This is a genomic window from Lysinibacillus sp. GbtcB16 (genome assembly GCF_019091145.1).
In the GTDB taxonomy this organism is placed as follows: domain Bacteria; phylum Bacillota; class Bacilli; order Bacillales_A; family Planococcaceae; genus Lysinibacillus; species Lysinibacillus fusiformis.
In genome coordinates this window covers 1-54,748 of the sequence record NZ_JAGXJV010000012.1, presented here as the reverse complement: position 1 = coordinate 54,748, position 54,748 = coordinate 1, and the positions used below count along the sequence as shown (strand labels likewise).

At 37.9% G+C, this 54,748-nt stretch carries 56 protein-coding genes, 3 tRNA genes and 1 rRNA gene; 55 read left to right on the top strand and 5 right to left on the bottom strand.

What is annotated here, in order from left to right; all coding sequences use genetic code 11:
- From rrf to rsmI, 12 genes are all read left to right on the top strand, one after another.
- Positions 1-74 (top strand): 5S ribosomal RNA (gene rrf / locus KVT27_RS27575); the annotation flags it as partial.
- Positions 75-184: 110 nt separating this feature from the next.
- Positions 185-622: an SRPBCC family protein gene (locus KVT27_RS21595; protein WP_036149793.1), complete on the top strand. Its 438-nt coding sequence runs from the start codon at positions 185-187 to the stop codon at positions 620-622.
- Positions 623-817: 195 nt separating this feature from the next.
- A complete protein-coding gene (locus tag KVT27_RS21590) occupies positions 818-2,242 on the top strand; it encodes an aminotransferase class I/II-fold pyridoxal phosphate-dependent enzyme (protein ID WP_254636232.1) in 1,425 nt (474 codons plus the stop codon).
- 18 nt (positions 2,243-2,260) lie between these two features.
- Positions 2,261-2,890: a dTMP kinase gene (gene tmk / locus KVT27_RS21585; protein ID WP_036122013.1), complete on the top strand. Its 630-nt coding sequence runs from the start codon at positions 2,261-2,263 to the stop codon at positions 2,888-2,890.
- Positions 2,891-3,036: 146 nt separating this feature from the next.
- Positions 3,037-3,366 (top strand): cyclic-di-AMP receptor, encoded by a 330-nt coding sequence (locus KVT27_RS21580; protein WP_004229230.1) that lies wholly within the window; start codon positions 3,037-3,039, stop codon positions 3,364-3,366.
- A gap of 131 nt (positions 3,367-3,497) precedes the next feature.
- Positions 3,498-3,938, top strand: coding sequence for a YaaR family protein (locus KVT27_RS21575; protein WP_008179711.1), 441 nt, complete (start codon positions 3,498-3,500; stop codon positions 3,936-3,938).
- A 301-nt stretch (positions 3,939-4,239) separates the two neighbouring features.
- Positions 4,240-5,244: a DNA polymerase III subunit delta' gene (gene holB / locus KVT27_RS21570; RefSeq protein ID WP_036149788.1), complete on the top strand. Its 1,005-nt coding sequence runs from the start codon at positions 4,240-4,242 to the stop codon at positions 5,242-5,244.
- On the top strand, positions 5,237-6,052 hold the full coding sequence (locus KVT27_RS21565) for a PSP1 domain-containing protein (protein ID WP_036122018.1): 816 nt from the start codon (positions 5,237-5,239) through the stop codon (positions 6,050-6,052). The genes holB and KVT27_RS21565 overlap by 8 nt, the downstream gene beginning before the upstream one ends.
- A gap of 27 nt (positions 6,053-6,079) precedes the next feature.
- A complete protein-coding gene (gene yabA / locus KVT27_RS21560) occupies positions 6,080-6,436 on the top strand; it encodes a DNA replication initiation control protein YabA (protein WP_025116340.1) in 357 nt (118 codons plus the stop codon).
- A 63-nt stretch (positions 6,437-6,499) separates the two neighbouring features.
- Positions 6,500-7,249, top strand: a complete 750-nt coding sequence (locus KVT27_RS21555; RefSeq protein ID WP_036122021.1) for a tRNA1(Val) (adenine(37)-N6)-methyltransferase — start codon at positions 6,500-6,502, stop codon at positions 7,247-7,249.
- Entirely contained in the window at positions 7,233-7,496 is a 264-nt protein-coding gene (locus KVT27_RS21550; RefSeq protein WP_008179720.1) for a GIY-YIG nuclease family protein, read from the top strand. The genes KVT27_RS21555 and KVT27_RS21550 overlap by 17 nt, the downstream gene beginning before the upstream one ends.
- Positions 7,493-8,368, top strand: a complete 876-nt coding sequence (rsmI, locus tag KVT27_RS21545; RefSeq protein ID WP_036122024.1) for a 16S rRNA (cytidine(1402)-2'-O)-methyltransferase — start codon at positions 7,493-7,495, stop codon at positions 8,366-8,368. The genes KVT27_RS21550 and rsmI overlap by 4 nt, the downstream gene beginning before the upstream one ends.
- A gap of 183 nt (positions 8,369-8,551) precedes the next feature.
- Here rsmI and KVT27_RS21540 read toward each other — a convergent pair whose 3' ends face one another.
- Positions 8,552-8,830 carry a transition state genes transcriptional regulator AbrB gene (locus tag KVT27_RS21540; protein WP_004229214.1) on the bottom strand — a complete coding sequence of 93 codons (279 nt, stop codon included), beginning with the start codon at positions 8,828-8,830 and terminating at the stop codon, positions 8,552-8,554.
- Positions 8,831-9,164: 334 nt separating this feature from the next.
- On the opposite strand from KVT27_RS21540, the gene metG reads away from it, so the two are divergent.
- The 25 genes from metG (at position 9,165) to KVT27_RS21415 (ending at position 33,277) form a co-directional block, all read left to right on the top strand.
- Positions 9,165-11,156, top strand: a complete 1,992-nt coding sequence (gene metG / locus KVT27_RS21535) for a methionine--tRNA ligase (RefSeq protein ID WP_254636231.1) — start codon at positions 9,165-9,167, stop codon at positions 11,154-11,156.
- Between the two features lie 253 nt (positions 11,157-11,409).
- The gene (locus tag KVT27_RS21530; protein WP_008181618.1) at positions 11,410-12,180 is read left to right on the top strand and encodes a TatD family hydrolase; all 771 of its coding nucleotides are present in this window, start codon (positions 11,410-11,412) and stop codon (positions 12,178-12,180) included.
- Positions 12,181-12,315: 135 nt separating this feature from the next.
- Positions 12,316-13,527: a resuscitation-promoting factor gene (locus tag KVT27_RS21525; protein WP_036122029.1), complete on the top strand. Its 1,212-nt coding sequence runs from the start codon at positions 12,316-12,318 to the stop codon at positions 13,525-13,527.
- Positions 13,528-13,720: 193 nt separating this feature from the next.
- Complete coding sequence (gene rnmV, locus KVT27_RS21520; protein ID WP_036122031.1) at positions 13,721-14,287, top strand: ribonuclease M5; 567 nt, start codon at positions 13,721-13,723, stop codon at positions 14,285-14,287.
- Entirely contained in the window at positions 14,280-15,161 is an 882-nt protein-coding gene (rsmA, locus tag KVT27_RS21515; RefSeq protein ID WP_036122032.1) for a 16S rRNA (adenine(1518)-N(6)/adenine(1519)-N(6))-dimethyltransferase RsmA, read from the top strand. The genes rnmV and rsmA overlap by 8 nt, the downstream gene beginning before the upstream one ends.
- 156 nt (positions 15,162-15,317) lie before the next feature.
- The gene (gene veg / locus KVT27_RS21510) at positions 15,318-15,578 is read left to right on the top strand and encodes a biofilm formation stimulator Veg (RefSeq protein WP_004229199.1); all 261 of its coding nucleotides are present in this window, start codon (positions 15,318-15,320) and stop codon (positions 15,576-15,578) included.
- 115 nt (positions 15,579-15,693) lie between these two features.
- Positions 15,694-15,873: a small, acid-soluble spore protein, alpha/beta type gene (locus tag KVT27_RS21505; RefSeq protein ID WP_025116349.1), complete on the top strand. Its 180-nt coding sequence runs from the start codon at positions 15,694-15,696 to the stop codon at positions 15,871-15,873.
- Between the two features lie 220 nt (positions 15,874-16,093).
- On the top strand, positions 16,094-16,960 hold the full coding sequence (ispE, locus tag KVT27_RS21500) for a 4-(cytidine 5'-diphospho)-2-C-methyl-D-erythritol kinase (protein ID WP_036122035.1): 867 nt from the start codon (positions 16,094-16,096) through the stop codon (positions 16,958-16,960).
- Positions 16,961-17,016: 56 nt separating this feature from the next.
- The gene (gene purR / locus KVT27_RS21495) at positions 17,017-17,850 is read left to right on the top strand and encodes a pur operon repressor (protein WP_036122037.1); all 834 of its coding nucleotides are present in this window, start codon (positions 17,017-17,019) and stop codon (positions 17,848-17,850) included.
- Positions 17,847-18,221, top strand: a complete 375-nt coding sequence (locus KVT27_RS21490) for a RidA family protein (RefSeq protein WP_008181603.1) — start codon at positions 17,847-17,849, stop codon at positions 18,219-18,221. The genes purR and KVT27_RS21490 overlap by 4 nt, the downstream gene beginning before the upstream one ends.
- 224 nt (positions 18,222-18,445) lie before the next feature.
- Positions 18,446-18,748 (top strand): septation regulator SpoVG, encoded by a 303-nt coding sequence (spoVG, locus tag KVT27_RS21485; RefSeq protein WP_036122039.1) that lies wholly within the window; start codon positions 18,446-18,448, stop codon positions 18,746-18,748.
- Between the two features lie 271 nt (positions 18,749-19,019).
- Positions 19,020-20,390: a bifunctional UDP-N-acetylglucosamine diphosphorylase/glucosamine-1-phosphate N-acetyltransferase GlmU gene (glmU, locus tag KVT27_RS21480; protein ID WP_036122041.1), complete on the top strand. Its 1,371-nt coding sequence runs from the start codon at positions 19,020-19,022 to the stop codon at positions 20,388-20,390.
- Between the two features lie 24 nt (positions 20,391-20,414).
- Entirely contained in the window at positions 20,415-21,374 is a 960-nt protein-coding gene (locus KVT27_RS21475) for a ribose-phosphate diphosphokinase (protein ID WP_036122044.1), read from the top strand.
- A gap of 259 nt (positions 21,375-21,633) precedes the next feature.
- Entirely contained in the window at positions 21,634-22,230 is a 597-nt protein-coding gene (locus KVT27_RS21470) for a 50S ribosomal protein L25/general stress protein Ctc (RefSeq protein WP_217581910.1), read from the top strand.
- Between the two features lie 155 nt (positions 22,231-22,385).
- Positions 22,386-22,946, top strand: a complete 561-nt coding sequence (gene pth / locus KVT27_RS21465; RefSeq protein WP_036122048.1) for an aminoacyl-tRNA hydrolase — start codon at positions 22,386-22,388, stop codon at positions 22,944-22,946.
- A gap of 202 nt (positions 22,947-23,148) precedes the next feature.
- Positions 23,149-23,376, top strand: a complete 228-nt coding sequence (locus tag KVT27_RS21460) for an anti-sigma-F factor Fin (protein WP_008180264.1) — start codon at positions 23,149-23,151, stop codon at positions 23,374-23,376.
- Positions 23,377-23,514: 138 nt separating this feature from the next.
- A complete protein-coding gene (gene mfd, locus KVT27_RS21455; RefSeq protein ID WP_036122050.1) occupies positions 23,515-27,024 on the top strand; it encodes a transcription-repair coupling factor in 3,510 nt (1,169 codons plus the stop codon).
- Between the two features lie 248 nt (positions 27,025-27,272).
- Positions 27,273-27,809 (top strand): stage V sporulation protein T, encoded by a 537-nt coding sequence (gene spoVT, locus KVT27_RS21450; RefSeq protein ID WP_012291886.1) that lies wholly within the window; start codon positions 27,273-27,275, stop codon positions 27,807-27,809.
- Positions 27,810-27,968: 159 nt separating this feature from the next.
- Positions 27,969-29,591 (top strand): putative polysaccharide biosynthesis protein, encoded by a 1,623-nt coding sequence (locus KVT27_RS21445; RefSeq protein WP_217581909.1) that lies wholly within the window; start codon positions 27,969-27,971, stop codon positions 29,589-29,591.
- An 8-nt stretch (positions 29,592-29,599) separates the two neighbouring features.
- Entirely contained in the window at positions 29,600-31,069 is a 1,470-nt protein-coding gene (gene yabN / locus KVT27_RS21440) for a bifunctional methyltransferase/pyrophosphohydrolase YabN (protein ID WP_036127494.1), read from the top strand.
- Positions 31,066-31,356, top strand: coding sequence for an RNA-binding S4 domain-containing protein (locus KVT27_RS21435; protein ID WP_008180273.1), 291 nt, complete (start codon positions 31,066-31,068; stop codon positions 31,354-31,356). The genes yabN and KVT27_RS21435 overlap by 4 nt, the downstream gene beginning before the upstream one ends.
- Positions 31,357-31,495: 139 nt before the next feature.
- On the top strand, positions 31,496-31,795 hold the full coding sequence (gene yabP, locus KVT27_RS21430; RefSeq protein ID WP_004229167.1) for a sporulation protein YabP: 300 nt from the start codon (positions 31,496-31,498) through the stop codon (positions 31,793-31,795).
- A complete protein-coding gene (gene yabQ / locus KVT27_RS21425; protein ID WP_036149780.1) occupies positions 31,792-32,283 on the top strand; it encodes a spore cortex biosynthesis protein YabQ in 492 nt (163 codons plus the stop codon). The genes yabP and yabQ overlap by 4 nt, the downstream gene beginning before the upstream one ends.
- Positions 32,284-32,300: 17 nt before the next feature.
- On the top strand, positions 32,301-32,705 hold the full coding sequence (locus tag KVT27_RS21420) for an FtsB family cell division protein (protein WP_008180279.1): 405 nt from the start codon (positions 32,301-32,303) through the stop codon (positions 32,703-32,705).
- 134 nt (positions 32,706-32,839) lie between these two features.
- Positions 32,840-33,277: a S1 domain-containing RNA-binding protein gene (locus KVT27_RS21415; RefSeq protein WP_008180281.1), complete on the top strand. Its 438-nt coding sequence runs from the start codon at positions 32,840-32,842 to the stop codon at positions 33,275-33,277.
- A 91-nt stretch (positions 33,278-33,368) separates the two neighbouring features.
- On the opposite strand, the gene KVT27_RS21410 is transcribed toward KVT27_RS21415, so the two are convergent.
- From KVT27_RS21410 to KVT27_RS21395, 4 genes are all read right to left on the bottom strand, one after another.
- On the bottom strand, positions 33,369-33,620 hold the full coding sequence (locus KVT27_RS21410) for a hypothetical protein (protein ID WP_036122059.1): 252 nt from the start codon (positions 33,618-33,620) through the stop codon (positions 33,369-33,371).
- 143 nt (positions 33,621-33,763) lie between these two features.
- A tRNA-Glu gene (locus KVT27_RS21405) sits at positions 33,764-33,835 on the bottom strand.
- A 5-nt stretch (positions 33,836-33,840) separates the two neighbouring features.
- Positions 33,841-33,917, bottom strand: a tRNA-Met gene (locus KVT27_RS21400).
- 10 nt (positions 33,918-33,927) lie between these two features.
- A tRNA-Gly gene (locus tag KVT27_RS21395) sits at positions 33,928-34,002 on the bottom strand.
- A gap of 449 nt (positions 34,003-34,451) precedes the next feature.
- On the opposite strand from KVT27_RS21395, the gene KVT27_RS21390 reads away from it, so the two are divergent.
- The 18 genes from KVT27_RS21390 (at position 34,452) to KVT27_RS21305 (ending at position 54,192) form a co-directional block, all read left to right on the top strand.
- Positions 34,452-36,836, top strand: coding sequence for a SpoIIE family protein phosphatase (locus tag KVT27_RS21390; protein ID WP_036122061.1), 2,385 nt, complete (start codon positions 34,452-34,454; stop codon positions 36,834-36,836).
- 37 nt (positions 36,837-36,873) lie between these two features.
- Entirely contained in the window at positions 36,874-38,280 is a 1,407-nt protein-coding gene (gene tilS / locus KVT27_RS21385) for a tRNA lysidine(34) synthetase TilS (RefSeq protein WP_217581908.1), read from the top strand.
- Between the two features lie 67 nt (positions 38,281-38,347).
- The gene (gene hpt / locus KVT27_RS21380) at positions 38,348-38,890 is read left to right on the top strand and encodes a hypoxanthine phosphoribosyltransferase (RefSeq protein ID WP_008180288.1); all 543 of its coding nucleotides are present in this window, start codon (positions 38,348-38,350) and stop codon (positions 38,888-38,890) included.
- 281 nt (positions 38,891-39,171) lie between these two features.
- Positions 39,172-41,202 (top strand): ATP-dependent zinc metalloprotease FtsH, encoded by a 2,031-nt coding sequence (gene ftsH, locus KVT27_RS21375; protein WP_208704903.1) that lies wholly within the window; start codon positions 39,172-39,174, stop codon positions 41,200-41,202.
- 162 nt (positions 41,203-41,364) lie between these two features.
- Positions 41,365-42,198, top strand: coding sequence for an aldo/keto reductase (locus tag KVT27_RS21370; protein WP_217581907.1), 834 nt, complete (start codon positions 41,365-41,367; stop codon positions 42,196-42,198).
- 178 nt (positions 42,199-42,376) lie between these two features.
- Complete coding sequence (locus KVT27_RS21365) at positions 42,377-43,144, top strand: type III pantothenate kinase (RefSeq protein ID WP_036122067.1); 768 nt, start codon at positions 42,377-42,379, stop codon at positions 43,142-43,144.
- Positions 43,145-43,165: 21 nt separating this feature from the next.
- The gene (gene hslO / locus KVT27_RS21360; protein WP_217581906.1) at positions 43,166-44,047 is read left to right on the top strand and encodes an Hsp33 family molecular chaperone HslO; all 882 of its coding nucleotides are present in this window, start codon (positions 43,166-43,168) and stop codon (positions 44,045-44,047) included.
- Positions 44,031-45,002 (top strand): peptidyl-prolyl cis-trans isomerase, encoded by a 972-nt coding sequence (locus KVT27_RS21355; RefSeq protein ID WP_036122069.1) that lies wholly within the window; start codon positions 44,031-44,033, stop codon positions 45,000-45,002. The genes hslO and KVT27_RS21355 overlap by 17 nt, the downstream gene beginning before the upstream one ends.
- A gap of 274 nt (positions 45,003-45,276) precedes the next feature.
- A complete protein-coding gene (cysK, locus tag KVT27_RS21350) occupies positions 45,277-46,206 on the top strand; it encodes a cysteine synthase A (RefSeq protein ID WP_008180299.1) in 930 nt (309 codons plus the stop codon).
- 150 nt (positions 46,207-46,356) lie between these two features.
- Positions 46,357-47,766 (top strand): anthranilate synthase component I family protein, encoded by a 1,410-nt coding sequence (locus tag KVT27_RS21345; RefSeq protein WP_483307973.1) that lies wholly within the window; start codon positions 46,357-46,359, stop codon positions 47,764-47,766.
- Positions 47,763-48,344 (top strand): aminodeoxychorismate/anthranilate synthase component II, encoded by a 582-nt coding sequence (gene pabA / locus KVT27_RS21340; RefSeq protein WP_036149771.1) that lies wholly within the window; start codon positions 47,763-47,765, stop codon positions 48,342-48,344. The genes KVT27_RS21345 and pabA overlap by 4 nt, the downstream gene beginning before the upstream one ends.
- Positions 48,345-49,184: an aminodeoxychorismate lyase gene (gene pabC / locus KVT27_RS21335; RefSeq protein ID WP_036149769.1), complete on the top strand. Its 840-nt coding sequence runs from the start codon at positions 48,345-48,347 to the stop codon at positions 49,182-49,184.
- Positions 49,185-49,197: 13 nt separating this feature from the next.
- Positions 49,198-50,052, top strand: a complete 855-nt coding sequence (gene folP, locus KVT27_RS21330) for a dihydropteroate synthase (protein ID WP_036149767.1) — start codon at positions 49,198-49,200, stop codon at positions 50,050-50,052.
- Complete coding sequence (gene folB / locus KVT27_RS21325) at positions 50,052-50,417, top strand: dihydroneopterin aldolase (protein ID WP_036122082.1); 366 nt, start codon at positions 50,052-50,054, stop codon at positions 50,415-50,417. The genes folP and folB overlap by 1 nt, the downstream gene beginning before the upstream one ends.
- On the top strand, positions 50,417-50,929 hold the full coding sequence (gene folK, locus KVT27_RS21320) for a 2-amino-4-hydroxy-6-hydroxymethyldihydropteridine diphosphokinase (RefSeq protein ID WP_036122085.1): 513 nt from the start codon (positions 50,417-50,419) through the stop codon (positions 50,927-50,929). Before folB ends, folK begins: the two co-directional genes overlap by 1 nt.
- Before the next feature lie 67 nt (positions 50,930-50,996).
- Positions 50,997-52,037 carry a tRNA dihydrouridine synthase DusB gene (dusB, locus tag KVT27_RS21315; protein WP_217581905.1) on the top strand — a complete coding sequence of 347 codons (1,041 nt, stop codon included), beginning with the start codon at positions 50,997-50,999 and terminating at the stop codon, positions 52,035-52,037.
- 176 nt (positions 52,038-52,213) lie between these two features.
- Positions 52,214-53,716 carry a lysine--tRNA ligase gene (gene lysS, locus KVT27_RS21310; protein ID WP_191967810.1) on the top strand — a complete coding sequence of 501 codons (1,503 nt, stop codon included), beginning with the start codon at positions 52,214-52,216 and terminating at the stop codon, positions 53,714-53,716.
- A 194-nt stretch (positions 53,717-53,910) separates the two neighbouring features.
- Positions 53,911-54,192 (top strand): hypothetical protein, encoded by a 282-nt coding sequence (locus tag KVT27_RS21305; RefSeq protein WP_008180315.1) that lies wholly within the window; start codon positions 53,911-53,913, stop codon positions 54,190-54,192.
- Positions 54,193-54,748: the final 556 nt, after the last annotated feature.

Below are 54,748 nucleotides of genomic sequence, written 5' to 3'. Positions count from 1 at the left end.
AACACGGAAGTTAAGCTCTTTAGCGCCGATGGTAGTTGGGGGCTTCCCCCTGTGAGAGTAGGACGTCGCTAGGCAATTGTAACCGCCGAGATATATCTCAGCGGTTTTTATTTTTGTCTGTCTTTGTAAGCACCGAAAATGGTAAAATTTAATGGTAAAGATTGGATAAAGGGGATGAAATAGAGTGGCTACAGGACTATATACTAGTGATGCAATTTATATACAGAGAGAAAAGGTAGAGAGCTTTATTCAAAATAGAGAAAAGTGGGCTATTTTAATACCAGGTTATTTGCATCATGAGTTGCTAAATGAAAATAACATGATTTGGGTTTTTCAAGGTGACTTCGGCATCATTCAAAAGGCTGTGAAGGTGGAGCTTCAATTGAAACCTTCAGAACCACATCAAGTCTTATTTGATTTAATTGGCCTATCGGATCCGATAAATGGTGATGGGTCATTCGAAATTAAGCACCAAGATGAATCAATCCAACTTACTGGTAGCTTAACTATGAAGGCTAGTGGCTTTTTAGCAGGAATGATGAATCCTGTATTAGAAAAATTTGTTCCACAATTGGTGGAGCAACTCGTTAGTCAAATGGCTTTGACGGTAGCAAAAGAATAATAGTTTCATTTATAAAGGGTGGAGAACCGATTATTGCAGAAGGTGGCAATGGTCGGTTTTTATAATAGTAAGGCATTTTATTGAAAAATTATAACTTTACCTGTAAATATAGAACAGCTTGCTGAAGGATGACTTTTTTATCGCGTTATAATCTCGTATAATTAGATGAGAATATAACGAAAATAGGTGTTTGTTTTGCAAAAGAAAAAGCCGATTATCGAGGGGTTAGAACGTTTTCGACAACAACAAAATATTTCTTTTCATGTCCCTGGCCATAAGCATGGCGAACTGTCTCACCTTCCGCAAGCATTTAAGGATGTTATGCGTTATGATGTAACTGAATTATCAGGACTGGATGATTTGCATTATCCTGAGGAAATGATCTTAGAAGCAGAACATTTATTAGCTGATACATATGGAGCGATGAAAAGTTTCTTTTTGGTAGGAGGCTCTACCGTTGGAAATTTAGCAATGATTTACGCTACTTGTCAAAAAGGCGATATCATTATTGTTCAAAGGAATGCGCATAAGTCTATATTTCATGCCATTGAACTTGTTGGAGCCAAGCCTATTTTCGTGTCACCGATATGGGATGAACGAACATTAACGGCAACACATGTTACGTTTCAGGATTTAAAGGAAGCTGTAGAAAATTATTCAGAGGCGAAAGCAGTTGTTTTAACATATCCTACTTATTATGGGGTAACCTCTAGTGAAATACAGCAACAAATTGCTTATTGCCATGAAAAGGGGATCCCTGTATTGGTGGATGAAGCACATGGCGCTCACTTTCATGCATGTTCATTATTTCAACCATCAGCTTTGTCTCTTGGGGCAGATGTTGTCGTACATTCAGCGCATAAAACTCTACCTGCGATGACGATGGCATCCTTTATGCATGTGAGATCGGAGTTAATAGAAGCTGACAAAATTCATCACTATTTACGTATGCTACAATCTAGTAGCCCATCTTATGTGCTATTAGCTTCATTAGATGATGCTCGTTATTATGTACAGACATATATGGAGAGTGATGGGGCATATATAATAGAAAAAAGGAATCAATGGGTTGAAGCATTACGATCGATTGGCTCTTTGGAAGTTATTGAAGTAGATGACCCTCTTAAATTACTTTTACGTGTCAAAGGTTATAGTGGCTTTCAATTACAGAAGGCGCTAGAGGCAGAGCATGTCTATGGGGAGTTAGCTGATAGGAATCAAGTTTTATTCATATTACCATTACTCAAGCAAGGACATACCTATCCGTTTGCTGAAATAAGAGTCCGCATAAAGGAAGCTGTAACATTGCTATTAGAAACAGCAAAAACTGATAGCAGCCAGGCTTCTCAAGCAGCTTATAAATTTGTTCAGATAACTGAGCCTATTTATACTTTCAATGAGATTGCATCTTTAAATAAAGAATGGTTACCATATATGCGTACAATGGGACGAATATCAGCAAGTATGATTATTCCATATCCACCCGGCATTCCATTACTAGTGCCAGGAGAAAGAATAACAGTAGCAAAACTAAGTCAGTTAGAAGAATTACTAGCAGCAGGTGCAACATTTCAAGGAAATCATCGTTTAACAGAAAAAATGATTCAGGTCATTAAATAGTTGGAGGCAATTAACAGCATGAAAAGCAATTTATTTATAACATTTGAAGGTCCAGAGGGAGCAGGGAAAACAACCGTCATCCAAAAGATTGCAGAGCGGTTAGCAGAAAAAAATATTGATGTTCTAGCAACAAGAGAACCTGGTGGAATTGAAATTGCAGAAAAAATAAGAACGATTATTTTAAATCCTGCACATACAGCAATGGATGAACGAACTGAAGCATTGTTATATGCTGCAGCAAGAAGCCAGCATTATTTTGAAAAGGTTCAACCTGCTTTAGATGCTGGGAAGTTGGTAATATGTGATCGCTTTATCGATTCATCTTTAGCCTATCAAGGTTATGCAAGAGGTATAGGTATTGATGAGGTGCTTTCCATTAATGAATTCGCTATCGGAAAGAAATTACCTGATATGACGCTATTATTTGATATTGCACCAGAAGTAGGTTTAGCACGTATTTATGCAACGGGAAATCGTGAAGTAAATCGTTTAGATGTTGAAAGTTTACCGTTTCATCAAAAGGTGCATGAAGGATATTTACTACTCGTTGAGCGTTATCCAGAACGTATACGTATTGTGAATGCTGACCAAGATATTGATAGTGTTGTTGAAGATGTATGGTCATTATTATTGGACGCAATACAGTAAATACATGAAGTTGTCTATAACAATGTGATATAATGATACTATCCATTATTTTATCTTCAATTAGATTATTAATAGTGGAAGTATTAAAAGCTTATGAATAATATTGAAACCTATTTAGGTTAATTTTATAAAAGGGGTGAGTGCGAATGAAGTTAGTCGTAGCTGTAGTGCAGGATCAGGATAGCAGCCGCTTATCAAATGCTTTAACGAAAAATCAGTTTCGCGCAACTAAATTAGCGAGCACAGGAGGATTTTTACGTTCAGGAAATACGACGTTTCTTATAGGAACTGAAGACTCTCTCATACCCAAACTTTTAGATATTATTCGGGATAATTGTCGTGCTCGGGAGCAGATGGTTGCGCCAGTTTCTCCACTAGGGGGAAATGCTGATTCCTATATTCCTTATCCTGTAGAGGTTGAGGTAGGAGGAGCCACTGTCTTTGTTTTACCGATTGAACAATTCCATCATTTTTAAAAAAGAGCCTCCTCATAAACATTAGGGTTCACTGTTTGAAAGGCAGAATCATGATTAGGATTTGGCCTATTGTTATCCTAAAGCAATCATGCTGAGGAGAAATAGATAAAGATCGTGGGGGCGAAACAAGCTTGAAAATTAATCAAGATATACGCGTCGGGTTAAATACAAATCGTAAAGAGCCACTACAAAATAATAATCAAAATAACCGATTTGGGGATATGGTCGTCAAGCAAGGAACAAAGTTGCAAACTGAGCAATTGACAAGGTTGTTAGGGGATATATCTACTGCAGGTGACCGAGTTGCGAGATCGCGTAATTTACGAGAACTTGCTAGGTTTAAAATGCTAGTTAAACGATTTCTACAAGAGACAGTAGAACATGGTATGGAATTAAAGCAATCTCATACTTGGAATCGTTTTGGTGAAGGAAGACGTTTGAAAATCATTGACACGATTGATACACGTCTGGTTGAACTTGCGCAAGATCTTTTAGACGAAGAGAAAGAAGCGATTGACCTCCTTGATAAAATCGGTGAGATTAAAGGCTTACTAATTAACTTATATATGTAAAACCCGTGTCTCATTCTCCTATAGGCGCGGGCTTTTTTCGAATATGTACCTTCATTCAATAGTAGACCCATGATCATTGAAAACCAATAACGTTAAAATACTAATCATTTCACTTTTGAGTCAGTCAAGAGTATCTGTTAATTAAAAACGCAGTGATTATCTTCCTAAACGTGTGAGGTGACAATGGCAATTTTACACAAAACGCAATCGCCAATAAAGAACTACTGCAATGTTTCTATGGAAAGTTAAGAGTGGGAACAGTCCCATCTTTACAATAGAAACAGGAAGGAATTTTAAATATATGGCCAAGAATGTTGAAGAGCTATTCGCGCTACAACCAGTTGTAATGAAGCAACTTCAAACGATTTTTGACAAAAATAGATTAGCACATGCGTACATTTTTGACGGTGAAAAAGGGACAGGCAAAGCAGATATTATGCATTTTTTTGTCAAACTAATGCTATGTGAGCACCCAAACGAAAATGTTCCATGTGAAACATGTCGAAATTGCAGACGTGTGGATTCGGGAAATCATCCAAATATTCATCAAATTTATCCAGAGGGTCAATTTATTAAGATTGATCAAATGCGTGAATTAATTGGTGAAATGAAAATGATGGGCGTAGAAGAGGGACGCAAAATCTATGTTCTTCATCATGCAGATCGTCTCAACACGGCTTCTGCCAACATGATACTTAAATTTTTAGAGGAGCCAGATGGTGAGGTTACTGCTATTTTATTAACAGAGCAAATGCAATCGATACTACCAACAATCCGCTCGCGCTGCCAACACATAAAATTCCAAAAAATGCCCCGTCATGTTTTATTACAGCATTTACAGGAAAATAATATTTCGCATTCGATGGCTTCAACCGTAAGTATGATGACGAACGAGCTCGAAATGGCGATATTTTTAGCAAGTGATGAGCAGTTTGCACTTGCTCGAAAAACAGTGTTAAAATTAGTAGAAGCTATTCGGCAAAATGTACATGAGGCCATGCTTATTGTGCACGAGGAGTGGCTACCACACTTTAAAGAAAAAAGCGAAATAGAGCAAGCATTGGATTTACTACTATTTGCTTACCGTGATATAGTGTCAATAAAAGCTAATCCCGAGGCAGCTTGTACTTATCCAGACATGTTACCACTATTCAAAGAAGTCGCGTTATATTCCACTTATGAGCAATTGTCTAAGCAAATGGAATCTATTTTACAGGCGCGTGCATCTTTACAGCGTAACATGAATAGGACGTTATTGATGGAGCAGTTAATGCTAAATCTGCAGGAGGGATATACATTTGTATAATGTAGTAGGAGTCCGCTTTAAAAAAGCGGGTAAAATATATTATTTTGATCCAGCATCATTTCTATTAGAAGATAGTCAATATGTTATTGTTGAGACAGCGCGCGGGGTCGAATATGGTAAAGTGGTTGTCCCTCAAAAAGTAGTAGGTGAGAATGATGTTGTATTACCACTTAAACAAGTACTTCGACCGGCGGATGATCGTGATCGTATACAAGTAGAAGAAAACGCTGCTGAGTCAAAACGAGCATTTGAACTTGCAAGTACTAAAATTATAGAACATAATCTAGAAATGAAGCTTGTAGATGTTGAGTATACATTTGATCGTAATAAAATCATTTTTTATTTTACAGCTGAAGGACGAGTTGACTTCAGGGATCTTGTAAAAGATTTAGCTTCGGTATTTAGAACACGTATCGAACTCCGCCAAATCGGTGTTCGTGATGAAGCAAAATTATTAGGAGGCATTGGGCCTTGTGGTCGTATGCTATGTTGCTCTACATTTTTAGGAGATTTTGAGCCAGTTTCTATTAAAATGGCTAAAGATCAAAACTTATCTTTAAATCCTTCAAAAATATCAGGACTTTGCGGACGTTTAATGTGTTGCTTAAAGTATGAGAATGATGAGTATGAAGAGGCAAAAGAAGGTATGCCAGATTTAGGTGAAGTAGCTATGACACCAGATGGCCGCGGTAAAGTTGTAGGTTTGAATGTGCTGGAAAGACTTATTCAAGTATATTTACAAGAGCAGGAGCGCACAGTTGAGTATACACTAGAAGAACTGCTAGCATGCGAAAAAAATCTTATATAAGATAGAGAATTTAACGAGGTGGCTTGGGTGAAGGACCGTAATTTCTTAGATACCGTTATGGAGTTCGAACAACAGCTCGAAGCAATGCAGGAGCAATTTGGTGCATTGAAACAATTTGTAGCGTTAATGATGGAAGAGCATAAGGCACTCGAAACAGAAAATCATCATCTTCGCACACGTCTAGAAGAACTACTTTCAAATACACACTCCGTACAAGCTGCTGAAGTAAAGAAAGAGAGTCCGCTAGATATAGGTGAAGGCTATGATAACCTAGCTCGTCTATACCAGGAAGGTTTCCATGTTTGTCATGTTCATTTTGGAAGCTCTCGAAAAGGTGAAGATTGTCTGTTTTGTCTATCATTTTTAAATAAACAAAATGTATAATAGAAGGCTGATTCCCACCACGGTGGTATCAGTCTTTTCTTTTGTAGCATAGGAGGAATTAGCATGGAAAAATGGCTAAAAGGTGATGAACGTCTAGACTATTTATTGGCTGAGAATTTACGTATTATTCAAAGTCCATCTGTCTTTTCATTCTCATTGGATGCGGTATTGCTTTCAAAGTTTGTCAATATTCCCTCTCATAAAGGAAATATTGTGGATTTATGCTCGGGAAATGGTGTAATCCCTCTCTTTTTAAGTGCACGAACGAAGGGGCAAATAATAGGAGTTGAGCTTCAGCCACGCCTGCTTGATATGGCAGAGAGAAGTGTTCGCTATAACCAATTAGAAAATCAAATTCAAATGATTCTTGGAGATGTAAAAGTAATACCGAAACAACTGGGCATTGAAAAATATGATGTTGTTACGTGCAATCCCCCTTATTTTTTAGCGCATGAAGCAAGTGATAAAAATCTTAGTGAGCATCATGCTATTGCACGGCATGAACTCTATTTAACATTAGAAGAGGCCATTCAATCAGCAAGCAAATTATTAAAGCAAGGAGGGAAAGCAGCATTTGTGCATCGACCAGGGCGATTATTAGATATAGTCACGGCAATGCGTGCAAATCGTTTAGAGCCAAAACGAATGCAGCTTATTTATCCGAAAGAAGGAAAAGAAGCCAATACATTATTAATAGAAGGAATAAAGGATGGGAAGCCTGATTTGAAAATATTACCGCCATTGTATGTCTATAATGAGAATAATGAATACACTGCAGAAGTGAGAGAGATTCTTTATGGAAAAGAGCAATAGTCACTATTTTTACGTGCTAGAGTGTGCGGATCAATCACTTTACGCAGGCTATACAAATAATTTAGAAAAGCGTGTAGCTGTACATAATGCTGGCAAAGGGGCAAAATATACAAGAGCTAGAGGGCCAGTAAAGTGTATTTATAAGGAAGAATTTGAAACAAAGGAAGAGGCAATGCGCGCAGAATATGCTTTTAAGCAACTAACAAGAACTCAAAAAATAATGTATATAAGGAGGGGTGAATCGTGAAATCACAAAAAAGTACAATACACGATCAGACAGGCTGTTTATATCTTGTAGGAACACCTATCGGAAATCTAGAGGATATTAGTGTACGGGCGCTCCGTATTTTAAAAGAAGCGGATATTATTGCAGCAGAGGATACTAGAAATACAAAGAAATTATGTAACTACTTTGAAATTGACACACCTTTAATGAGTTACCATGAACATAATTTAGCTGTAGGTGGAGAAAAATTATTAACTTTTCTACAGGAAGGGAAGACCATCGCATTAGTGAGTGATGCAGGTTTACCTTGTATTTCTGATCCTGGAGCAGATATAGTTGAAAAAGCAATTGCTCAAAACTTTCCGGTTGTGCCTATACCAGGTCCAAATGCAGCAATAACTGCATTAATAGCTTCAGGATTAACACCCCAGCCATTTTTCTTTTATGGTTTTTTAAATCGTGGAAAAAAAGATCGTCGCCAGCAATTAGAACAATTAAAAAAACGACAAGAAACGATTTTATTATATGAAGCACCTCATCGCTTAAAGGAAACATTAAAAGACATGGAAGCTATTCTAGGAAATCGTCGTATTGTTTTAGCGCGAGAGCTGACTAAGAAATTTGAAGAATTTTTGCGTGGGACCCTAGCAGAAGCTATAGAATGGTCACAAACAGAAGAAATACGTGGTGAATTTTGTATAGTCCTTGAGGGGAATCAGGAAGTTGAAGTGGAAGATTCTGAAGAGGCTTATTGGCATACACTGTCTATTATCGAGCATGTGGATTATATCCTTCAACAAAACGATGTAAGTTCTAAAGAAGCCATTAAAGAAGTAGCCAAGGAACGACAATTAGCGAAGAGAGATGTCTATAACGAATATCATAATCAATGACATCAAGAGTTACCTTAGGGTAGCTCTTAATTTTTTGGATTGATTACAAATATAAATAATAGTAACCTTACATATAAAGGTCTGACATGGACATTATAAGGGATTCACAATTTGGGTATAGTAGATAGTATACGTTTATATTAAAAACACCTAAATCACTGTCTTGATTTAGGTGTGTAAGCATTATTTTTTTAAGTTTGATTGAATTTCTTTTACTAACATTTCAGCGCCTTCTGGACTTAAAATTAATTTGCCTCCAACTAGACGGAAGTTATCATCTGAAACTTCGCCAGTAACAGCACATGTCATATTAGGCATATATTTTTTTAAGATGATTTTATCATCATCCACATAGATTTCTAAAGCATCCTTTTCAGCGATACCTAGTGTACGGCGTAATTCGATAGGTATTACTACACGACCTAACTCATCGACTTTACGAACAATTCCTGTTGATTTCATAATAGTTTTCCTCCTAATTTATAAAAGTTATATTGGCATTTCGTCAAATTTCGACATCATTTCTTTGTCTGATAGTTATCATACCAAGTAATGCCATAAACGTCAATTAATTAATGCACTAATATTATGGTTTTCTAAAAAAATTTTTGAGAAGAATGCTGTTATTTCTGTTTTTTTAAAAGGTTTTTAATAAATATTTTTGATTATAGTATAAAAGGTTCTTATTTAAGTCAGTAAATGGATTAAATATATTATTCGACAATTTTCGCGAATAATAAACTTTCATTGAAACGAATTTCGGACTTCGTTAGAATAGAAAGTATATTGTAAAACAATGGAGGCAGTTCTTGTGAGTGAACAAAAGAAAACATTCTATATAACAACACCCATTTACTATCCAAGTGGGAAGTTTCATATTGGTACGGCATATACAACAGTTGCATCAGATGCGATAGCACGTTATAAACGTTTACGTGGTTATGATGTTCGTTTTTTGACAGGTATGGACGAGCATGGACAAAAAATTCAAGAGAAGGCAGCAGAAGCGGGCAAACATCCTCAGGATTATGTCAATGAAATTGCAGAGGCTGCGAAAAAGCTTTGGGCGTTAATGGATATTTCTTACGATGATTTTATTCAAACAACGCAAGAACGACATACAAAAGCTGTCGAAAAGATTTTCCAAAAGTTTTTAGATAATGGAGATATATATAAAGGTGAGTATGAAGGCTGGTATTGTACGCCTTGTGAATCATTCTTTACAGAGACTCAACTAGTTGATGGAAATTGTCCAGACTGTGGTCGCCCCGTCCATAAAGTAAAAGAAGAATCGTATTTCTTTAATATGAAGAAATACGCGGATCGTTTATTGTCTTATTATGAGGAAAACCTTGGATTTATTGAACCGGAGTCTCGAAAAAATGAAATGATCAATAACTTTATTAAACCGGGGTTAGAAGATTTATCAGTATCGAGAACATCCTTTGACTGGGGTATTAAAGTACCTGGGGATCCCAAACATGTTATCTATGTATGGGTAGATGCATTAACGAATTATATTACATCATTAGGATATCTTTCAGATGATGAAACATTATTCAACAAATATTGGCCAGCAGATGTGCATGTAGTAGGGAAAGATATCGTTCGCTTCCATACAATATATTGGCCAATTTTCTTAATGGCTTTAGATTTACCATTACCAAAAAAGGTTTTTGCTCATGGTTTTATTATGATGAAAGACGGGAAAATGTCTAAATCAAAAGGTAATGTCATTTATCCAGAAATGTTAATCGAACGTTATGGCCTTGATGCAACACGTTATTTCCTTTTACGCGAATTACCTTTTGGTTCAGATGGAGTATTCTCTCCAGAATCATTTATTGAACGCACAAACTTTGATCTTGCAAATGATTTAGGTAATTTATTAAACCGTACTATTTCGATGATTAACAAATATTACGATGGCATTATTCCTTCAGAGAATCTTCAATCGACAGAATTTGATACAGCATTAAAAGAGCAGGCTGAGTCGGTACGTATTAAATATGAAGAAAGTATGGAAAAAATGCAATTTAGTGTGGTATTGGCAGACTTATGGACATTAGTATCACGCACGAATAAGTATATAGATGAAACACAACCATGGGTATTAGCAAAAGAAGAAGCGGATAAACCAAAATTAGGTTCAGTAATGCGAAATTTGGCAGAAAGCTTACATCAAATTGCTGTCATGTTACAACCATTTATGACAACAACACCTAAACGTATGATGGAACAGCTTGGTTTGGATGACAAATTCTTAGCATGGGATACAATTGAAACATTCGGCAATACTATTCCAGCAAACATTAAAGTGGTAGAAAAAGGGATACCTATTTTCCCTCGTTTGGAAAATGAAGTTGAAATTGCTTATATCCGTGAAGAAATGCGTGGTTCAGTAAAAACTTCACAAGAAGAAGAAGTTAAAAGTGAGACAAAGAGTGATGGAAACCCAGAAATTCCTGAAATTACTATTGATGATTTCATGAAAATTGATTTGCGTGTTGCGACTGTAACTGCTTGTGAAACGGTGCCTAAAGCTGATAAATTATTAAAGCTTCAAGTCGACCTAGGATACGAGCAACGCCAAGTAGTTTCAGGTATTGCGAAATTCTATTCTCCAGATGAATTAGTTGGTCAAAAAGTGATTGTCGTAGCAAACTTAAAACCAGTTAAATTACGTGGTGAATTATCACAAGGTATGATCCTAGCCGGTGAAAAAGATGGGATTTTAAAATTAGCATCTGTAGATTCAAAACTAGAAAATGGTGCAAAAGTAAAGTAACAAACGAAGAATGGCCTGCTGAATAGATATTATTCAGCAGGCTTTTCAAATCTGCCGGTAGAATTAGCCTTATTATTATTTCGAAATAATTTATATGCTGTAAAATTAATGGGTTTTTAGGTATATAGGACCAAATCGAGCTTTGTCGATTAAGTGGATTGTCACAAACCCGAATCGTTTGTAACAAATTTGTAATGCTTACGAAAAATATGAAATAATAAATTTTAATAAAATCTATGTTAGGAGAATGAAGATGTTTATTGACACACATGTACATTTAAACGCAGATCAATACGAGGAAGACCTTCAAGATGTAATCAATAGAGCTTTAGAAGCTAAAGTAGAAAAAATGGTGGTTATAGGTTTTGATCGTAAAACCATTGAAAGAACTATGGAGCTGATAGAGCAATATGATTTTGTTTACGGTGTTATTGGATGGCATCCTGTCGACGCCATTGATTGCACGCAGGAAGATTTAGAGTGGATTGAGGAATTAGCAGCACATCCAAAAATAGTCGGTATTGGTGAAACTGGGTTGGACTACTATTGGGATAAATCACCAAAGGATGTTCAACAGGCACTTTTCCGCAAACAAATACAGTTAGCGCAAAAGATTGATTTACCAATTATCATTCATAATAGGGATGCAACAGGGGATGTTGTAAATATTTTACGTGAAGAAAATGCAGCATCTGTAGGGGGTGTTATGCACTGCTTTAGTGGGAGTGTAGAGACAGCACGTGAATGTATTGCTATGAATTTTATGATTAGTCTTGGGGGACCCGTGACATTCAAAAATGCACGTTTGCCAAAAGAAGTGGCTACGGATATCCCTCTTGAGCACTTGATGATTGAAACTGATGCCCCTTATTTAGCACCACATCCTTACCGTGGAAAGCGCAATGAACCCGCTTTTGTGCCATTAGTGGCGGAAGAAATTGCACGTTTGAAAGGGTTGACAATCGAGGAAATTGCACAAGCAACTACCGACAATGCGAAAAAATTTTTTGGGATTGACAGTTAACTAGCTAAGATGCCTCCAATACAGGGTTTACGGTTGGCAAAAACAAAGAAGTCAATTTTCAAAGAAATACTTTCGGGTTGACAGTGCCAAAACTAGTCCGTATAATCCAACCTTGTATTAAGGAGGCGTTTTTTCATGTCAAATAATTCCATGAAAAACTTGTTCTTAGGATCATTGAGGAGTAAGCAAGCAGTGATAAGAATTATTTCACTTGTCCTGTTTGTATCTGTAATCTCTTTCGTGCTTTATCAAGGTACGAAAAAAGCCGTAAAGCTTGAAGCAAATGGAGAAACAATCGAAGTATCCACACATGCCAAAACTGTAGAACAATTATTACAAGATCAAAATATAGATGTAGCAGCGCATGACAAAATATCACCCTCTCTGAACACCAAAATTGTTAATGGCTTAGCAATTCAATGGGAACAGGCAAAAGAAGTAACAATTTCAGTTGATGGAAATCAGTCAAAAGTATGGACAACTGAAACACTAGTGAAAGACATTTTGAAGGAAGCGAATATTGAAGTATCTGAACATGACTCTTTAGCACAAGGTCTAGATACTGAGCTAGGCGCAGAAAACAAAATCGATATTCAAAGAGCGTTTCAATTAACGCTTGTCGATGGCGTAAACAAAAGACAAGTATGGTCCACTTCGACTACGGTCGCTAACTTTTTAAAACAACAAGGAATTCAGTTAAATGAATTCGATCGTGTCGAAAATAACCTGGAGGACGTTCTTACTCCGGCGAGTAAAATCACAGTAGTTCGCGTAGAAAAGGTTATCGATGTAGTGGAAGACTCTTTAGATTTCGCAGTTGAAAAGAAGCAAGATGCTTCATTGCAAAAGGGGAAAGAAAAGGTAGTAGCAACAGGACAGAAAGGTTCTGTTTCTCGTACGTATGAAGTTGTCAAAGAAAATGGGAAGGTTGTAGCAAAGAATCTACAATCTGAGGCAGTTTTAAAAGAGCCGAAAAAGCAAGTAGTTGCAGTCGGAACTAAAACTGTAGTTGCAAGTGCAGCGACTGTATCGCGTGGTTCAGCAGAGCCATCAAGCGGTAAAGAGTTCTATGTAACAGCAACAGCCTATACACCATATTGCAACGGTTGCTCAGGTACATCGGCAACTGGTATAAACTTGCGTTCAAATTCCAACTTGAAGGTGGTAGCAGTAGACCCTTCTGTTATTAAGCTAGGCTCAAAAGTTTGGGTTGAAGGGTATGGTACAGCTATTGCTGGAGATACTGGTGGCGCAATTAAGGGTAATAAGATCGATATACTTGTACAAACAGATGCCCAAGCACGTAACTGGGGACGTAAGAAAGTGCGTATTAAAGTATTAAATTAAAAAAATTGTAAAATAAATCAAAATGTTTTTCACTAAGGCTTTCCTGTTTTGACTGGCGGGAAAGCTTCTTTTTTTATTTTTAGCGGCTAAGCAATAGTATATGTATAGGTATGTATAAGTCTTGTATTCCTGTACAAACAGTATCATGCAGTTGTAAAATGGTCAGAAGATAAGGTAGAAAAGAGGAGCCTTTTTGCAAATTAAAGAAATTATCGTGGTTGAAGGAAAAGATGATACGACAGCAATTAAGCGAGCCGTACAAGCAGATACTATAGAAACAAATGGATCTGCTATATCTGAAGAGACGTTGAAACGTATTCAGCATGCGCAGGAGAAGCGTGGAGTTATTGTATTTACCGATCCTGATTATCCAGGACGACGCATACGTGCCATTATTGAGGAGCGCGTTCAAGGGGTCAAGCACGCTTTTTTACCGAAAGCAAAGACAATTGCGAAGAATGGCAAGGGATTAGGGATTGAGCATGCAGCAGACGACGATATTCGTGAAGCGCTACGACTTGTCTATACCCCTAATCTTGATGTACCAAACGAAGATGATATAACACTAGAGGATTTAATGACAGCTCGTTTAATTGGTCATCCGCAGGCAAAGCATCGTCGTGATCGTCTTGGTGAATTATTAAATATAGGGGCTACAAATGGTAAGCAGCTCCATAAAAGATTGAAAATGTTTCAAATTACAGAAAAGCAATTTGGTGCCGCAGTTGCACAGCTAGATCAGGAGGAAAATGATGCATAAGGATATTGCAACCCCAATTCGAACGCAGGAAATTTTAAAAAAATACGGATTCTCATTTAAAAAAAGCTTAGGACAGAACTTTTTAATTGATCCAAATATATTAAGAAATATAGTTAGCCATGCCAACTTAACAGAAAATAGTGGGGCGATTGAAGTTGGCCCAGGTATTGGGGCATTAACCGAACATTTAGCCAGAAGTGCTAAAAAGGTCGTTTCCTTTGAAATTGATCAACGACTATTACCTGTGTTAGAGGATACACTTAGCCCCTACAATAACGTGTCTATTGTCCACTCTGACATTCTAAAGGCCGATGTTGCTAAAGTGATTGCAGAGGAAATGCCAGGAATTGAAGATATTATGGTTGTGGCCAATTTACCATATTACGTAACTACACCAATTTTAATGAAATTATTGAATGATCGATTGCCAATTCGTGGATTCGTTGTCATGATGCAAAAAGAAGTGGCAGATCGTATAACGGCTAAGCCAGGGACAAAGGAATATGGTTCATTGTCGATTGCCATCCAGTATTATGTAAAGGCAGAAATAGCTATGACAGTCCCTAAGACGGTTTTCATGCCACAGCCTAACGTCGACTCAGCAGTCATTCGCCTTATTAAGCACGATGAGCCGCCAGTAAAGGTTATTAATGAGGATTTCCTTTTTGTCGTGACGCGTGCCTCTTTCGTACAACGTAGAAAAACGATATATAATAACTTACAATCAGGTTTGCCGAATGGTAAAGCACAAAAGGACTTCATTCTAGAGGCTTTAACTGCTGCTAGTATCGAACCAACCCGTCGTGGTGAAACTTTAACGATTCAAGAGTTTGGAAAATTAGCCGATGCGCTATATCCTGTATTTGCAAAGTAAAAAATTTTGTTAACATTTTTTCTTAGATGTAAAAAAATATACGTTTTTTATAAAAAATAAGTTGACAAGATTTATGAGGTGCTGATAAAATATTATATTTTGTTGACATTTTTGGGCGATTCGCTTATACTAGTTATTAGTGAGGTGTAAGCGAAAATGCCAAAAACTTTAGCGGACATTAAAAAGTCGTTGGATTGTCATTTGGGTAAACGTTTGCAATTAAAAGCAAACGGTGGTCGCAAGAAAACGGTTGAGTGTGCAGGGATATTACGCGAGACATATCGCGCCATCTTTGTAGTTGAACTTGACCAAGAAGACAATACGTGTAAGCGCGTATCGTATAGTTACACAGATATTTTAACTGAAGCAGTAGAGATTACATTTTTAGACGAAGCAAAGGCTGCTGTCGCAAAATAGTTTCTAGTACTTATTTCTATATTTTTGAAACACTCATGTATGTTAAAAACTACATGAGTGTTTTGCGTTTTCCCGGGGCATACTAATGTGGTCAGTTGTTAAAGGAGGAGTTTATATGCCTAGAAAGGGTATCATGTCACCTCGATTAAAAGAAGAGATCGCAAAAGAACTTGGATTTTATGATGTTGTGCAAAAGGAAGGCTGGGGCGGCATAAAAGCTCGAGATGCTGGTAATATGGTCAAACGTGCCATTGAAATGGCTGAACGAGCAAGTAATGAGCAAGAGCGTAAGTAGACTATTTCTAATAAAATAGACGACTTATTAAGTTTCATTCAGTAAGGAGGAAAATCCTTACTGACACAACAAATACAGCTGACGAGAGAGAACCGTTACTCCAAACAGGGTATACGGTTCTTTTTTTCCATTTTCGTAATCTCAGTATGGTAAAATAAAATGAATAATCTTGTGCGAAAAAGGAATTGTTTATATGTGTTGCTATAAGGGAGGAAGAAAAATGCTTTATGTAAAGGCGCCTGCAAAAATTAATTTAACTTTAGATGTACTTTATAAAAGACCTGATAATTTTCACGAAGTAGAGATGGTTATGACAACCGTCGATTTAGCTGATCGTATCAGTCTTGAATCTCGAGAAGATGGAGTGATCCAAATAATTTCAACAGATAATTTTGTACCGAACGATCATCGTAATTTTGCTTATCAGGCAGCGCGTCTCATTAAAGATACATATGGCATTAAACAAGGTGTATCCATTACTATTGAAAAAGAAATCCCTATTGCTGCCGGCCTTGCTGGAGGTAGTAGTGATGCAGCTGCTACACTTAAGGGCCTTAATGAACTTTGGAATTTAGGGTTATCGATAGATGAATTGGCTGAACTAGGTGCTAAAATCGGTTCAGATGTATCATTTTGTGTCTATGGTGGCACAGCACTTGCCACAGGACGCGGTGAAATAATAAAGGAAATCCCTGCCCCGCCTAACTGCTGGGTAGTATTAGCAAAACCTAAAATCGGCGTATCCACTGCTGAAGTATACGGTGGTCTTAAAGTTGAAGGATTGGAGCATCCAAATACGAAGCAAATGATACAGGCTATTGAAACGAAGGATTATGAGCTATTATGTTCTTCATTAGGAAATGTTTTGGAAACTGTAACATTTAAGCTACATCCAGAGGTCGTCATGTTAAAGGAACAAATGAAACGCTTTGGAGCAGATGCTACGTTAATGAGCGGAAGCGGTCCGACTGTTTTTGGGCTAGTCGATAGTGAAGCTCGTGTCAGTCGTATTTATAATGGTTTACGTGGGTTTTGTGAAGAAGTTTATGCAGTAAGAATATTAGGTGAGCGAAATACGCTTGCTTAGAAACGCAAATTTGTGTTAATTTTACCTATAAATATTCGTGTTTAGGAGAGGGTCGCATGAAATGGAAACGTAGTGAACGACTAGTTGATATGACGTACTATTTACTAGAACATCCACATCAGCTGATCCCGCTAACTTATTTTTCAGAACTATATCAATCTGCGAAGTCATCCATTAGTGAGGATTTAACGATTGTAAAAGAAACTTTCGAAGAAAAAGGAATCGGGTTATTGATGACAGTGCCGGGTGCTGCAGGAGGAGTAAAATATATTCCTAAAATGTCCGAGCTAGAGGTGCGTTCAGTTATTCAGGATTTAAAGGCAGAGCTTGAGCATTCAGATCGCTTATTGCCTGGTGGTTACTTGTTTATGACAGATTTACTAGGGAACCCAGATTTAATTAACCGCGTAGGGAAGGTTTTTGCTTCTGCCTTTGCAGATCAACAGATCGATGTCATAATGACAGTAGCAACGAAGGGTATATCTATAGCACATGCTATTGCTAGACATTTAAATGTGCCAGTAGTTGTTGTGCGAAGAGATAGTAAGGTAACAGAAGGTTCTACAGTAAGTATTAATTATGTGTCTGGTTCTTCCAGAAGAATTCAGACAATGGTATTATCAAAAAGAAGCATGAAGAGTGGACAACGTGTCTTGATTACCGATGACTTCATGAAAGTTGGCGGTACTATGAATGGCATGAAAAATTTATTAGAAGAATTTGATTGTCAATTAGCTGGCATTGCAGTGCTTGTTGAGGCTGAACATGCGGACGAAACGTTAGTAGATGATTACTATTCGCTTGTAAAGCTTCATGAAGTGAATGAAAAAGATCGAACAATTGCATTAAGTGAAGGTAACTATTTTTCTAAAAGGGGACATGACAAATGAAAGTAGTAGCAACATCAAATGCACCAGCAGCAATTGGACCATATTCACAAGGGATTATTGTGAACGGTATATTTTATAGCTCAGGACAAATTCCATTAACAGCTACAGGTGAATTAGTGGAAGGCGATATTACTGTACAAACAAATCAGGTATTCGCCAATGTAAAAGCAGTATTAGAGGCAGCAGGATCATCTTTAGAAAATGTTGTAAAGACTACAGTGTTTATGAAGGATATGAACGACTTTGTCGCAATGAATGAAGTCTATGCAAGCCACTTTGGGGAGCATAAGCCTGCACGTTCGGCTGTAGAGGTAGCTCGACTTCCTAAAGACGTAAAAGTAGAAATCGAAGTTATTGCTATTGTTAAATAAAGAATAGATTATTGAAGCCCACTATGAAGAGCATTCGTTCTGTTTAGGGGGCTTTTTTTATCGTTGACAAACAATTGTCAAAAATTCCGTAAATAAGAAAAAATATTATTCTCTAAAGTATTCAAATTTTTTAGAAAATTTGATAGACTATAAAAAGGAAAATATTCGGTAATTAAGAATATGATAATTTTTATTTAGGCATCTAAGAGAGAGGTGGTGAGAAAATGGAAGTTACTGATGTGAGATTACGTCGGGTACAGACGGATGGTCGCATGCGTGCGATTGCTTCCATTACACTTGACAATGAGTTTGTTGTTCACGATATTCGTGTAATTGATGGAAATACTGGATTGTTCGTAGCCATGCCAAGTAAACGAACACCAGATGGTGAATTTAGGGATATCGCTCATCCAATTAATTCGGATACTCGTAATAAAATTCAAGAGATTATTTTAAACGCCTATCATAACTCTAGTGAATTAGAGGAAACGGGCGAAGAAGTAGAATTAGAGAGCATTGGTGTATAGTTAAAAGGTAATAACTAACTATTTAAGAAGTAGTTGCAATTTAAAGTTAATTTTATTAGTCAGAAATTTTAGGAACTCTTCAATTTTGAAGAGTTCTTTTTATTTTGATAAAAAGAGAAAACCAGCAGTTTTAGGATATACTTCATGACATTCGAGCAGAAGGTGCAGTGGTTTTTGGAATTCATCTTTTTGTCAACTCTACATGCCTTGAAAATAGATGAATTATGCTATATAGTCATAAGAGAAAATGAGCGTATTGGAGGACTTACAGATGAGCAATATTTTTGCTGTCATTTTGGCTGCAGGTCAAGGTACACGTATGAAGTCCAAATTATATAAAGTGCTCCATCCAGTTTGTGGGAAACCGATGGTACAACATGTGGTGGATCATATTCAAACGTTAGATGTGAATCGCATTGTAACGGTTGTTGGACATGGTGCAGAAAAAGTGCAACATCAGCTTGGAGATAAAAGTGAGTATGTTCTTCAAGCCGAACAGTTAGGGACAGCACATGCTGTTCAACAAGCTGAGGGAATTCTAGGGAATGAAGAAGGAACAACTTTAGTTGTTTGTGGTGACACACCGCTAATTCGTCCCGAAACTATGCAGGCTCTATTTGAGCATCATCAGGCAAAGAATGCTAAAGCAACAATTTTAACTGCAATTGCGGAAAATCCAACTGGCTATGGTCGTATTTTACGTAGCGAGAATGGGCAAGTAGAGCAAATTGTTGAACAAAAGGATGCTTCAGCAGCACAGCAATTAGTAAAAGAAATAAACACGGGCACATATTGCTTTGATAACAAGTTGCTATTTGAAACATTAAAATTAGTGAAAAATGACAACGCTCAAGGTGAATACTATTTACCAGATGTTATTGAAATTCTACAAAAGCAAGGTGATATTGTAGAAGCATATGTGACAGATGATTTTGAAGAAACGCTGGGTGTCAATGACCGTGTTGCTTTATCACAGGCAGAGACATTAATGCGTGCGAGAATTAATGAAAAGCATATGCGTAACGGTGTGACAATTATTCACCCTGAAACGACATATATTAGCGCGGAAGCTGTTATTGGAAGTGATACTGTCATTCAACCTGGTTGTATGATAGAAGGAGCCACTGTAATCGGAGAAGATTGCAATATTGGCCCAAATACTCAAATTGCAGATAGCCAAATTGGAGATCGTACAACGGTGCATTCTTCAGTTGTGCGTGAAAGCGCTATTGCGGAAGATGTAGCCGTTGGACCATTTGCTCATATTCGACCACTTTCAGACATCGGTAGCCATGTGAAAATTGGTAACTTTGTAGAAGTGAAGAAAAGCAAGCTAGGTAATGACACAAAAGTATCACATTTAAGCTATATTGGTGACGCTGAAATTGGCAGTAACGTCAATGTTGGCTGCGGTTCCATTACAGTTAACTATGATGGAAAAAATAAGTACAAAACAATTATTGAAGATGATGTATTTGTAGGATGTAATACTAACTTAGTAGCGCCAGTGAAAGTTGGAAAAGGTTCATTTATTGCAGCAGGTTCTACAATTACAAAAGAAGTACCTGAAGATGCACTTGCTATTGCTCGTGCAAGACAAGAAAACAAACCTAATTATGTAAGCAAATTAAATTTAAAATAATTATCAACTAAACAGGAGGCCATCATGCCGTATCATTATGCAAACTCACAATTAAAAATATTTTCTCTAAATTCAAATAACCCGTTAGCTCAAGAAATTGCGCAAGAAATGGGTGTAGAATTAGGGAAATCTTCTGTTAAGCACTTCAGCGATGGAGAAGTTCAAATTAGCATTGAAGAAAGTATTCGTGGTTGTGATGTGTTTATCGTGCAGTCAACTTCTGCACCAGTAAACGAACATTTAATGGAGCTTTTAATTATGGTAGATGCAGTTAAACGTGCATCTGCTCGTACAGTAAACGTCGTAATGCCTTATTATGGTTATGCACGCCAAGATCGTAAAGCAAAAGCGCGCGAACCAATTACAGCTAAATTAGTGGCAAACCTACTTGAAACAGCAGGTGCAACACGAGTAATCGTATTAGATTTACATGCACCTCAAATTCAAGGTTTCTTCGATATCTTAATCGACCACTTAATGGCAGTACCATTATTATCAGATTACTTTAAATCTAAAGGTATTCCAGAAGATCAAATCGTTGTTGTTTCACCAGACCATGGTGGGGTAACACGTGCTCGTAAAATGGCGGAACGTTTAAAAGCACCAATTGCAATTATTGACAAGCGACGTCCAAAACCAAATGTTGCGGAAGTTATGAACATTGTGGGTAATGTTGATGGTAAAGTGGCAATCTTGATTGATGATATTATTGACACTGCAGGTACAATTACGATCGGTGCAGATGCATTACGTGCAGCCGGTGCAAAAGAAGTTTATGCTTGCTGTTCTCACCCTGTACTATCTGGCCCAGCAATTGAGCGTATCGAAAACTCTTCTATTAAAGAATTAGTGGTGACAAATACAATTCAGCTTGCGGAAGATAAAAAATCTCCAAAAATTACAGAGCTTTCTGTAGCTAAATTAATGGCTGATGCAATTTCTCGCGTGTACGAAAACAAATCTGTAAGTACTCTATTCGATTAATTATAAAGAATAAAGGGCAAATCTATCTTTTTAGATGGATTTGTCCTTTTTCTCTTTATTTAATGAAGGGAAAGAGTATATTATGTGTGAATCTCCTAATAAAGGGGTATAATAGTAAATGTGTCTTCATAATATTTACACTACTTTAAAAAATAGAGGTAAATATTATTATAGCCTTAAACAAGATAGTCACTAAAATGCTGAGTGGCTGATTGTTGATAAGGCGTAAATAATTTTCTTGGAAGGGGAATAAAGAGATATGAGTACAGTATTAAGTGTTACAAAGCGCGAAACTGGGCATCGTTCGACATTAACCCAACTTAGAAAAGGGGGAGCCATTCCTGCAGTTATTTACGGCTATAAGTTAGATTCAACCCCAATTTCTATTTCTGCAAAAGAATTTAAGAAATCCATTCAAAAAAATGGGCAAAACAGTGTGTTTTCACTAGATTTAGAGGGGAAAAAAGTGAATGTAGTTGTATCAGAAGTACAGCAATGTTCATTAAAAGATGAAGTTAATCATGTAGACTTTTTAGCGATTAATATGGCGGAGGAATTAGAGGCCGATGTGCCAATTAAATTAGTTGGTCAGTCAGTTGGAGTGAGTGAGGGCGGCATTTTAATGCAGCCTAACTTAGAATTAAAAGTGAAGGTGAAACCAGCTGAACTACCTGATTCCATTGAAGTTGATATTTCATCACTGAAAGTAGGGGAATCCCTGACTGTAGCGGAGATTCGAAATCAAACGCCTGTCGAAGTTGTTAGTGAAGATGATTATTTATTAGTAACGATTGTTGCTCCTGTTTCGGCAGAGCAAGAAGAAGTTACTGCTAGTGTGGAAGAAGAGCAAGTGTAAAATAAATTATTTATCAGGCTAGTAAGAAAGCTAAAAACTTTCTTGCTAGCTTTTTTTGTAGCGTTAAAATGGCATTTAGCAATTGTTCAAAATGCTTTCTAGGCATGTGGTATGGTAAAATAATGACTATTAGATTTGAAAGAAGAGAGGTACTTATGAAAATTATCGTTGGTTTAGGAAACCCGGGTAAACCGTATGAGCACACTAGACATAATATTGGTTTTGATGTAATTGATGCGTTAGCAGAAAAATGGGGGGCACCTTTAACAAATTCAAAATTTAATGGTATGTACACAACTGTTCATCGACCTGAGGGGAAGGTTCTACTTGTTAAGCCTTTAACATATATGAATTTATCAGGGGAATGTGTAGGTCCCCTAATGGATTATTTTGATATTGATGTGGAAGATCTAATTGTCATATACGATGACCTAGATTTGGAAACTGGAAAATTACGCTTGCGCCAAAAAGGAAGTGCGGGTGGCCATAATGGCATTAAATCCTTAATTCAACATTTAGGTACGCAGGAATTTAATCGAATCCGAGTAGGCATTAGTCGACCACCAACTGGCATGAAGGTTGCAGACTATGTATTAGCAAAGTTTTCAAAGGAAGATCAGGTTTATATGAAAGAAGCCATTGAAAAGTCTGTAAATGCTGTAGAAGTATCTCTTTCAAAGCCATTTCTTGATGTGATGAATCATTTTAACAAGTAAAGTCGTGAATTTAGTTAAAATTTTTGGATACAGAAGTCTAAGTTAAACTCATGCTTATATGGATAAGTCTTGCCTATAAGCAAAAATTAATTCTCCCATTTTTAAGTTCATACAATTCTGAAGACACGAAGATAGTGCATAATCCAATTTATAAATGTCTATACTTTAAGTAGAAAGTTGCTTAAAGGAGGATGATTTGGAGATGTCAGTTCGCTATCGATGTCGGCATTGTGAAGTAGAAATAGGGACACTACCATTTGATGCAGATGATACAATTCGAAAACTACATATTTTCGAATTGGGAGAAGCCGATGATTATGTTGAGAAAGATCAGCATGGTCATACGACTGTGCACTGTATTTGTGAGCAATGTGAGGATTCGCTGAGACAATATCCAGATTATCATGCACTCAATAAATGGATTCAATAATTGGAAGGATGCTTTGACACACTTCATGTGTGTTCAAGGCTTTTTCCATTTTGTAAAATGGCTAATAAATATATACAAACTAGCACTAGAATGCTAGTAATGACAAATAGAATTTTTTGCTGAAAGGAGCTTTTGACTGTGGAAGTTTTACGACAGCTTGTGTCGAGAGATAAACATATTACATCATTTTTACAGGAGATTCAAAGCGGTCAAACTGCATCACAGCTTATTACAGGTTTAACTGGAAGCGCACGTCCCGTTATGGTCGATGCGTTATTTGAATATGTAAAGAAGCCGATATACATTGTGTCTCCTAATCTACTGCAGGCACAAAGAATGGTGGATGAGCTTGCTGGACTATTAGGTGAAGAAAATGTTCACTATTACCCAGCGGACGAATTTATTGCTGCAGACCTTTCTGTGGCCTCTCCAGAATTACGAGCAGAGCGAATCGCAACGCTTGATTGCTTAGCTAGGGGGGAGAAGGCTGTTTACGTGATCCCCGTTGCAGGTTTGAGGAAGATCATGCAGCCGAAGGAACATTGGCTACACTATTTTTTACAAACAACTGTGGGCGATGAAATTGAAGTGGATGCATGGCTACAAACATTAGTTGAAATGGGCTATGTCCGAAATTCCATGGTGACTACACCTGGCGAATTTGCCTTACGTGGAGGCATACTTGATATTTATCCACCGTATTTAGAATCACCTATTCGGATTGAATTATTTGATACAGAAGTAGATTCTATAAGAACATTTTCGGCAGATGACCAACGTTCTATTGATAAATTACAAAAAATTCGTATACTTCCTGCTTCTGAGGTTATTCTGACAAAATCAGAAAGACAGAACTTGGCAGGTCGTTTAGAAAAAGCGTTAGCCGCAAGTCTAAAGAAAGTTAAAAAGCAGGAAACAAAAGAACTCCTTTATCAGCATATTCAGTATGATATTGAATTGCTACAACAAGGAAATCTTCCTGACTATGTTAATAAATATGGGTCATTACTATATGATAAAACGGCTTTTTTAGGCGACTATTTTGCGCAAGATGGAATTGTTTTATTTGATGAGCTTGGACGTATCCAAGAAGTTATGGATGCTTGGGAACGTGAAGAAGAGGAATGGTTTTTATCTTTAATTGAAGAAGGGAAAATGGTTCATGATGTTAAACCAGCCTTCACATTAAAGGAAATAGTGGCAATGTTGTCGCAACAAAAGCTGTCCTTTTCATTATTTTCACGTACATTTTCGGGAATAACGTTTAATAAGACGACTAACTTTTCTTGCAAGCCAATGCAACAATTTCACGGACAAATGGCATTGCTACAAAGTGAGATTGAACGCTGGTTACTTGGCAAATTTACAGTACTCATCGTAGCTAGAGATAAAGAGCGTGTGAAACGTGTTCAGCAAATGCTAGAAGAGTATGATATCCATGCAGCTATAGGTGAGCCTACAGATGCTGGAATTTATATTGTCGATGGAGTATTGTCGAGTGGTTTCGAATTACCGCTCCAACGTTTGGCCATTGTCACTGAGGATGAACTATTTAAGCAGCAGGCTAAGAAAAAAGCACGTACGCAAAAAATGACGAATGCTGAACGCATTAAAAGCTATACGGAAATTAAACCTGGTGATTATGTTGTTCATGTTCACCACGGAATAGGGAAATATATTGGTGTAGAAACATTAGAGGTAAATGGAACACATAAGGATTACTTGCATATTCGATATCGTGCAGACGATAAATTATATGTACCTGTCGAGCAAATAGACTTAATTCAAAAGTATGTGGCATCCGAGGACCGAGAACCGAAGCTACATAAATTAGGTGGCGCAGAGTGGAAAAAGGCTAAAGCTAAGGTATCGTCAGCTGTACAGGATATTGCAGATGATTTAATTAAACTTTATGCAAAGCGAGAAGCTGAAAAGGGGCATGCATTTACACCTGATAATGATGATCAACGTAACTTCGAGGCAATGTTTGCCTATGAAGAAACAGAGGATCAGCTGCGTTCTATTGTTGAAGTAAAAAGAGATATGGAACGTGAACGTCCTATGGATCGCCTTGTCTGCGGTGACGTTGGCTACGGTAAAACAGAAGTGGCCATTCGTGCCGCATTTAAAGCTATTCAAGATGGCAAACAGGTTGCCTTCCTTGTTCCTACAACCATTTTAGCGCAGCAACATTATGAAACCATTCGTGAACGCTTTCAGGACTTTGCTATTAATGTAGGGTTGCTATCACGCTTCAGGTCAAAGAAAGAGCAAACAGCTACTTTAAAAGGGTTAAAAGAAGGGCAAGTCGATATTGTTATCGGTACACACAGAATCTTATCGAAGGATTTATTATTCCAAGACCTTGGTTTATTAATTGTTGATGAAGAACAACGTTTCGGTGTAACGCATAAAGAAAAAATTAAGCAGCTAAAAACAAATGTCGATGTGTTAACGTTAACAGCGACACCTATTCCGAGAACGCTCCATATGTCAATGGTAGGGGTCCGAGATTTATCTGTTATAGAAACACCACCAGCCAATCGATTCCCGGTTCAAACATATGTGATGGAACATAGTGGGGCACTAGTTCGAGAGGCAATCGAAAGAGAGATGGCACGTGGCGGACAAGTGTTTTACTTATATAACCGAGTAGAAGATATGGCTAGAAAAGTTGAGGAAATTCAAGTGCTCGTTCCAGAGGCACGAATAGGTCATGCACATGGGAAAATGTCAGAGTCTGAATTAGAATCAGTCATATTATCCTTTTTAGAAGGAGACTATGATGTACTTGTGACAACGACTATTATTGAGACCGGTGTAGATATTCCCAATGTTAATACTTTAATTGTCCACGATGCTGATCGAATGGGCTTAGCTCAGCTCTATCAATTGCGTGGACGCGTTGGGCGCTCTAATCGGGTAGCCTATGCTTATTTTATGTACCAGCGTGATAAAGTATTGACAGATGTTGCTGAGCAAAGATTGCAGGCTATTAAGGAATTTACGGAGCTGGGTTCAGGCTTTAAAATTGCTATGAGAGATTTATCTATTCGAGGCGCCGGGAATTTACTTGGAGCGCAACAACACGGCTTTATTGATTCGGTTGGTTTTGATTTGTATTCACAGATGCTCCAAGAGGCAATTGAAGAGCGTCAAACAGGTGTGAAAAAAGAAGAAAAACCTGAGATTGAAATTTTATTAAGTGTCGATGCGTATATTCCCGATGCCTATATCCCTGATGGATACCAAAAAATTCAAATGTATAAACGCATTAAAGCGATGGATCAGGTGGAAGAGTATGGTGAAATCATGGAGGAATTAGAAGATCGATTTGGTGATCTTCCAATTGAAACAGAGCGTCTACTTCGTGTAGCACGAATGAAAGTATGGGGATTAGGTGCGGGAGTAGTCTCTGTAAAGGATAAGCAGAAACTTATTACAATCTTGCTATCCGAACAGGGAACAGCAAATGTTGATGGTAGTAAAATTATTGAAGAGTCCATGAAATTTGAACGTGCTGTTGGTTTTGGTATGGATGGCATGCAATTAAAACTAACCATTGATGAGCGGAAGTGCGGAAAACATCAACCCTTTGACATTTTGGAAGAACTGATGCAAATTATTGATCAAGCAAAGAAGCTATAATAAAAAGGCAGTCCTATCTTTTGAAGTAAAGATAAGACTGCCTTTTTTCGCTACAATTTTAATCAATTAATTATAGAAACGTATTCCTTGGGTACTCTAATAATGAGTTGATTGATGTAATGCAAGTTTTTTGAAAAAAATTGATGGTTGTGAAATCCTTTTTCTTCAGTTTTTGCATAGATTGCTTAAATAAAAACCATACTATAGTTGAATAAAAAATTTTATTGTAGCGAAAGCGAGGCATTAGAATGAAGGCAACAGGAATTGTTCGTCGTATTGATGATTTAGGGCGTGTAGTTATTCCAAAAGAAATTCGTAGGACGCTACGTATTCGTGAAGGCGACCCGCTTGAAATTTATACGGACCGTGAAGGTGAAGTCATATTAAAAAAATATTCTCCAATTAACGATTTAGGAGAATTTGCAAGAGAATATGTTGAAACATTATATGAAACATTAGGAACACCAGCATTTGTTACAGACCGTGATGAAGTAATTGCCGTAGCAGGGATTGGTAAAAAAGAATATATCAATCGTCGTATTACGTCCTTTGCAGAAGGCTTCATGGAAGAACGCTCTACAAAGATTGAAAAAATGGAGACATCCATTGAAATTGTTCCTGGACAATATGAGCAAGTAAAATCGTACTGTGCAACACCTATTATGGTGAATGGTGACCCAATTGGCTGTATTATAGTATTGTCTAAAGTGCATTTTGTTGGTGAGGTAGAAGTGAAAGTAGTGGAAACGGCTGCAAACTTCTTAGCGAAACAAATGAATAGCTGATGCATGTAAAAGTTATTGCGATGACCTTTTAGGCCGTGTAATAACTTTTTTTGCGTACATAAATATGGGCCAAATTAGGAACAGTATTGTCGCCTGGCGCGTCAAACTTTTTAGATATGCTATACTATTGGCATTGTTAAGAAGGAAAGAGGGCAATTTATGTCGCAACGTTTTGGTATGAAAAGCTACATGAAGGGAGCGGCCTTATTAACAATCGCTGCCCTTATCGTAAAAGTACTTAGTGCCTTTTACCGTGTACCTTTTCAAAATCTAGTTGGTGATGAAGGTTTTTATATTTATCAACAGGTATATCCAGTCATTTCAATTTTCGTTGTTTGGACATCTAGTGGCTTTGCTGTAGCCATTTCAAAAATGCTTGCAGATAATGATTGCATAGTTGATACAATAGAACGTAATGAAAAAAGAAGCATGATCATGCGTGTCGTTTTCCGTTATTTGACGGTGCTCTCATTATTGTTTTTTGCTGTCCTATTTGGAGGGGCTGAAAAAATAGCCCAGTTGATGGGTGATATTCAACTGGCACCTTTGATACGCACGGGCTCCCTTGTAGTATTGGTAATGCCAGCACTTGCTATTTTGAAGGGCGGTTTTCAATCTAGAGGGATTATGGAGCCTATTGCCTATGCTCAAGTCGTTGAACAGGCGATAAGGGTAACCGTTATTTTAACAGGAACCTTTGTCATTATGACTACCACAAAATCCCTATATGCTGCGGGGAAAATGGCCGTTATAGGTACAGTCATAGGGGAAATAACTGCATTATTATTACTTGCCTATATTTTTTCTAAACGCTTTGGGCTATTCCGTGTGCATCTACGTCTACACAAGGCTAAAAGCTTACCGATTATTAAAGAGGTTACATGGCTTAGCTTAAGTGTAAGTATGAGTGGCCTTTTGTTACTAGGCTATCAATTAGTTGATTCCTTTACGATCTATTCGTTATTAATCGATCACGGTATGGACTCTACAGTTGCTAAAGAAACCAAGGGGATTTATGATCGTGGACAGCCGCTCGTACAACTAGGCGTTGTTATCGCATCCTCGCTATCCCTTGCAATTGTTCCACTTGTTGCTCATCTATCGAAAAAACAAGAAGGGCGAAGTGCCATTCCATTTATCCAATTAACATATAAAGCGTCTATTTTGTTTGGTTGGGCTGCTTCACTCGGATTAATGCTTGTTATGCCCTATTTAAATGAAATGCTTTTTAAAACCAATACATTATCCGAAGTATTAATTGTATATGTATTCCAAATCGTGCCTTTGTCGATTATTCTTACATTTACAGCCATTTTACAGGGCTATGGAAAATTAAAGAAGCCAGCATTATTCTTAATGATAGGGTTTGTATTAAAAATAATATTAAATGTTCGTTTGATAGGCTGGCTTGGTGTATTAGGAGCAGCTATTGCAAATGATATAGGATTACTATTAACAGCGTTCTTGCTTATTGTTTATTTAAAAACAATGACTGGTATTCAATTAGCACCCACCGAATTTTATAAAAAAGTGGGGCTCGCATCAATAAGTATGGCAGTGGTTGTATTGGTATGGCTACAGATGGTATCTGCTTTTTTAGGCCATTTATTGTCATCACGTTCAGTAGCGGTGATCGCAGGATTTACTGCAGTAGGCTTGGGAGCGTTTGTTATGCTTACAATGATTGCGAAGAAACGAGTGTTAGTAGAAAAAGAGTGGTATTTATTACCGTTCGGACGTAGAATGGCCGTTTACCAACTATGGCTAAATTCAAAGAAGTAGGTGGAAATGTGAATACTTTAACTATTATTGGTCTAGGTGCAGGGGATTTTAATCAGCTGCAAATGGGCGTTTATAAAAAATTGAAAGCTGCTAAAAAATTATTTGTTCGTACAGTCGATCATCCAGTACTAGAGGAATTAGCGGCAGAAGGTATAACGTTCGAAAGCTTTGACAAAGTTTATGAAAAACACGACGCATTTCAGCCAGTATATGCAGAAATTGCAGAATCACTTATAGCAGCTACAGCTATAGAGGATAGTATGTATGCGGTACCAGGTCATCCATTGGTTGCAGAACAAACAGTGCAATTGCTTATAAAAGCAGCGGCTGAGGGTACTTTCAATCTTGTCATAGAAGGTGGACAAAGTTTCTTGGATCCGATTTTTGGTGCATTGAAAATTGATCCGATTGAAGGTTTTCAATTGCTGGATGGCACTAGCTTTTCCATGCATGACATCAACATGCGTCAGCATATCTTAATTGCCCAAGTGTACGATACATTTAGTGCTTCAGAAGTGAAGCTAACATTGATGGAAAAATATGAGGACGAGTACCCAGTGACCGTAGTTACGGCTGCGGGATCTTCACAGGAAAAAATTGTTACTGTGCCACTCTATGAACTCGATCAAAGTGTGGAGGTTAATAATTTAACAACCGTCTATGTGCCACCTGTAAATTCACAGGAAGAGGCCTTAAGAGATTGGACAACATTCCGTACCATAATTGCAACATTAAGAGGTCCAAATGGCTGTCCATGGGATCAAAAGCAAACTCATGAGTCCTTGAAAAAGTATTTACTCGAAGAAGCTCATGAATATTTAGCTGCTGTAGATGCTGAAGATGATTTTGCAATGATTGAAGAACTTGGAGATGTGCTTTTACAAGTGTTCTTACATGCACAAATAGGAGAAGATCAAGGGTACTTTACGCTTGAAGATGTTTTAGCTTCTGTTAGTGAGAAAATGATTCGTCGCCATCCACATGTCTTTGGAGATGTTGCAGTGGAAGATGCTGATGGTGTTGTAGCCAATTGGGAGGCTATAAAGGCTGAAGAAAAGGGTATGACTGATAAACCACTATTAGAAGGGGAGTATAGGGCGTCCTCGGCGCTACAGACAGCCTTTAATTATCAAAATAGAGCTGCCAAAGTAGGCTTTGACTGGCCGGATGTAGAAGGTGCATGGGATAAGTTTGCGGAGGAGTGGCAGGAATTTCGCCATGAAGTGACGAATGGCTCTAGTATATCCAGACTTGATGAATTAGGAGACGTATTATTTACATTAGTGAACTTAGCACGTTTCTATAAATTATCTCCAGAAGAGGCAATCCTGCATGCGAACGAAAAGTTTGCTAGACGATTTGGCTATGTGGAAGCTCAAGTAAAGGCAAGTGGAAAATCATTTGCTGACTTTACTTTAGATCAATTAGATAGGTTCTGGAATGAAGCGAAGCAACTAGAAAGGGAGAAAGAACTATGAGATTAGATAAATTTTTAAAAGTTTCACGTTTAATCAAACGTCGTACTTTAGCTAAAGAGGTGGCAGATCAGGGGCGTATCACTATCAATGAGAAGGTAGCGAAAGCAAGCAGCTCAGTAAAAGCTGGAGATGAACTGGCCATCCGATTTGGTCAAAAAATAGTAACAGCACGTGTAGAAGAAATACGTGAGACAGTGAAAAAAGAAGATGCAGCCAAAATGTTTACCATTTTGAAAGAAGAGAGACTAGAAAAAATTGAGCCTGAATTTATAGATGATGAAGAATAAATTTCTTTTTTAACCTCCTAATGTTGTTCCTGCTTCCATTTATGGATGAAAGTAATAGACAACTTAAATAAAGTTGTCATGCTTTGATGGTTGTCCGCATAAAGTGAACAGAAGCTAGGACGACTAAAGGAGGAAAAAAATGACGCTACATCAAGAAAGTAATCGTTACACAATTCCATCTGGAGAGCATATTTTAACGATTCGTAATCGTAAAAGAATGGACATGACTTCTGTAAAATCAATTGAACGCTTTGATCAGGAAGAGTTTTTCATTAAGACGTCCCAAGGGCATTTGTTAATCCGTGGAGAGGAACTGCATATCGTTCATTTAGATGTTGACAAAGGATTATTGACACTTGAAGGAACTGTAAAAACATTACAGTACGACGAGGAGGAAAGTGGCTTCTCGAAGGGTTTCCTTCATAAGTTATTTGGATGATTGTTAGTGAACAATTCTTTCAATTAATTGTCATGGTTTTGAGCGGTATTGCAGTTGGTTTCATTATTGATAGTGTAAGGCTTATTGTTTTTTCAACTCCAAAAAGGTCAAGCCTTCGAAAGTGGATGATGATTTTTGAGCTACTAACATGGATTCTACTTGGAGGGCTGACATATTATTTATTATTTTGGCTAAAAGACGGCGCATGGCGGGCATACGACCCGCTTGCGCAAATAGCCGGAATTTTTTTGTATCAATCATTTTTTCAAACTATTTTACGTTTCATAGCTAGAGTTTTGGTGAATATTACATGGAGACCCTTTTGGTTCATTGTGCGCTTCATCGTCTCGGTTATTCGACATATTTTGCAGTTTTTATTAAATATAGTAATGTTTGTTATAAGACCTTTTGTCAAAATTTATTCGTATTTGTCCTACACTTTTTTAAAAAAGTTACGATATTTGAAGTATAATAAAAAGCAACAATAATTTTCGGAGGTGCGGGCATGACTAGACGTCATTCATCAAATGATGAACAACAGAACTTTACAAAGCTTGATAATGACTATGTCCGTAACACGGATAAAGCTATAAATCGCAAGCAACAGGCACGGAAACGTAAATTACGCCGTATTGTCTTTTTTGCGATTGTACCAGTCATTATTATCGCCCTTCTCTTAAATGTGCTATCCAACCAACAGGAAACATTAGCAATCAAAGAGAAATCAAAGGAAGAAGCGAAACAGCATCTCTCTGAATTGAAAGAGGAACAGGATTCTTTAAATCTTAAAATCAAACAATTACAGGATGATGAATATATCGCAAAACTATTAAGAAAAGAGTATTACTTGTCTGAAAAAGGTGAGGTTATTTTTATAATTCCAGATAAGGAAGATAAAAAAGACGACTGAAAAGCTATGTATTGTTGACACTCTTTTTTAGTTATATATAATGAAAAGAGAAGCTTATTGCAGTAAAAAGTTTAATTAAAATGATTACATGGCTCAAAAGAGTCGCTTAATTTTTAAGGAGGAGCATTTTTTTTATGTCAATTGAAGTAGGCAGCAAGGTACAAGGTAAAGTAACAGGAATCACAAATTTTGGAGCATTCGTTGAGCTGCCAGATGGCAAAACAGGCTTAGTTCACATTAGTGAAGTTGCTGACAATTATGTAAAAGATATCAATGAGCATCTAAAAGTTGGAGATGAAGTTGAAGTAAAAGTGATGAATGTTGAAGCGGACGGAAAGATCGGTCTTTCAATCCGTAAAGCAAAGCCTCAAGCTGAGAGACCAGAGCGTCCAGAGCGTCCAGCGCGTCCACGTCGCGATAATCGCTCTAACGATCGTAACGACCGCCACCAGCCAAAAGAAAATTTTGAGCAAAAAATGGCACGCTTCTTAAAAGATAGTGATGAACGTCTAGCAACACTTAAACGTGCTACAGAGTCAAAACGCGGAGGTCGCGGAGCTAGAAGAGGGTAGTTTGCTGACTGTTTTAATCGTAGAAAAAGTGTATGATATAGAGCTGGGATTAGCTTTAATAAAAAGCTAATCCCTTTTTTTGTGGACTGACCTATAAAGTTGAGGAAGGTCCCTTTTTCTTTTTGATAGGTGTGACTACTTTTTCATCAGTAGGAGCAATGGATGCTTTTTCTGCTGGTCGAATAACCATTTTAACAAGTAAAAAGACGCCATATACGCTTACAGCAAGCCCGGAAAGTAGCAACATTATTTGAACAACAAATGGTAAATTAATAAGTATTGAAACAAGAATAATCATTGAGCCACTTCCACAAATTAAAGCAGCTTTAGTTAATGCGCTCAAGGAAAATAAACCTCCTAAAAATACAATCTTATATGTAGTATGCCATATTTTATATGTAGTCACATAGTCGAACCTTATACATATCATATTGCAGAATAAAAAATAGGCGCCTCAGAATATCATTCTGAGACGCCTATTTGAGATGACCCCTACGGGATTCGAACCCGTGTTACCGCCGTGAAAGGGCGGTGTCTTAACCACTTGACCAAGGGGCCTACTATGGTGGCGGCCGAGGGGATCGAACCCCCGACCTTACGGGTATGAACCGTACGCTCTAGCCAGCTGAGCTAGGCCGCCAATTTTTTTATGGAGCGGAAGACGAGGTTCGAACTCGCGACCCCCACCTTGGCAAGGTGGTGTTCTACCACTGAACTACTTCCGCATGTCGTTTAAGCAACAAGTTAAATAATACAAGCCATTGGTCTTAGTGTCAAGAAGATTAATAAAAAAATATCAAAAAATATATTTTACAATAAAATTCTTTAAACAAGATGAGACAGAGTCAGCTATATAAAGATATTTTAGCGGATTTTTTGTTCTTAAGTAGAATTGTCTTGCCGTAATCATTGAAAAGAGTGGGGAATAGTTGATAGAACGCCTATTTATAAAGATTCCCTGTTAATGGTGAGATGATACCTGATATATTGTCTGGAACAGATAGCTTCATATAGGACCACAATGACCGACAATTACAAAAGAAATTATTGCCAATTCACGTATTTATGTATACGTATTCGTCGAAATGTTTATATTTTTTAATGCCAACGTCAGACAATCTTTCCATGCATAATTCTTTATAATAGCCAAAAGTGCGGGAAAGGGGATAAATAAATGACAAGTATCGAATGGTATAATACAGCGAATGTAGACGACCGAAAATTAGGGATAAAAAAGAAGCAAGTCTTCATAGGTACCCTATTTTTTTTAACATCCTTTTTTTTGGCTCAATCCGTTGTATTTGAAGCAGCAGTACCGTTCTCAGTTCCTTTTTGGGCAATTATTCGAACAAAGTATAGGGAGTACGCCAAATTCGTTTTATTTGGAAGTTTGGTCGGCTGTTTTTTCCTGGGCTTTGGACAAGTTGTTATTTTAGCATTACAAATCATCATGTATGAATGTATTATGCGTTTCCGTTACTGGAGACTTCCTCAAAGTATTGCCGTCTCTTTAGCTGTTTTATTGGTGCAAATTATGTGGCAAGGGGCGATGTATCAAGGCTTACCACCAGTGCTTGTACAATTTTATGTAGGCTGTGAAGCGGCACTAGCTCTAATTATGACCCTCTTTATGCAAGTGCTTTTCGTCAATTCATATGAATGGTTTACGAGTCATTGGACTTACGAGAAGCTTGGGTCAGGGTTAGTCGTGTTTGCTGCCATGCTTACGGGGATGCAAGCAGTTGTGTTTAGCTATTTTTCGCTCCCTATATTTTTATTGCAGCTTTTTATTTGTTTTGGTGCATTAGTTGGAAGTGTACCGTTAGCAACAGTAATCGGAGCGGTGTTAGGAACGCTCATTGGTGTTGCTAAGCTTTCCTTTACCGGTATGCTATCTGTTGCCACCTTAACAGGACTTTGTGCAGGTATGGGGGCTAAAGGTGGTAGATTCGGGGTTGCAATCGGAAGTATCTTACCTAGTGTATTTTTTTTATTTTATGATGCAACATTGCCATTAGATAGTGTGTATTTCACTTCCATTGCCATTGGAAGCGTTCTTTTCCTAACGATCCCTAGAAAATATTCAGATAAGGTGAGGGACAAGCTCTTCCCACAACGGGAGGAAATTTTACTCGCAAGACAAAATTGGTTAACTGAACACGTCACATACAAATTAGAACATTTTCAGCATTTCGTGCAATTTATGAAGGAGCTGGTATTTGATCGTTTTATGACCGCGCCAGTTGAAGAAGCGAAGGAAGTATCCCCGATGAATACATGTTTAAGCTGTTTCCGTCATGATCATTGCTGGGGAGCTCAAAATAATGGGATGGACAAGCTGATGACAGATTGGTTTCATATGAAGGGAGTAGGTAAAGAATCAGCTATTCATCGTGTAGAAGAACAAATCCGCTATAAATGCGTGAAATCGACAAAGATTTTTGAAGAGTTGGATACGGAATTATACAGGGAACGTATTAACGGGCAGTACTTTCATGGTAAAAAAATGATTGCACTACAGCTCCGTGATATGAGTAATCATTTAAACCAATTAATTGCTGAGATGAAGGAGGATACGATTTCTTTTGTAAGTGTTGAAAAGGATATCATTGAGCGTTTAAAGGATGCTCATATTGAATGCTTTCAGCTAGATGTCCTTAACAATAAGCCAGGGGCTAGAAAGATAGTTTGTGCTTTGGCGCCAGCCCGTGTTGATTGGGAGAAAGATACAACATTAGCTGAACGGATGATTTTGCCGATTCTTTATGAAATTTTTAATGAGCCATTTGAAATTGAAAAAGTAGTGGCTTGTGAAATGCCGTTTCGTCATATACAAATATGCTTTAGATCAGCTATTAGCTTTGAAGTAGAGTATGATATATATAGCATGTCTAAAGATGCAACTTTGTATTCTGGGGATTCACATGCACTTTTCCAATTGCATCCAGGTCTTTTTGCCATTTTATTATCGGATGGTATGGGGCAAAGTAAAGAAGCACAACATGAAAGTAGAAAATTAATACATTTAATGCGAGAGTGCCTCAATTACAATATGAATCCTGAAACGGCAATGCATACATTGCATTATGTCATGTCATTAAAACAACAGGATGATATGTATGCAACCCTGGATTTTGCACTAGTGGATTTACAGCATGGTGATTTATGGTCATGGAAGGCTGGGGGAATGTCGACCTATATTTTGCGTGGGAAGGAAGTCATAAAGGTTGAGAGTAATGCAGCACCTGTAGGTTTTCTATCGATTTCTGCGGTTGAGGCTGAAAAAAGAAAGCTGAAAGCAGGGGATGTCATTTTAATGCATTCAGATGGACTGTTTTCTAGTGTTGCCGATTGGGATGAGCAAGAGGAGACATTTTTAGCTTATGCACAGCAGGTAGCCAGTACAAATAATACTATTCAAGAAAAGCTAACAACGATTATGCAGTCATTCCAAGATTACTTTGAAATAGAAGATGATTGTACTGTACTCATGTTAGAGGTGACACATGTTGTTCCGACATGGGCTGTATTTAGACCAGCTCAATATTCTGTGAGCTAATCATTTTTTGTATGATCGAAAAGGGGAGGAGAAGCGTTTGTCATTTGAATTAAAGGTTAAGACATTTATTGAAAAAGAGCAATTATTACAGCAAGACGACCATCTTCTCATCGCCGTTTCGGGTGGAGTAGATTCTATGGCTTTACTCCATTATTTTGTTGAAACACAAAAGCACTGGAACATTCGGGTGGAAGCAGTACATGTCGACCATATGCTTAGGGGAGAGGCTTCTGCTGAGGATAGGGCATTTGTAGAAAAATATTGTGATGAAAATGACGTTTATTTACATGCCACAGCGATCTCCATACCAACAATACTGGCACAGGAGAATGGAAATACTCAGCTGATATGTCGTAGAGAAAGGTATCGATATTTTAAAGAGATTTTGTACAAAACGAATGCGAATAAGCTTGTAACTGCACATCATGCGGATGACCAACTGGAGTCAGTATTAATGGCCCTGACAAAAAATGCGACGATGAATAGCATGCAAGGCATACGCCCTCAGCGACTTTTTGAAGGAAAAACATTAATTCGTCCGTTTTTAACGGTTACAAAGACTGAAATAGGGGAATATTTACTTAGAAAAGGTTTAAATTATCGAGAGGATGTCAGTAACTTCAAAGATACTTATGTCCGAAATCGCTTCAGACATCATGTCGTGCCTTTACTGGAGGCTGAAAATCCGAGAGTGACCGAACAGGTGACCCATTTTACATCGCAATTGCAAGAAGACAATACCTTTTTAATGACATTAGCCGAAGGTGTATTTTCCAAAACCATTAAAAGAAGTAATGAAAATACATATAGCATGGAAATTGAGGCTTTTCAATTGGTACCACTTGCTTTACAAAGGAGGCTCATTTTAATACTATTAAACTATCTTTACAAAGATTCAAATACGATACAAAGTTATGCTTTATTGACTTCAATTTTAAAGCTTTGTGATACGACAGCAGGGTATGCTGAAATTCACTTGCCTGAAGATTTCCTTGCAGTTCGCTGTTACGGAAAATTAATGATTCAGAAGAATAGTTCAACAGAGGACTACCCTTCTTCTGAAAAAATAATTATTTCGGCTGCTAATGGGTGGACAACATTGACGAATGGTAAACGCTTATGCGTAGTCAAGTTGCACGATTTATCGTCCGAATTGATGACGGATACTGCACAACTTTTTTATTTTAACGCTAGCAAACTCCACCTTCCGCTCTCTATTCGAGCACGCAAGGATGGAGACAGAATGCTGTTAAAAGGAATGGATCAGCCAAAACGCTTATCTCGCCTTTTTATAGATGAAAAGATTCCTTTAAATGAGCGGAATAGCTGGCCGTTACTGATTTCTCAGTCTGATGAGGTGGTAGCGGTAATTGGTGTGCGTATGGGAATGTTTTTTTCAACCACTCCGCAACCAAACGATGATACAGTGCTCATCGTAGACTAAGGTCTTTGTAAAATATTTCACCGTAATTGGTTGAAGATTTGTTGATACATCACGAGGAGGAATCGATATGTTACAAAATGACATCGAAAAAGTAATGATTACAGAAGAACAATTGCAAGAAAGAATTGCAGATCTAGGTGCACAATTAACTGAGGAATACAAAGATGCATTCCCGTTAGCTGTTGGTGTACTTAAAGGAGCAATGCCATTTATGACAGATCTCATGAAACGCTTCGATTCTTTCATTGAGCTAGATTTTATGGATGTTTCTAGCTATGGCAATGCTACCGTGTCATCTGGAGAAGTAAAGATTTTAAAGGATTTAAATACGAGCGTTGAAGGACGTGACGTATTAATTATCGAGGACATCATCGATAGTGGTTTGACGTTAAGCTATTTAGTAGATTTATTTAAATATCGAAAAGCCAAATCCATTAAAATTGTTACATTACTTGATAAACCATCAGGTCGAAAAGTGAACCTATCGGCTGACTATGTTGGTTTTAAAGTTCCAGACGGCTTTGTAGTTGGATATGGTTTAGATTACGCTGAAAAATATCGTAACCTACCTTATATTGGTATCTTGAAACCTGAAGTTTATTCATTTTAAGATACAAAACGACCAGCTTTAAAAGTTATGGCCTCCAGCGCAGTCAAGTGTTTTTCATTATGGCTAACATAATTCGAAATCTTGACACAATGTTCAGCTATTTCGAGCCCGTGGAACAGGTACAATTACGCTGGGATGTATTAAGATGGCCTAAAAACTGTTTTGATAATAGCAAAAAATGAACGAAACATTTTTTAAGTAGGGCTTTTCGTTGTATGATGAAATCATGATATGTTAAGATTTTACTTATAATTTTTCTGTTTGTAATGAGGAGGCTGGAGATGAATCGAATATTTCGATATACCATATTCTATCTACTGATTTTCCTAGTGATTATCGGTATTTTTGGTACTTTCAACGGTGGCAATTCACCAACGAAAGAGTTAACTTATCATGAGTTCCAACAAGCTCTAGATAAGAAAGAAATAACAAGTGCTACAATTCAACCTGATAAATCAGTTTATGTCGTAGAAGGTACATTAAAAGGTTATGAAAAGGGTCAAAGCTTTACAGTGAACATCCCTCGCGATAACCAATCATTAATGGATCGCATCGATGAGGCTGCTAAGGAAAAAAATAGTAATATTAAATATTTAGCAGCGCCAGAAACGAGTGGATGGATTCAATTCTTTACAGGGATCATTCCTTTCATTATCATCATTTTCTTGTTCTTCTTCCTAATGAGCCAATCTCAAGGTGGCGGTAATAAAGTGATGAGCTTTGGTAAGAGTAAAGCTAAACTTTATGATGACCAAAAGAAAAAGGTTCGTTTTACAGATGTAGCAGGTGCTGATGAAGAGAAAGCGGAGCTTGTAGAAGTTGTAGACTTCTTAAAAGACCATCGTAAATTCACAGAGATTGGTGCACGTATTCCAAAAGGTATCTTACTTGTAGGTCCTCCAGGTACAGGTAAAACATTACTTGCACGTGCTGTGGCAGGCGAAGCAGGCGTTCCTTTCTTCTCAATTTCAGGTTCTGACTTCGTAGAAATGTTTGTCGGTGTCGGTGCATCACGTGTCCGGGATCTATTCGAAAATGCGAAGAAAAACGCACCATGTATTATCTTTATAGATGAGATTGATGCAGTTGGTCGTCAACGTGGCGCTGGTCTAGGCGGGGGTCATGACGAGCGTGAACAAACACTGAACCAGTTGCTAGTAGAAATGGATGGTTTCGGGGCAAACGAGGGTATTATTATCATCGCTGCAACAAACAGACCAGATATTTTAGATAAAGCGTTATTACGTCCAGGTCGTTTTGACCGTCAAATTACAGTAGGACATCCTGATGTAAAAGGACGTGAGGCGATTCTTAAGGTACATGCACGTAACAAGCCTTTAGCAGATACAGTTGATTTAGCAGCAGTTGCACAACGTACGCCAGGCTTCTCAGGTGCTGATTTAGAAAACTTACTAAACGAAGCTGCTCTTGTAGCCGCTCGTAAAAGTAAACGTACCATCAATATGGCAGATATCGATGAAGCTTCTGACCGTGTAATCGCTGGTCCAGCTAAAGCGAGCCGAGTATATTCAGCCAAAGAGAAAAAACTTGTATCCTTCCACGAAGCTGGTCACGTAGTTGTTGGTCTAGAGCTTGATGAAGCGGATACAGTCCACAAAGTAACAATTGTTCCACGCGGTCAAGCGGGTGGATATGCTATTATGTTACCGAAGGAAGAACGTTTCTTTACAACAAGACAAGAGCTTTTAGACCGTATTGCTGGACTGCTTGGTGGTCGCGTAGCTGAAGAAATCGTTCTTGGTGAAGTCTCTACGGGGGCACATAACGACTTCCAAAAGGTTACAAGTATCGCACGAGCTATGGTTACTGAATATGGAATGAGTGAAAATCTTGGTGCAATGCAATTCGGTTCAAGTCAGGGTGGAAATGTATTCCTTGGCCGCGACTTTAATTCGGACCAAAATTACTCTGATTCTATAGCTTATGAAATTGATAAAGAAATGCAAAAAATTATTGATACGCAATATGAGCGTACGAAACGTATCCTAACAGAGAATCGTGAGTTACTTGATTTAATTGCTAATACGTTAATGGAGAAAGAAACATTAAATGCGCAAGAAATCGAGCATTTACGTGATCATGGTGTTTTACCAGCACCAGAGGCTGTCGAAAAAATTGAGGGGAATGACACTCCGAAAGTGGAAACGAAGCCAACGTTAGATACGATTGGTGAGCCAGTTGTTGAAAAAGAGCTATTAAGTAAAGAGCCAAACCCAACAACTTTAGACCTTGCAAAAGAAGGCAAGGAATCAAATGAACCACCTAAGGGTATCGACGAAAAACGTGAATAAATGAGAAAGACTGTTTACTGCAAAATGAGTAAACAGTCTTTTTCTTTGCCTTTTATTATAAAAAAGCATTAGGATATTAGTGGAAGACAGCTACATATGACTTCGCACAAATGGTGGAGACAAGATGTATTTGTAAAGACAAATGGATAGGAGTGTTTTCGCATGGGAACTGTAACGTTAAATAATGGACTTAAAATGCCTTTGGTTGGTTACGGTGTATTTCGTGTTCCAGAAGGAGAAGACCTAGCTGAAGCTGTAAAAACGGCTATTGCGAAAGGTTATCGAAGCATCGATACGGCACAAGTATATCGTAATGAAGAAAGTGTTGGACGAGGGATACGAGCAGCCATAGAAGAAGGTTTGGTTACGCGTGAAGAACTATTTATAACATCTAAAGTTTGGAACGATGGACTTTCCTATGAAGAAACACTTGCCGCTTATGATAGCAGTTTAGAGAAAATAGGATTAGACTATTTGGATCTATATTTAGTACATTGGCCAGGCATTGACACAAATTATGTAGAGGTCTATAAGGCACTGGAAAAGATTTATCAAGATGGACGTGTGCGTTCAATTGGTGTTAGTAACTTCCATGTACATCATTTAGAAATACTTTTGAAAGAAACTACGGTTATTCCTGTTATTAATCAAATCGAATTCCATCCACATTTAACGCAAAAGGAAGTACGTGCTTATTGTACAGACAAGGACATCCAAGTAGAGGCTTGGTCTCCTTTAATGAATGGCGGCTTATTGGAGGAAGCATTGATTCAAGAGTTAGCATCTAAGTATGATAAAACACCTGCTCAAATCGTATTACGCTACGATGTACAGCACAACGTTGTAACTATCCCAAAAACGATGACAGCCACTCGTATGGTGGAGAATCTGGATGTTTTTGACTTTACATTAACAGATGGCGAAATGGCTCAACTGGATGCTTTAAATGACGGTCTACGCTGTGGTCCAGATCCGGAAAAATTTAATTTCAAATAATTTTTTTAGGAGCGTCCTAGCTTAGGATGCTCTTTTTTTAAGAAGGTTGGAATACTATTTCCTAGCATAAAAAGTATGGTATCATTTTCTAAAGTGTTTTAACTTCAAGTTAGATGGATAATGTAAGTTGTAACAGTAGGTTGGCGAAAGTTACAATGATGGTATGGGGGTGTCAACCATGATTTTAGTTTTAGATGCAGGGAATTCTAATATTGTGTTAGGTGTTTATGATGACAACGAACAATTAGCCTTCCATTGGCGTATGGTGACAGACCTTTATAAAACAGAAGATGAATATGCTATGCAAGTTCTTTCGTTTTTTAATCATGCAGGCATTTCATTTGAACAAATTACGGGCATTATAATATCCTCAGTTGTGCCACCAATTATGTATTCATTGGAGGCAATGTGTCAGAAGTATTTTCGAAAAAAACCTCTAGTAGTGGGTCCTGGTGTTAAAACGGGTTTGAATATTAAATACGAAAATCCTCGAGAGGTTGGTTCTGACCGTATTGTTAACGCTATAGCAGCTTTAGATTTATATAAAGCACCTTGTATTATAGTTGATTTTGGTACAGCAACAACTTATTGTTATTTAAATGAAAAAGGCGACTATATGGGTGGTGCGATTGCGCCGGGTATAACCATTTCGACAGAGGCACTTTATACTCAAGCTGCTAGACTGCCGCGTATTGAAATATTAAGACCTACACATATTGTAGGAAAAACAACCGTTTCCGCCATGCAGGCCGGAATTTTTTATGGCTTCGTAGGACAAGTTGAGGGCATTGTTAATCGGATGAAGGCACAAAGTAAAGAGGAGCCATTAGTAATTGCTACAGGTGGATTAGCAAATCTAATTGCAGGAGAAACGCAAATTATTGATGTTGTGGATCCGTTTTTAACGTTAAAGGGTTTATATAAACTGTATAAACGTAACCAATAAGAAATGAGGGACATTTCATTTATGAATGATTATTTAGTTAAAGGTTTAGGATTTAATGGACAGGTACGTGTATTTGCAGCCCGTACAACAGCCACAGTTGGAGAAGCGCAACGTCGTCACGATACATGGCCAGTTGTATCAGCTGCTCTAGGGCGCTCTATGACAGCGGCTGTAATGATGGGTGCTATGTTAAAAGGTGAAGAGAAGATTACAATCAAGATTGAGGGTAATGGTCCGATTGGTCCAATGGTAATCGATAGTAATGCACGTGGAGAAGTACGTGGATTTGTCACGAATCCTCATGTTCATTTCGATTTAAACGAGCAAGGAAAGCTAGATGTGCGAGCAGGCGTTGGGACTGAAGGAGCTTTAACAATCGTTAAGGATCTTGGTTTGCGAGATATGTTTTCAGGCCAAACACCAATTGTTTCAGGTGAAATTGCTGAAGATTTTACTTATTATTTCGCTACATCTGAGCAAGTACCTTCATCAGTTGGTTTAGGTGTATTAGTTAATCCGGACAACACAATTCTTGCTGCAGGAGGATTTATTCTGCAATTAATGCCAGGCTGTGAAGAGGAAACAATCAATGAAATCGAACAGCATCTTGCTACAATAGAGCCAGTTTCGAAAATGATTGAAAAAGGCTTTACACCTGAGCAAATTTTAGAAGCTGTATTAGGAAATGGCCATCTACAAATTTTAGATTCCATGCCAGTCGAATTTAAATGTCAATGTTCAAAAGAGCGGTTTGGTGCAGCAATTTTAGGTCTAGGAATAGCTGAAATTAAAGAAATGATTGAAGAGGATGACAGTGCAGATGCACAATGTCATTTCTGCTTAGAGACCTATCATTTTTCAAAAGAAGAGTTAGAAGGGTTTATTGATGAGCTCAAATCGTAATAGACGACCTTCTGCCACTACAACACCAAACCAAACCCCTTTATTACAGCGCCGTTTAAAAACAAAACCAGCGCTGGCTGTCATTGCGGTATTGTTATTAGGTAATATTTTATGGTTCATTGCATGGGCTATCCCAAATAAAAGTCAGGAAATTGGTAGCGACGAACAAGTCGCTGCCATTGACGGGGATGTTATCACGCGCCAAGAGTGGATGATTGCTATGGAAGAGCGATATGGCAAAGAAACACTACAAAATTTAGTCAATGAATCTGTAATGGAAAAGGCAGCAAAGACATATAAAATTAAAGTTACTGATCAAGAAATTGATCTCGAATTAGCCTTAATGCGTTCTGCTCAAGATAAATTTGATACAGCGATGCAAAATCTCTCAGCGGAGCAATTACGCCAAAAAATTCGTTCACAACTTATTTTAGATAAGGTACTCACAAAAGATGTAGTGATAAGTGAAGAGAGTATTGAAAAGTACTATGAGGAAAATCAAGGACTATACAATACAAAAACAAGCTATCGTACCAATTTTATTGAGGTTGACGCCAAGAAAGCTGCTGACGAGGCGCTGGGTGAACTAAAAAATGGCTCTGATTTTTCAGTGCTAGCCCGCGAGATTTCCTTAGACAGTGCTTCAGCGAGTTTAGGGGGAGATGTTGGTTTCCTGACGGAAAATCAGGAAAACGTGGATCCTGCCATTATTAATGCTGTGAAATCTACAAAGGCAAATGAGGTGAGTAAAGCCTTTAAGTTAGATAATGGTCATTATGGCATTGTTCAGGTACAAGAGGTTTTAGAGGGACAATCCTTTACATATGACGATGTGAAAGAACATATCGAGCGTGAATTAGCTTTAGAGCAGTTGCCACAATCTGTTACACCTGAAGCGTTTTGGTCTGAATTTAATGCTACATGGTATTATGGAGAATCTAAAAAAGAAAAATAATAAATGAAAGAATCTGCAAGTTCTTTGCGGGTAGCATAAGTCTAAAAAACTTGCAGACCGTGGATGTCATCAGAATGGACTTACCCGACAAATGGTGCAGATTCTTTTTGTCTTTATGAGATGTTTGATGGACTAGTAAATGCTCCATCCATCGACAGTAGATAAATATTCTGAAAATACAAGTTTTATTTATTGACAATCGAATGGAAAAATTGATAAAATACAAAATAAGTAAAACCTATAAAAATAGTAGGGATTGGGAGTGGATTATTAAATGAGTAGATTAGCGAACTCGATAGCTGAATTAGTTGGTAAAACACCAATCGTTAAATTAAATCATGCAACAAGTGAAAATGAAGGTACTGTTTATGTAAAATTAGAATATTTTAATCCAGGAAGCTCAGTGAAAGACCGTTTAGCATTAGCCATGATTGAAGCGGCAGAAAAAGATGGAACGTTACAACCAGGTGGTACGATTATCGAGCCGACATCTGGTAATACAGGTATTGGTCTTGCGATGATTGCTGCTGCTAAAGGCTATAAAGCAATCTTAGTGATGCCAGAAACAATGAGCTTAGAGCGACGAAACTTACTTCGTGCATATGGTGCAGAGCTTGTATTGACTCCTGGACCAGCGGGTATGAAAGGTGCTATTGCTAAAGCAGAAGAATTATCTGCAGAACATGGCTATTTCCTACCACAACAATTCACGAACCCAGCGAATGCTGTTATTCACCGCCTAACTACAGGCCCTGAAATTGTAGAAGCATTCGATGGCTTAACACTAGATGCATTTGTAGCTGGAGTTGGTACTGGTGGTACTATTACAGGTGCAGGTGCCGTATTAAAAGAAAAGTATCCCAATGTTGAAATTATCGCTGTAGAGCCAAAAGATTCACCTGTTCTTTCTGGTGGTCAACCTGGCCCTCATAAAATTCAAGGGATTGGAGCAGGGTTTGTGCCGACGGTTTTAGATACAGAAATTTATTCGTCTGTATTCCCTGTTGAAAACGAGGTAGCTTTTGAAGTAGCTCGTAAAGTTGCGCGTGAAGAAGGTATTTTATGTGGTATTTCATCAGGCGCTGCGATCTATGCTGCAATTGAAGCTGCAAAACGTTTAGGTAAGGGTTCAAATGTCCTTGCTATTGTGCCTTCGAATGGTGAACGTTATCTATCAACACCTCTCTATCAATTTGAAGACTAATTTAAGTTAATAGAAAAAAGACTCCTTCCTGATAAGGAGTCTTTTTTAGTGCGCTTAGAATTTTATAGAGCCTTATAAAAATATTCGCATCTATGTAATATTCACGTTAAGATGGAATCACATCAAATGATTTAAAAGGGGAAAGCTAACTTGAAGACAATTTTGACGAAAACAGTAGAGATGGATGCAGATTCATTTTTTTATAGTTATAAAAAGCAAACTGAGACACAAGATTCGCATGTCTTTTTAGAAAGTGGACGAGGTGGTCATTTTACAATAGCTGCTTGGGATCCATTAGCAACCGCACAATCAGTAGAGGACGGACTTTTAGTAAATTGGAGAAATGGCAGAAGCGAAGTTTTACCAGGAGAATCTCTTGCATTATTGGAAGAACTCGTGGCGGAATACCAGGTTCCATTTAATAAGGAACTTCCAGTTTTTCAGGGGGGCGCTATTGGATTTGTAACATATGATTATGCGCGCAATATTGAAGTGCTTCCTAATACAGCTAATGACGATCTACAAATACCAGATATTTATTTTTATTTGTTTGATAGCTGGGCAGTACATGATGTGAAACACAATACGGTCACTTTAATGAAGCTAGAAGATTGTGTTGTTGACTTAGAAGAGTGGGCTACTAATTGGCAAACTTCAGCCCTTGATGGACTAGCTACGCGTAAATTTGAAAAGACCAATGCTATAGAAGTAGTCAATGACGAGAGTGAATTGCTTGTGTCATTCGCAGGGACTGACTTTGAGGCGGCGGTGCAGAAAATTCAAAAATATATCGCACAAGGTGATGTGTTTCAAGTCAATTTATCAGTTCGTCAATCTAAAAACTTAAATGCGACAGCGATGGATGTATATGAGGCATTAAGAGCCTTTAATCCGTCACCGTACATGGCTTATATGGAAGCCCCGGATTTTGCGGTTGTTTCTGGATCACCTGAGCTTTTAGTTAAACGTCAGGGTCAAGAATTATCAACAAGACCCATTGCGGGAACGCGTCCAAGAGGGAAATCTGAAGAGGAAGATTTAGCATTGGCTCAGGAATTAATTGACAATGATAAAGAACGCGCAGAGCATGTGATGTTAGTGGATTTAGAGCGTAATGATTTAGGGCGAGTATCAACTTATGGGACAGTAGAAGTAGATGAGTTCATGGTCATTGAACGCTATTCGCATGTTATGCACATTGTATCCAATGTTCGGGGAGAAATAGCGGAAGGCAAAACAAACGCTGATGTTATCCGTGCAATGTTCCCAGGCGGCACTATTACTGGTGCACCAAAAATACGAACAATGGAGATTATCGAAGAATTAGAGCCTGTAAGACGTGGCTTATACACAGGTTCTATTGGCTGGCTGGGCTACACTGGGGACATGGAGTTTAATATTGTGATTCGTACAGCATTTATAAAAGATGGGGTCGCGCATATTCAGGCAGGAGCAGGTATTGTCATTGATTCTGTTCCAGAAAGAGAATATCAGGAATCTTTAAATAAGGCGAAGGCCATGTGGCAGGCAAAGGCAATGGCGGAGGAGCGAGCAAAATGATTTTAATGATCGATAACTATGATTCATTTATTTATAATATCGTACAATATTTGGGCGAATTTGGTCATGAAGTAATAGTAAAACGAAATGATGTATTAACAATACAGGACATAGAACAACTTGCACCTGATATGATAGTTATTTCACCGGGGCCGTGTAGTCCCAATGAGGCGGGTGAAAGTCTGAATATTATTCGATATTTCGCGGGAAATATTCCAATCTTAGGTGTTTGTCTTGGACATCAGGCTATTGCGCAAGTGTTCGGTGGTCAGGTAATACAGGCTGAGCGCCTTATGCATGGGAAGACATCTCCTGTATTACATGCTGAAGTTGGCTTACATAAAGCTATGCCAAGCCCGTTTCAAGCTACTCGCTATCATTCTCTTATTGTAGAAAAAGAGACGCTACCGACTTGTCTAGAAGTAACCGCTTGGACAGAAGAGGGAGAAATTATGGGGCTTCGTCACAAGGATTATCCAATAGAGGGTGTACAATATCACCCAGAATCTATTATGACTGAACAAGGTAAACAACTCCTTCGTCAATTTATAGATATGTACGTAGAAGGAGTTAAATAGATGCAGTGCTGGATGAATGGAAGCTATATGGCAGCCGAAGATTTGCGGATTTCCCCTTTTGACCATGGTTTTTTATATGGTTTGGGCTTCTTTGAAACGTTCCGAACATATGAGGGGCAGATATTTGAATGGGATGCACATATGAAAAGATTACAGCAGGCTTTATCACAATATCGCATTCATTTAACCTATCCTGAAAGTGTATTATTTGAAGTTGTGCAACAATTAAATCAGCAAGCTGGTGGTCAGGATGGCTATTTCCGTCTTAATGTTTCAGCAGGTGAACATAGTATTGGTTTGCAGCCAACAGAATACATGCAACCCAATATCATTATCTTTCGTAAAGAATTACTGGATACACCTCGTGGAACTGAAAAGACAGCTCAGTGGCTTACTACCCCACGTAATTCACCTGAACAAGGGGTACGCGTCAAATCACATCATTATGGCAACAATGTGCTTGGTCGTTTCGAGCTGCCGTCATTGGCACAGCAAGAAGGTTTCTTTTTAACGGAAGCGGGCTATGTTGCAGAAGGTGTGACCTCAAATGTTTTTTGGGTAAAAAATGATATACTATATACGCCTTCCTTGGAAACAGGCATACTACCTGGTATTGTTCGAGCTTGGGTTATAAAGAAAGCTGATGCTCTTGGTCTTGAAGTAAGAGAAGGCTTTTATACGAAGGAAGATTTACGACAAAGTACGGAATGCTTTATTACCAATTCTGTGCAGGAGCTTGTACCGATAATTCATATAGAGAATCAGCAATTATTGGGTAATAAAGGACCTGTATATACGCGTTTACATGATGCATTTGCTCAAGAAGTGGAGCAACGATAGAGGGAGCGTTTGTATGCTAGATAAATATATGAAGCCATTAACGATTAATGGTATTACATTAGACTTTACAAAAGAAACGTTTGTAATGGGTATTTTAAATGTTACACCAGACTCCTTTTCCGATGGAGGGAAGTTCAACAGTGTTGAAACTGCGGTAGCTCAAGCGAAAAAAATGGTGGCCGATGGTGCTAAAATTATCGATGTAGGCGGAGAGTCTACACGTCCTGGTTATGAGCGTATTTCAGATGAAGATGAAATTACACGTATTGTACCTGTTATACAAGCATTATTGAAAGAAGTAGATGCGATTATTTCGGTTGATACGTATAAAGCAAACGTAGCGCGAGCTGCCATTGAGGCGGGGGCGCATATGATAAATGATATTTGGGGAGCAAAAGCTGAACCGGAAATTGCACAGGTTGCAGCTGATTTAGATGTTCCAATAATTTTAATGCACAATCGTGAAAATATGGATTATGGTGTTGATTTTTGGTCAACGGCGAAAGCGGATTTAGATGAAAGTATCGCTATCGCACATCAAGCGGGGGTTCCTGATCGTCATATTATCCTAGATCCTGGTATCGGCTTTGCTAAAAACACTGAGCAGAATATAGCCATGATGCAACATCTAAAGGATTTAGTGGGAATGGGCTATCCTGTGCTTTTAGCAACATCTCGTAAATCCATGATCGGCAATGTTTTGAAGCTGCCAGTTGATGAACGTCTTGAAGGTACGGGAGCAACGGTAGTTTATGGAATTGAAAAGGGCTGTCATATGATACGCGTTCATGATGTAAAGGAAATGGCACGTGCAGCGCATATGGCTGATGTGCTAGTAGGCAAACGACTGTATAAGGAGGAGGCATAATGGATTATATTCATTTAAAAGATATGCAGTTTTATGGTTACCATGGTGTATTAGCGGCAGAAACAACTCTTGGTCAACGTTTTCGAGCAAATGTTTCACTGGCTGTAGATATGACAAAGGCTGGAGAAACGGATGACCTCGCTTATACGGTAAATTATGCAGAGGTCTATGCTTTATGTCGTGATATTGTAGAAGGAGAACCTTTTAAGCTTATTGAGTCACTTGTTGTGAAAATAGCAAACATGATTTTAACAACATACCCTGAAAAAATAAAGGGCGTTCGTGTAGAGTTGATTAAGCCAGACCCACCAATACATGGCTATTACAAAGAAGTGTCTGTTGAAGTAACGAGAGGTGATTTTTAATGAAGGATGTCTATTTATCAATAGGTACAAATATAGGTGAGAGATATGAAAATCTTCAACAAGCTGTTGCTCTTTTAAGAGAAAAGGAGAACATTGAGGTTGTACGTGTTTCATCTGTTTATGAAACGGCAGCAGTAGGCTATACAGATCAGGCAGACTTTTTGAATATTGCTGTTCATCTCAAAACTGATGCATCATCTACTGAAATGCTGAAGATTTGCCAATCGATTGAACAAGAGTTAGGGCGTGTGCGAGAATTTCGTTGGGGTCCACGAATCATCGACCTTGACATATTACTTTACAATCAAGAAAATATTGAAACAGAGAATCTACTTGTTCCTCATCCAAGAATGTATGAGCGAGCTTTCGTCTTAGTGCCACTCGTAGAGATTACCCCAGCACCTTTCGGAGATCAGCTACAACAAGCACATCATTTATTGCAACAGATGGACCGTGAGAGTGAAGGTATAAACTTGTGGCAGCCGACTAACGAACCGCTTATAGTGAGTTAGGTAGGCGCTTTATATAATTTTAAATTAAGGATAAATAGGTACATGCCTATATAGGAGGAAGACAACGTTGAGTCAAACAACAGAGAAGCCCTTTCAAATTGGCGATATTGTCATGGACAACCGTGTTGTATTAGCTCCAATGGCAGGGATTTGTAATTCTGCTTTCCGATTAACCGTTAAGGAGTTCGGAGCAGGGCTTGTATATGCTGAAATGATTAGTGATAAGGGTATTGTTCAAAAAAACGAAAAAACATTAGGTATGCTTTATATCGATGAACGTGAAAATCCTCTGTCACTACAAATTTTTGGTGGAGATAAAGAAACATTAGTAGAGGCAGCTAAGTATGTAGATCAAAATACAAACGCTGATATTATAGATATTAATATGGGGTGCCCTGTTAATAAAATCATTAAATGTGAAGCGGGAGCTCGTTTGCTTTTAGATCCTAATAAAGTGTATGAAATGGTAGCAGCTGTGGTGGATGCAGTGAAAAAGCCTATTAGCGTAAAAATGCGAATTGGTTGGGATGATGAGCATATCTTCGCTATTGAAAATGCCCAGGCTGTTGAACGTGCCGGTGCATCAGCGGTAGCGGTTCATGGTCGTACACGTGTACAAATGTACGAAGGGAAGGCGAATTGGGATATCATTCGTCAGGTAAAGGAAAACGTGAAAATCCCTGTTCTTGGTAATGGTGATGTAGAAACGCCACAGGACGCTAAACGTATGCTAGAAACTACAGGTGTAGATGCAGTGATGATTGGTCGTGCCGCTTTGGGTAACCCATGGATGATTTATCGTACAGTTCAATATCTAGAAACTGGTGAATTAAAGGAAGAACCGAGTGTACGTGAAAAAATGGACGTCTGTCTACTTCATTTTGAACGTCTGCTCCAATTAAAAGGAGAAGGTATAGCAGTTCGTGAAATGCGTAAGCATGCTTCTTGGTATTTGAAGGGAATTAGAGGTAATGGTAAAGCACGTAACGCTATTAACCAAACTGAAACGGCAGCAGAGCTTCGCGCGTTATTAAATGGCCTTGTTCAAGAGTATGAAGAATCCGAGTCCAATCTCATGATCCCTGAAGCAAAAGAATTAATTATTTAAGATAAAGATACCGTGAGCGTCTCAAGTTTTGCCAGAGACGCTTTTTTTGCGCGCTTTAATTTTTAGAATTATTAATTATCTTATCTTGTATTGAAAATAAACTGAAACAGATGATTACAGCATTAAAATTGTGTACAATAGAAATATTATGGACGTAAACGCTATTTATTTAAGGAGTGAAACAAGTGTCAAACATAGAAGAATTAAATGACCAGCTTTTGGTGAGACGCCAAAAAATGACAACTATATTAGAGAACGGACAAGATCCATTTGGTAGCCGTTTCGAACGTACGCATTTGTCAACAGAAGTAAAGGAACAATTTGCAGATCAAACAAAAGAGCAACTAGAAGAAAATCTGCAAGAGGTTATTATTGCGGGTCGTATAATGACGAAGCGTGGTAAAGGAAAAGCTGGCTTTGCACATATTCAAGATTTGGGTGGCCAAATTCAAATCTACGTTCGTCAAGACCATGTAGGTGAAGAAGCGTATGAATTATTTAAACAAGCTGATTTGGGAGATATCGTAGGTATCCGAGGAAATGTATTCCGTACACAGGTTGGCGAGCTTTCAGTAAAGGCAGAGGAATTCACATTCCTTACAAAGGCGCTACGTCCTATGCCAGAGAAGTTCCATGGTTTACAGGATGTTGAACAACGTTATCGTCAACGCTACTTAGATCTTATGACGAATGAAGAAAGCAAATTAACATTTATAGCACGTTCTAAAATTATCCGTGCTATCCGCAACTATCTTGATAACTCTGGATATTTAGAAGTAGAAACACCAATGCTTCATACAATTGCTGGTGGTGCGGCTGCTCGTCCATTTATTACTCATCATAATGCACTTGATATGGAATTATATATGCGAATCGCAATCGAACTGCATTTAAAACGCTTAATTGTGGGCGGTTTAGAAAAGGTTTATGAGATTGGGCGTGTATTCCGAAATGAAGGGATCTCTACACGACATAACCCTGAGTTTACAATGATTGAGCTCTATGAAGCATACGCTGACTATCAAGATATCATGTCTCTTACTGAAAACCTTATAGCTCACGTTGCTCAAGAAGTTCTTGGAACGACTACAGTTCAATATGGAGAAGATGAAATTAACCTAGCAGTGGGCTGGAAACGAGTTCACATGGTTGATGCCGTAAAAGAAGCAACTGGTGTAGACTTCTGGCAGCCGATGACAAAGGAGCAAGCTCAGGCTCTTGCTAAAGAACATGGAGTAGAAGTGAAAGATGTTCATGAAGTAGGCCATATTATCAATGAATTCTTTGAGCAAAAAATAGAAGAAACACTTGTACAACCTACATTTGTATATGGTCACCCAGTGGAAATCTCCCCTCTTGCAAAGAAAAATCCAGAGGACGAGCGTTTCACAGATCGCTTTGAGCTATTTATTGTTCGTCGTGAGCATGCAAATGCCTTCACAGAATTAAATGACCCAATCGATCAACGTCAGCGCTTTGAAGCACAGTTAGCAGAGAAAGCGGCTGGTAATGATGAGGCGCATGAAATGGACAATGATTTCATTGAAGCTTTAGAATATGGTATGCCTCCAACTGGTGGACTAGGTATCGGTATTGACCGATTAATCATGCTATTAACAAACTCACCTTCCATTCGTGATGTATTATTATTCCCGACAATGCGTCATATTACCAAATAGTCGTAGCATCTTTTCTAACAGTAAGATAAGAATAGAATGAAGAGGAGAATTTGCGGATAAGGCAATTCTCCTCTTTTTTGTATTAAAAAAATTAAGTTGTTTAAACGTGGATTATATTTAGGTTATACTTTTATAGTTCTATGTTTTATAAACGACAGTAGATAAAAAAGAAGTATTTTTATTGGGGGCATATAATGAATTACAAAATTATTAACAAACAAGTATTTGAACAGGCTCAATTACGTTCTGTATCAGATGTTCCATTTACAGAAGAAGAACTTGAGCATGGAATGAAATTAGTAGTTGCCAAAAAAGACGAGAATCTTACTTTATATTTAGTAGAGATCGACGGACATAAGAAGTTTGATGTTCGCTGGGATGATTCTTCTGAAATTTTTAGTGGCTGGTATTCCGCATGGGATAATTTCCTGTGGTGCTTAAATATAGTTGATCCACAAGATGATGGCTTAAAGTAGTAGCGCGAAGCTTGAATAGCAAACGATGAGGTTTTTAGTTGAGTAAGCAGGAGAAAATGAAGCAGATGCTTTTAACTCCTGCTTCTATGTTTTAATTTTTAATTAGTTGAGTTTTGAAAGAAAGCAATGTATAGTAAAACAAATCATTTAAGTTAGAACAGAGAATGATATAAAATCTACATTCTCATAAGTGTATGAAATAGCTTACTAAAGCGCGTTTTTTCAATAATATCGTTTTCTATGAAAAAAACACTTGCGAAGTAATTGCGAACATGATAAATTATTACTTGTCGTTAAAACGACGTAAGAACAACAACATTATAAAGAATCAATAAACGAAAAAAGTTGTTGACACTGAAATGTGGTTGTAATATGATTTAAAAGTTGTCTCTCGTAAATGAAAAACTTTTTAAAAAAGTTGTTGACGACGATAACTGAGTATGTTATAATTTAAGAGTTGCTATCAAAAACTTAGCGACAAAATGAACCTTGAAAACTGAACAAGCAAAACGTAATCAATAAAGTTTTTAGTAGCTAGCCTAGCTAGTGAACGAAA

Coding starts and splice junctions, on each gene's coding strand:
- tmk (WP_036122013.1), top strand. CDS start 2,261: ATGAAAAGCAATTTATTTATAACATTTGAAGGTCCAGAGGGAGCAGGG.
- KVT27_RS21580 (WP_004229230.1), top strand. CDS start 3,037: ATGAAGTTAGTCGTAGCTGTAGTGCAGGATCAGGATAGCAGCCGCTTA.
- holB (WP_036149788.1), top strand. CDS start 4,240: ATGGCCAAGAATGTTGAAGAGCTATTCGCGCTACAACCAGTTGTAATG.
- KVT27_RS21555 (WP_036122021.1), top strand. CDS start 6,500: ATGGAAAAATGGCTAAAAGGTGATGAACGTCTAGACTATTTATTGGCT.
- KVT27_RS21550 (WP_008179720.1), top strand. CDS start 7,233: ATGGAAAAGAGCAATAGTCACTATTTTTACGTGCTAGAGTGTGCGGAT.
- KVT27_RS21540 (WP_004229214.1), bottom strand. CDS start 8,830: ATGAAATCAACAGGAATTGTTCGTAAAGTCGATGAGTTAGGTCGTGTA.
- metG (WP_254636231.1), top strand. CDS start 9,165: ATGGAGGCAGTTCTTGTGAGTGAACAAAAGAAAACATTCTATATAACA.
- KVT27_RS21530 (WP_008181618.1), top strand. CDS start 11,410: ATGTTTATTGACACACATGTACATTTAAACGCAGATCAATACGAGGAA.
- KVT27_RS21525 (WP_036122029.1), top strand. CDS start 12,316: ATGTCAAATAATTCCATGAAAAACTTGTTCTTAGGATCATTGAGGAGT.
- rsmA (WP_036122032.1), top strand. CDS start 14,280: ATGCATAAGGATATTGCAACCCCAATTCGAACGCAGGAAATTTTAAAA.
- veg (WP_004229199.1), top strand. CDS start 15,318: ATGCCAAAAACTTTAGCGGACATTAAAAAGTCGTTGGATTGTCATTTG.
- KVT27_RS21505 (WP_025116349.1), top strand. CDS start 15,694: ATGCCTAGAAAGGGTATCATGTCACCTCGATTAAAAGAAGAGATCGCA.
- ispE (WP_036122035.1), top strand. CDS start 16,094: ATGCTTTATGTAAAGGCGCCTGCAAAAATTAATTTAACTTTAGATGTA.
- purR (WP_036122037.1), top strand. CDS start 17,017: ATGAAATGGAAACGTAGTGAACGACTAGTTGATATGACGTACTATTTA.
- KVT27_RS21490 (WP_008181603.1), top strand. CDS start 17,847: ATGAAAGTAGTAGCAACATCAAATGCACCAGCAGCAATTGGACCATAT.
- spoVG (WP_036122039.1), top strand. CDS start 18,446: ATGGAAGTTACTGATGTGAGATTACGTCGGGTACAGACGGATGGTCGC.
- glmU (WP_036122041.1), top strand. CDS start 19,020: ATGAGCAATATTTTTGCTGTCATTTTGGCTGCAGGTCAAGGTACACGT.
- KVT27_RS21475 (WP_036122044.1), top strand. CDS start 20,415: ATGCCGTATCATTATGCAAACTCACAATTAAAAATATTTTCTCTAAAT.
- KVT27_RS21470 (WP_217581910.1), top strand. CDS start 21,634: ATGAGTACAGTATTAAGTGTTACAAAGCGCGAAACTGGGCATCGTTCG.
- pth (WP_036122048.1), top strand. CDS start 22,386: ATGAAAATTATCGTTGGTTTAGGAAACCCGGGTAAACCGTATGAGCAC.
- KVT27_RS21460 (WP_008180264.1), top strand. CDS start 23,149: ATGTCAGTTCGCTATCGATGTCGGCATTGTGAAGTAGAAATAGGGACA.
- spoVT (WP_012291886.1), top strand. CDS start 27,273: ATGAAGGCAACAGGAATTGTTCGTCGTATTGATGATTTAGGGCGTGTA.
- KVT27_RS21445 (WP_217581909.1), top strand. CDS start 27,969: ATGTCGCAACGTTTTGGTATGAAAAGCTACATGAAGGGAGCGGCCTTA.
- KVT27_RS21435 (WP_008180273.1), top strand. CDS start 31,066: ATGAGATTAGATAAATTTTTAAAAGTTTCACGTTTAATCAAACGTCGT.
- yabP (WP_004229167.1), top strand. CDS start 31,496: ATGACGCTACATCAAGAAAGTAATCGTTACACAATTCCATCTGGAGAG.
- yabQ (WP_036149780.1), top strand. CDS start 31,792: ATGATTGTTAGTGAACAATTCTTTCAATTAATTGTCATGGTTTTGAGC.
- KVT27_RS21420 (WP_008180279.1), top strand. CDS start 32,301: ATGACTAGACGTCATTCATCAAATGATGAACAACAGAACTTTACAAAG.
- KVT27_RS21415 (WP_008180281.1), top strand. CDS start 32,840: ATGTCAATTGAAGTAGGCAGCAAGGTACAAGGTAAAGTAACAGGAATC.
- KVT27_RS21390 (WP_036122061.1), top strand. CDS start 34,452: ATGACAAGTATCGAATGGTATAATACAGCGAATGTAGACGACCGAAAA.
- hpt (WP_008180288.1), top strand. CDS start 38,348: ATGTTACAAAATGACATCGAAAAAGTAATGATTACAGAAGAACAATTG.
- ftsH (WP_208704903.1), top strand. CDS start 39,172: ATGAATCGAATATTTCGATATACCATATTCTATCTACTGATTTTCCTA.
- KVT27_RS21370 (WP_217581907.1), top strand. CDS start 41,365: ATGGGAACTGTAACGTTAAATAATGGACTTAAAATGCCTTTGGTTGGT.
- KVT27_RS21365 (WP_036122067.1), top strand. CDS start 42,377: ATGATTTTAGTTTTAGATGCAGGGAATTCTAATATTGTGTTAGGTGTT.
- hslO (WP_217581906.1), top strand. CDS start 43,166: ATGAATGATTATTTAGTTAAAGGTTTAGGATTTAATGGACAGGTACGT.
- KVT27_RS21355 (WP_036122069.1), top strand. CDS start 44,031: ATGAGCTCAAATCGTAATAGACGACCTTCTGCCACTACAACACCAAAC.
- cysK (WP_008180299.1), top strand. CDS start 45,277: ATGAGTAGATTAGCGAACTCGATAGCTGAATTAGTTGGTAAAACACCA.
- pabA (WP_036149771.1), top strand. CDS start 47,763: ATGATTTTAATGATCGATAACTATGATTCATTTATTTATAATATCGTA.
- pabC (WP_036149769.1), top strand. CDS start 48,345: ATGCAGTGCTGGATGAATGGAAGCTATATGGCAGCCGAAGATTTGCGG.
- folP (WP_036149767.1), top strand. CDS start 49,198: ATGCTAGATAAATATATGAAGCCATTAACGATTAATGGTATTACATTA.
- folB (WP_036122082.1), top strand. CDS start 50,052: ATGGATTATATTCATTTAAAAGATATGCAGTTTTATGGTTACCATGGT.
- folK (WP_036122085.1), top strand. CDS start 50,417: ATGAAGGATGTCTATTTATCAATAGGTACAAATATAGGTGAGAGATAT.
- KVT27_RS21305 (WP_008180315.1), top strand. CDS start 53,911: ATGAATTACAAAATTATTAACAAACAAGTATTTGAACAGGCTCAATTA.